The organism is Micromonospora sp. NPDC023888 (assembly GCF_040639415.1).
Lineage (GTDB): Bacteria > Actinomycetota > Actinomycetes > Mycobacteriales > Micromonosporaceae > Micromonospora.
Genome location: NZ_JBEZZW010000013.1, coordinates 1 through 56,920, shown reverse-complemented (window position 1 = coordinate 56,920; position 56,920 = coordinate 1). Strand labels below are relative to the sequence as shown.

Genomic DNA, 56,920 nt, shown 5'->3' with positions numbered 1-56,920 from the left:
CCGGGGAGGCGTTGGGCCGGTACGTCTTCTTCCTGGACTGCACGGGGCACGTGGCCGACGTACGACTGGGCGAGGCGTTGCAGGGGCTGCGCCGGGTCTGCGCGGACGTCCGTTTCCTGGGCTCGTACCCCCGACACCGGTGGGCCGAGGCCGCGGGCGATCGGCCGGTGCCCGCGCCGGCGGGCCTCTCCGACGCCGACTACGTCGACGCGGCGGCCTGGCTGGCCCGACTGCGCACAGGTGAGCTGACCTGACCGGGCGGGGCACCCCCAAAGATCGGGAGCGCCCGCGCCCAGGTGTTGGTCAGCTCAGCAGACCGCCGAGCAGGCCGCCCTCCTGCTGCTGCTGACCGCTGCCCATGACCGGCGGCTCCTCGGACGGCTGCACCACCACGAAACCCTGGCCGGCGAAGCTCATCGTGAACGACTCGCCGGTGCGTCGGCCCAGCAGCGTGCCGAGGCCCAACTGCTCGGCCCGGTGGTAGCCGGTCTGGAGGTTGGCCGACCAGCAGACCGCGGCCTGCGGGTCGACGTACGTGGGTGCGTCCACGTTGAGCACGACCGGGGTGCCCTTGGTGGTGATGGCGATCCGGCCGTAGCCGCTGAAGACGCAGTTGAACAGGCCGGACGATGAGGCCATCCCGGCACCGCCGACCATCCTGATGTCGTACTGGAGGGTCGAGTCGAAGGCGAGCACGCTGGAGCCGTTGATGGAGAGGGCGTCGCCCGGCTCCAGGTCGATGATGTGCACGTCCTTGGCGAGTTCGGCGAGGAAGACGTCACCCTGGCCGGAGACCTTCATCAGCGGGACACCCTCGCCGGTGAGCTTCTGCTTGAGAAACTTGCCGAGCCCACCCGAGCCCAGCGCCTGGAACTGCACATTCCCCTGGTAGGCGACCATCGACCCGACCCGGGCCATCGCCTCGCCGTTGAGTTCGATCTTCAACATCTTGGAGTTCTGCAGCCGCATGCCGGGCTGCGCGGACTCCTTTTCCAGATTCTCCGCGGAGAACAGCTCACTGCGCATGAAAGGGTGCCTCCTGACAGGGTTGCGGTCGCTGCACCGAAGGTAGGCGACCAGGGCAACCACGGGCCATCGGCCGAGCGGCGACCGCACGACCGGTGGGGTCAGCCCCAGCCCAGCGCGTGCAACCGCTCGTCGTCGATGCCGAAGTGATGGGCGATCTCGTGCACCACGGTCACCGCCACCTCGTCGACGACGTCGTCGTCGTTGTCGCAGATCCGCAGGATCGGGCGCCGGTAGATGAAGATCCGGTCCGGTAGGACGCCTGAGTAGTCCCAGCCGCGGCTGGTGAGGGCGTGGCCTTCGTAGAGGCCGAGCAGGTCGGCCTCGCCCGGGGGCGGGTCGTCCTCGACGAGGATGACCACGTTGCTCATCAGGCCGAGCAGTTCCTCGGGCACCTCGTCGAGGGCGTCGGCAACCAGCTCCTCGAAGCGCTCACGGGTCATCTCCACCGGCACGTCACCCATTCTGCCCGATGCCGGACCCGGCGGACCCCTCGTGAGGCGTCGCTGACCGGCCCCGCAGGCTCACGGAGAGAGCGACCGCCCAGGAGCGGGCGGAGACTCTGTCCGTGAACGAGCGGGTTGTGGGTAGACCGGCTCAGGAAGCCAGGCGCGCGCTGAGGGTGATCTCGGCACCCGGCGAGAGCAGGCGGGAGATCGGGCAGTTGGCCTTGGCGGCCTCGGCGAGCTTCTGGAACTCCGCGTCGTCGATCCCCGGGACCTGGCCGACGGTCTCCAGGTCGATCCGGGTCACGGTCATGCCGGCGTCGGTCTTGTCCAGGTGGACCTTGGCGGTGGTCTCGACCGAGGTGGCAGTCGAGCCGGCGTCGGCGAGCGCCTTCGAGAACGCCATCGAGAAGCAGCCGGCGTGCGCGGCCGCGATCAGCTCCTCGGGGTTGGTGCCCTCGCCCTCCTCGAAGCGCGACTTGAAGGAGTAGTTGCCCGACAGGCCGCCCTTACCGGTGCGGACCGTGCCGGCACCCTCGGTGAGATTGCCCTGCCATTGTGCTGAAGCGGTACGGATAGGCATGAGGAGAACGCTAGCGGAAAGGTGACCGCCGAGCGACCGACCGGCACGGACGCCTGCCCTGCGATCCCTGTCACCACGGGCTGGTTGTGCCATGATGCGTCCAGGTCCGTGACCGGCGGAAGGATGGCCGATGTCCGACGAGCTTCCAATCCCCCGCCAGGGCGACCGGTCCGACGAGCCGACCGTGATCGAGTGGGGTGCTGTCGACCCGGCTCCGCGGCGCCGGTTCGGCGGGTCCCTGGCTGGTCTCGCGCAGGACCCTCGGCTGCCTCTGCTGCTCGCCGGTCTGGGCGCGGTGGCCGGCGTCGCCTCGCTTGTCGGCGAATGGCTGGTGATGAGTCTGCCGAACGGCGGGCCCGAGGGTGAGAGCACGCTCGAGGTGCCGGCCGGGGTGTCCGAGGTCGGTGGCTTCGGGGTTGGTTACCTGGTCGGGCTCCTCGGTCTCGTCTGCACCGTGGCGCTGGCCCTGCGGGGCACGGCTGCCGTGCGGCCGAACGCCCGGCTCGCCGGCCTCACCCTGGCCGGCGCCCTGCTGGCGGTGCTGGTCGCCGCCACGGCCACCCTCGACGACCCCGGTCAGCGCGACTTCCTCTACTCGTCCGAGAACGGCTTCCAGGCCGAGTACGGCCGCGGTCTGGTGATGGCGTTCGCCGCCTGCGTACTGCTCGGTGCGGCTCTGTGGCTGGCCCCGGCCGCGGCGCCCGGCGCACCGGTCGGGCCAGCGGAGGACGACCGCCCCGGAGACGGGCCGGCGACCCGCCCGTGGCGCCGGCGCCGAGACCGCGACCCGGTCGGCGATGACGGCCTCCCCGCGCCGGCCGACCTCACCGTCACCCGGGCGGCCCCCTTCACCCACCCCGCACCGCCGTCCTGACCCCACCCACGCCGACCTCGCATGTCGTGGTCGACACGGTGGGCGATCCCCGCGTCCGGCAACGCAACGCGCACGATCGCCTGGAGGGCGTTCTGTTCGCGTCCGATTCGCCTGGAAGCCATGGATGCGACCCGTTCCGCGAGGTACGGTTGCTGCCCGCCGTGACGCCAGGGTCTCCTCACCAGAAGGGGACAGCAGGCGCGACGGCGGTGGGCGAAGGAGGAACGATGACCCGCCCGGGACTGCCCAAGCTGATCGCGACCGACCTGGACGGCACGCTGGTCCGCAGCGATGACACCGTCTCCGCGTACACCCATGGGGTGCTGGACCGGGTGCGGGCCGCCGGGATCCCGGTGGTCGGCGCGACCGGTCGCGGCCCTCGTTTGACCGAGTTGACCCGCAACGACATCCGGGCCGCCGACTTCCTGGTGATGGCCGGTGGTGGCCGGGTGGTCGACCAGAGCGACCCGACCGGCCCCGTGGTGCTCCGCGACGAGCGGCTGCCCGCCGAGGTGCTGGCCCGGCTGCTCGCCGACCTGGAGGCCGAGGTCGGCCCACTGACCGTGATGGTCGAGGCGTCCGACGAGCACGACGCCCCACTCTGGGGCGACTACCACGAGAGCTGGCCCTACCAGGACCGGTTCGAGGCACGAAGCCGTGCGGAGTGCCTGTCCTGCGACGTGATCAAGGCGTTCGCCCGGACCGCTGACCACCACGTGGACGAACTGCTGGCGGTGGCCCGCCGGATCGTCTCGCCGCAGGTCGCCACGCTCACCCAGGCCGGGCTCGGCTTCATCGAGATCTGCCCGCCGGGGGTGGACAAGGCGACCGGGCTGACGGTGGTGGCGCAGAGCCTCGGGGTGGACCCGGCCGATGTCCTGGTCTTCGGTGACATGCCCAACGACCTGCCGATGTTCGAGTGGGCCGGCTGGTCCCGGGTGGCGGTGGCCAATGCGCACCCCGCCCTGCGCGCCGCCGCGGACGAGGTGACCCTGCGCAACGACGACGACGGTGTGGCGGTGTATCTGGACCGGCTACTGTCCCGGTGATGGGAGAGACGCCCCGCCTGATCGCCACCGACATCGACGGCACGCTGATCCGCGACGACCACACCGTCAGTCCACGTACCGCCGACGTGCTCGCGCGGATCTCCGCGCGAGGCACCCCTGTCGTCCTGGTCACCGGCCGTCCGGTCCGCTGGCTCAAGATGGTGTACGACCAGCTCGCCCAGCCGCTGCCGGCGGTCTGCGCCAACGGCGCGGTGGTCTACGACCCGTTCTCCGACGAGGTGCTGCGGGCCGATCCGCTCGCGCCGCACCACCTGGCCGAGGTGGCCCGGAGGCTACGGGCCGAGGTGCCCGACATCAGCTTCGCCGTGGAGATCCTGGACAGCCGGGAGATGCGGCACGAGGCGCACTACCCGCTGCGGTGGGACGTCGACCCCGAGGGGATCCGACCGATCGAGACCCCTGAGGAGTTGCTCTCGGTGCCGGCCGTGAAGCTGCTCGCCCGGGCCGGCGAGCAGGACCCGGACACCTTCGTCGAACTGATCGCCGCGGCGGTGGCGGGGTTGGCGGAGGCCACCCACTCGTCGTCCTCCGGGCTGGTGGAGATCTCCGCGGCCGGGGTGACCAAGGCGGCCGGGCTGGCCTGGTACTGCGACCGCCTCGGGGTGTCCGCCGCAGATGTGCTGGCCTTCGGTGACATGCCCAACGACGTGCCGATGTTGAGCTGGGCCGGCCGGGGCGTGGCGGTGGCCAACGCGCACCGCGCCGTCCTCGCGGTCGCCGACGAGGTGACGACGGCGAACACCGAGGACGGCGTGGCGGCGTACCTGGAGAAGGTCTTCGGGGTGGACTGAGCCGGGTTACAGGTACTGGCCGGTGTTGTGGCCCTCACCGCCGCCCGGCTGGCCGATGCCAGACATCCCGGGGACCATCCCGCCGGGGCCACTGGGCAGCGCCTGCCGGCCGCCACGCATCTGCTCCAGTTGGACCCGGGCGGCCATCTGCTGGGCCACCAGGGCCGCCTGGATGCCGTGGAACAGGCCCTCCAGCCAACCGACGAGCTGGGCGTGCGCGATCCGCAACTCGCCCTCGCTGGGGGCCTTGTCCTCGGTGAAGGGCAGCGAGATGCGCTCCAACTCGTCGCGCAGCTCGGGGGCGAGGCCCTCCTTGAGCTCGACGATCGACCGCTCGTGGATCTCCCGCATCCGGTTGCGACTCGCGTCGTCGAGAGGTGCGGCTTTCACCTCCTCAAGCAACTGCTTGATCATGCTGCCGATCCGCATCACCTTGGCCGGCTGTTCGACCAGGCGGGTCGGGTCCTCACCCTGGCCCTCGTCGGTCTGCATCGTCCCGATCGGCCGGCCGTCCGGACCGACCACCACAACAGTGCCGGGGTGGCCGGAGTCGTCGGTGCCCGGCTCGTCGTCGTGTCCAGCTGAGCGCGCTTCGGTCATGGGGTCCATCTTTACCCAGCGGGCAGGACTCATGGCATCCGGGACCGACTACCGGACCCGAAACACCCGCGCGGGCGCGCTACCGTCGCGCCATGCCTGCCGACCCGCGCGCCGTGTTGACCCGGCCCGCACCGCAGCCCGACCGGACCGTGGCGTACGGCGACCACCCGGACCAGGTGGCCGACCTGCGGTGGCCGGCCGGAACTGGTCCGGCGCGGCCGCTTGTCGTCGTCCTGCACGGCGGTTTCTGGCGGGTCGGGTACGACCGGCGGCACACCGACCCGCTGGCGGCCGCACTCGCCGCGGACGGCTACCCGGTGGCCCAGCTCGAATACCGGCGGACCGGGCAGCCGGGAGGTGGCTGGCCGGGCACGTTCACCGACGTGCTGACCGGGGTGGCCGAGCTGCCCGTGCTGGCCGCCGAGGCGCTGCCCGGCCGGGTGACCGGGGCCGCGCCGATCCTGGTCGGGCACTCGGCCGGCGGCCACCTGGCGCTGTACGTGGCGGCGACCGCCCCGGCGACGGTGGCTGGGGTGCTCGCCCTGGCCCCGGTGGCCGACCTGGCCGAGGCGTACCGGCGGGACCTGGACTCGGGCGCGGTGGCCGCGTTGCTCGGGGGCGGCCCGACCGAGGTTCCGGAGCGGTACGCGGTGGCGGATCCACGATCGTTGGTACCGATGCGGACACGGACGGTAGTTCTGCACGGCTCGGAGGATCAGCAGGTACCGGTGGAGATGAGCCGGGGATTTGTGGCGGAAGCAACAGCCGCAGGATCCGATATCTCCCTTCTTGAACTGCCTGGATACGAGCATTTCGGGCTGATCGACCCGGAGTCCACCGCCTGGCCCCGGGTCCTTGCTTCGTTGCGGTCCCTGCACGTTGATCACTAGCCATTGACGCAGCGTCGCGGACCAGGTAGAACGCCGGAGGGCGGTGTTCAGCCCTGCAACGCTCGCTCCTTGGAAGGAACTCGGTGTCACAGATGAATCGCAGGCGGGCGCTCCAACTGTTGGCCGCGCTCGGTACCACCGGGTTCGTCGCCGGGTGTGGCTCCGACACCGACGCCCAGCCGACCGCCAACCGCAGCCCGGTCAAGATCGGTCTGATCACGCCACAGGCCGGTGGTCTCAAGAGCATCGGCGACGACATCACCAACGGCTTCCAGCTCTTCCTGGACCTGCACGACAAGCGGCTGGGCGGCCACCCGGTGGAGCTGCTGACCGCCGACGAGGGCGACACCGCGAAGACCGGCAAGGCCGCCGTCGAAGGGCTGCTCAAGCAGGGCGTGCTGGCGCTCACCGGGGTGGTCAACTCGGCGGTGATGGTCGGCATCCGGGACACCGTCGAGCAGGCCAAGGTCCCGCTGATCGGCTCCAACGCCTCACCGAGCAGCCTGCAGAGCGTCTTCTACATCTGGCGGACGTCGTACGTGCTGGACGAGGCCGGCAAGGCGCTGGGCCGCTACCTGCGCGACCAACTCCCGACCAACGGCCGCATCGCGATCATCATGCCGGAGAACGTCGGCAGCCCGGACGTGGTGCGTGGCTTCCGGCAGGAGTTCGGCACGAGCGACCCGCGCATCGGCGACCCGGTCACCTACACCAGCGCCAACCCCAACCCCGGCAAGACCACCTTCGCCGCCGACATCACCAAGGCGTTGGCCAAGGACCCCACGGCGGTCTTCTGCTTCTTCGCCGGCGCGGCGGCTGTGGAGTTCATCAAGCAGTTGCGGGAGAAGTTCCGCGGGCCGATCTACGCGCCCGGCTTCCTCACCGAGGGCAACGTGTTGGAAAACCTCAGGGACAACGCGCTGGGCATCCAGACCGCGTTGAACTACTCGGCCGACCTGAACAACACGTCGAACCGGGTCTTCGCCTCGGCCTACCGCAAGAAGTACCAGGTCACGCCCACCACGTACGCGATGGCGTCGTACGACGCGGCGCAGGTCCTCGACCAGGCGATCCAGCTCACCGGCGGCTCGCCCAACCCGCAGCAGGTCAACCTGGCGCTCGGCAAGATCGGCCAGATCGACAGCCCGCGCGGCATCTGGCAGTTCAACCAGCCGCGCACCCCGCAGCAGAAGTGGTACCTGCGGGAGGTGCAGCGCGACGGCCAGGTCATGTCGAACGTGCTGATCAACGAGCTGGCCACGCTGGGCTGACCACCCACCCGCAGCACGATTCGGGGCCGGCCTCCCAGTGGGAGGCCGGCCCCGAAGCATTCGCTGATCAGTGCCGCAGCTCGGCGATGCAGCACTTCACGCTGCCGCCGCCCTTCTTCAGCTCGGCCAACTCGACCGGGACCGGCGTGTAACCGGCGGCCTTGAGCTTGCCGGCCAGCCGGGTGGCCTCGCTGTTGAGCACCACGTTCGCGCCGTCGCTCACCAGGTTCAGCCCGAAGGCCAACGCGTCGGCGTCGTCGGCGATCACCGCGTCCGGGAAGAGCTGGGTGAGCACCCGCTGGCTCGCCGCGGAGAACGCGCCGGGGAAGTAGACGACGTTCGAGTCGTCGATGGCCGCCAGCGCCACGTCGAGGTGGTAGAAGCGGGGGTCGACCAACCGGAGCGACACCACCGGGCGGCCCAGCGCCTCCTGCGCCTCGGCGTGTGCCGGAAGCTCGGTGCGGAAGCCGTGCCCGGCGAGGATGAGCCCGCCGTGGGCCTCCGGCACGTACGCGAAGTCGCCCTCACCCTCGTTGGTCTCGCTGGGTGCGAGGAACCGCCAGCCCTGCGACTCGTAGAAGGCGTGGTGGGCGGCGGCCTCGGCGGCCCGCTGCTCGTGCTTGAACCGGGCGCCGTACACGCTGCCGTCCACCACAAAGGCGCCGTTGGCGGCGTAGACCATGTCCGGCAGGCCCTGCTCGGGCGTGAGCAGGTGCACCTCGTGGCCGAGGCCGATCAGCGTCTCGCGCAGCCGGTCCCACTGTTTGACGGCCAGGTCCCGGTCGACCGGGGTGGTCACGTCCATCCACGGGTTGATCGCGTACTCGACCGCGAAGTGCTCGGGCGAGCACATGAGATATGTCCGCTTTCGCGGGACTCGGTGCTGGTTCACGGTCACCAAGAGTAGGTACCGTAGAACTTTGGTAACAGCCACAACCGTTGCTTCCCAGAGGCGGAACGTTGCAGATAGACGCGGTAGACCAGCGGATCATTGCGTTGCTCGTCGCCGACGCCCGGGCGTCGTACGCCGACATCGGCACGCGGGTGTCACTCTCCGCCCCGGCCGTGAAGCGTCGCGTCGACCGGCTGCGGGCCACCGGTGTGATCAGGGGATTCACGGCCGTGGTTGATCCCGCCGCCGTCGGCTGGACCACCGAGGCGTTCGTCGAGCTGTTCTGCGCCGGCCGGACCACCCCCGCCCAGATCGGCGTGGCAGCCCGGCGGCACCCGGAGGTGGTCGGCGCGTACACCGTCTCCGGGGAGGCGGACGCGCTCGTGCACCTGCGCGCCGCCGACATCGCCCACCTGGAGGCGGCCCTGGAAAGACTGCGCGCCGAGTCCTTCGTGACCTCAACCCGCAGCACGATCGTGCTGTCCCGGCTGGTCGAGTCCCCCGGCGTCGGCCCGTCCGCCCGCACCGCTTGACCTCAACCCTGGTTGAGGAGGTGGAGTGGTCGGGAGCGTGGGCGCGCCGCCCACCGCAGCCGAGGGGGACGTGATGCGGGCGGTCTGGTTACGTGAGTTCGGCGGACCCGAGGTGCTGGTGCCCGGCCCCGCGACCGACCCGACGCCCGGCCCCGGCCAGGTGCTGATCGACGTCGCGCACGCGAACATCACCTTCGTCGAGACGCAGCAGCGCTCCGGGCGCCCCGGGCCGTTCCAGATCACCCCGCCCCTGATCCCCGGCAACGGCGTGGGCGGGGTGATCGCCGCCGTCGGCCCGGACGTCGATCCGGCCCTGATCGGGCGGCGAGTGGTGAGCGCCACCGGCGGCTCCGGCGGTTACGCCGAACGCGCGGCGGTGGACACCGACGCGCCGATCGAGGTGCCCGACGGGTTGGCAGTGGACCAGGCGGTGGCACTGCTTGCCGACGGGCGCACCGCCACCATGCTCATCGAGGCGGTCGGCGTCCGCCCCGGCGACCGGGTGCTCGTGGAAGCCGCCGCGGGTGGCGTGGGCAGCCTGTTGGTGCAGCTCGCGGCCCGGGCCGGTGCCCTGGTGATCGGCGTCGCCGGTGGGCCACGCAAGGTGGACCTGCTGCCCGAGCTGGGCGCCGGCCTCGCCGTCGACTACCTCCAACCCGACTGGGCCGACCGCGTCCGGGTCGCGACGGGCGGGGTCGACGTGGTGCTCGACGGGGTCGGTGGGGCGGTGGCCCGAGCGGCATTCGACCTGCTGGACCCGGCCGGCCGCATGGTCAGCTACGGCCTGGCGAGCGGGGAGTGGTCCCCGGTGTCGGCGGAGGCCGCCGCAGCACGGCAGGTCACAGTGGTCCGGCCGGACACGTCACCGGCGCGGCTGCGGGCGTACACCCGGCAGGCCCTGGCGGACGCGGCCGCCGGCCGCCTGCGACCGCTGATCGGCCAACGGTTCCCGCTGGAACGCGCCGCCGACGCGCACACCGCCATCGAGGCGCGCGCGACGGTCGGCAAGACCCTGCTGGACGTCTAGAGGTACATGCCGGTGCGGTGCTCCGACTCGTCGCGCCGAACCGGCTTGTCACCCTCACCGAAGAACCGCTTGCCGCCGAACTCACCGTGCAGCCGGTCGTCCAACTCGTCGGCGAGACCGGTCATCACCTGCACCGCCAGCATCAGGTGGGTGGCCTGGAAGTTACGACCGAAGACCGGGATGGACGCCCAGACCGTGTCGTCGGCGCAGTAGAGACGGCCGATCGGCATCCGGTTGGTCAACTCGGAAAGCTTGACGTAGAGCCGCTCGGTCGGCTCCACCTCGGTGAGCACCGGCGAGAACACGTCCACCAGCGGCGGGTTGTCCCGCACCCGCACGAAGACCATCGCCGAGCCGGCCCGGATGTTGATGTCTCCGTCCGAGTCGACCTGCAACCGGTCAGTGTCCGACTTCAGCATCGTGGAGACCACCGTCCGGACCCGATCAGCCAGGTCGAGCACGTCGTCCCGCTCGGCCTGCGCGGAGGCCGCCTCGGCCAGCGCCTCCTCCAGATCGGCCTCGACGTCGGCGTCCGGGCCGAACTCGCTGCGCGCCGTGCCCAACGGGTCCACGGCCAGCGGCTCACCCTCGGCGTCCTGCACCAGGTAGACGAGGAACGCCGGATGCGGGGCGCCGTAGACGTCTCGCAGCGTCCGGGAGAGCAACGCGGCGATCCGGGTCGACTCGCTCGTCCGGTCGTCCAGCCCGAAGAAGCCGCCGGAGCCGGCGACCACCCCGGGTGGCGACCAGCCGAGCGCGACCATGTCCGCCACCGCACCGCGATCCAGCCGGTAGCCCGCCGGCAGCGTGGCGTTGCCGACGGCCCGCGCGGACAACCCGCCGCCGTCGCGCACGTCCACGCTCACCGAGTAGACGGCGTCCCCGGTGCCGGAGGCGGTCGGGTCCAGGGTCACCTCCAGGTGCGCGCCGACAGGAAGCTCCCGCAGCCGGAGGGCGAGCGCACGCGCGAACTCCTGCCAGGCCTCGGTCACCTTCGCCCGCAGGTCCGTCGTGCTGGGTTCGTCGAGCAGGATCGATTCCGCCGGCTCAGCCGTAGCGCCGGGCAGGTCACCGAGCGGCGCCGAGGGGTGGTCAGCCGTCATGATCGCCTCCGTCCGTCACGATCACCCTACCCACGCCACCCACTGGCACTCTCAGCCCGGACCGGGATCGGACAGCGGCGGTCAGGGGGCCGTCGGGTCCGCCGGGTCGGCGCCCAGTTCGACAGGCCAGGAGCCGGCCAGGGCGCTGAGCCGGGCCGCGACGTCCGCCGGGTCGGCACCCCGGCCGACCGCCAGCCCCAGCAGGTACGCGGTGACCGGCGCGCCCGGCCGCAACACCTGGTGGGCGACGTCGCGGGCCACATCCAGCACCGCCTGTACGGGCACCCCGGCCGGGTCCAGATCCAGCTCGGTACAGACCGCCGTCACCCAGTCGTCCATCACCGTCATCGCGCCCACTCCTCCGCCCGGCGTACGTCCTCGTCAGTGTCGCAGTCGAACCAGGGCGGCGGGCCGTCGCCGGACCAGGGCACCTCCCGCACGACGAGCCCGGCCAGCAGCGCCCGGACCGCTGCGCCGGACAGCCTGCCGCCCCGCTCGACAGTCAGGCGGTCCAACGCGGCCCGCAGCGCCGCGACCCGCCAGACACCGCAGAGCGACTGCCGCCGACCGTCCCCATCGACGAAGCACGCCCCGTCGGGCCGCTCGCGCCCGACCAGGCCGGTGCCGACCATCGGCACGGAAGGAGAGCCACCGCCCGCCAGGGCGGCACCCTGGCCCGCGTGGGCGGCACCCTGGCCCGCGTGTGCGGCACCCTGGCCCGCGTGGGCGGCACCCTGGCCCGCGTGGGCGGCGTCGGGGTTGTCTCCGGTGAGGTGGGTCAGCAGGTCGCCGATCGCGGCGCGGGTGAGCAGCGGCAGGTCGGCGGCGAGCAGCGCGACAAGTGCGGTGTCCGGGTCGAGCAGCGCCAGCCCGGCAGCCGTCGCGGCGACCGGACCCCCGCCCGGCGGGTCCTCCCGGGTGACCCGCACGCCCTCCGGGACCTCTTCGGCCGGACCGACGAGCACCCGTGGGGTGGCGTCGCTGACGGCGGCCAGCACCCGGTCGCGCATCGACCGGCCACCGACCGGGAGCGCGGGCTTGTCCACCCCGCCCATCCGTCGGGCGGACCCACCTGCGAGCACCACGGCGGCGTACGTCTCCATCCGGCCACCGTAGCCGCGCCGACGCTCCACGGGCCGACGCTCCACGGGCCGACGCTCCACGGGCCGACGCTCCACGGGCCGACGCTCGGTCGGGGCCGCGCTGGCGCTCGGCGGCCGGTACTCGCGCTCCCGGGTGCCCGATGCCCGGTGCCGTGCGCGCGTGCCGGCGGGAGGTGGAGGATGGCGGGATGGGACGGGCAACTGATCGGCGGGGCGTACTTCGGATCGACCTCGACGCGGCGACAGTCGGGCGCGGGTCCATCCGGCGACCGGACACGCTCGCGGTGGAGGAACCGCTGGAGATCCGGGTCGGCGCGGCCGGGCCGGGCCGGCGCAAGCCCCTCGCCGTGACCATGCGTACGCCTGGTGACGACCTCGACCTGGCCATCGGGTTCCTGCTGACCGAGGGGCTGATCCGGTCGACCGACGACGTGTTGACCGCGCAGCTCTGTGCTGGCGCGGAGACACCGAACACGTACAACGTGGTGGACGTGGCACTCGCCCCCGGCGTGCCGGAACCGACCACCGACCCGTCCCGGAACTTCTACACGACCAGTTCCTGCGGAGTCTGCGGCAAGGCCAGCATCGACGCGATCCGCACCCGGTCGCAGTTTCCGGTCTCCGCCGATCCGCTCAGCGTGCCGGCCGCGCTGCTCGCCGAGCTGCCCGACCGACTGCGCGCCGCCCAGCGTGGCTTCGACCGGACCGGTGGGCTGCACGCGGCAGGTCTGTTCACCCCCGACGGAGAGCTTGTGGTGCTGCGGGAGGACGTGGGCCGGCACAACGCGGTGGACAAGGTGATCGGCTGGGCGGTGCGCGAACGTCGGCTGCCACTGGCCGGGCACCTGCTGCTGGTCTCCGGCCGGGCCAGCTTCGAGCTGACCCAGAAGGCATGGATGGCCGGGTTACCGCTGCTGGCGGCGGTGTCCGCACCGAGCACGCTCGCCGCCGAACTGGCCGACGAGGCGGGGATGACACTTGTCGGTTTCCTGCGGGGCCGGACCATGAACGTGTACACCGGGCCGCACCGGATCACGCTGGAACAGCCGGCCTGACCGGGCGGCCCGTCAGCGACCGATCCGGTCGATCAGGTCGAACAGGGCCAGCCGCGCGGCGGCATCGCGAGCGATCAGGAAGCCGGCGATGCCGAGGATCCAGCCCAACGCACCGCCCGCCTTCGAGACGATCCAGGTGTTCAGGCGGGCCAGCACCGGCTCGACAAGCGCCGGGCGGGCCACCCGGGCACCCAGCAACACCACCGCGGGCAGCACCATGACCAGGCAGTATCCGGCGAGCAACGCCACCACGGTCGCCGGGCCGACAGCCGAGGTGGCCAACAGACCCACCGCGCCGAGGTACGGGAGCATGGTCGCCACCTCGGCGAGCGCGGCCAGCAAGGCGAGCCCGACCAACCAGCGGGCCGAGGAGTCCCCAGCGGTGGCCCGGTCCCGCCAGCGCAGCACACCACCGCCGCGGGGACGTCGTTTGCCGTCGTAGCGGAAGCTGAGCGCCAGCATCGCCACGCCCAGCACGAGTTGCGCCCAGAGCACGGCCGGGTTGTCCAGGGCACCACCCAGCACGTCCGCCAATCTGCTGCCGCCCCACACCAGCAGCAGCCCAACCGCGAGGTAGAACGCCGCGATGGTAGCGAGGTAGCCCAGGATCCGCCGGGCGTTGACCGACCCGGGGGCGAGCAGCAGCCAGACCGGGATGAAGAGGGTGCCGATGCTGGTGCTGTCCACCAACGCCAGCCCGGCCAACGAGAGCAGCAGTTCCGGGGTCACTCGATCATTGTCGGCTGGCGCGCGCCCCGCCGAGTCCGCCGCGATCAGGAGAAACGCGTACATCGTTCGACGGAGGGCGCCACGTCACGCACTGACCCGTGATCGACTCGGGTTCGCTGATAGCGGGGTGTCCCGGCGCGTGGACGCCCCGACTTCCAGGAAGCCGAGTCGATCAGCTCCGGTCGCGCCGATCGATCCGGGTCACCTCCCGCGATCGGGGTGTTTTCGCCGGGAGCCGAACAGCGCGTACGCGAGCACACCCGCGCCCACGGTGCCGGTCATGACCGCCAGGTATCGGGCCAGCAGGTACTGCGCCGGCGGCGCGTAGTGGCCGCCCGCGACGACGCCAACGGCGACCGAGGCGACGACCCCGATGCCGACGGCGAGCGCCCAGACGGTCCGCCGCCCAAGGATCAGCCGCACAAGCGTGATAGCCGCCGTGACCATGAGCGCCAGCCATCCCGCGCACCACAGTGCGGTCGCCCAGTTGTGGCCGGCGCGACTGTACGACGACGTTACGTTGCCGAGGCCGACGACTGTGGAAGAGCCGTAGGAAGCGGTCCCCTGGGGTCGGATGAGGCCGAACGTGCTCGCGCTGCCGTCGGCTATGGGATCGAGTATCGCCGTCCCGGTCAGCGACACGGCGAGGGCGACGACGATGGTCAGCAGCAGACCGGGATGTCGCAGCCCGAGCCAGGCACGCTGCCGGGGCGGTCGCGTCGGACCGACCAGCGCGAACCAGAGCATCGGCGGCAGGCTGACCGCCAGTCGAAGCAGGAATCCGTTGGGGCCTTCGCTGCCGGCGTTGGCGTCGAACCACACGACGCCGCTGCGCACCACACCGTGGTCGTAGACGGTGTCACTGAACAGCGTGACAAGTGCCTGGACCAGCGTGATCGCCAGGACCGCCGCCATCCCGGCCGCCCAGCGCCACTCCTGCGCCCGCACGGCCGTAACCAGGGCGATCACCGCGACGACCGGGACGACGGCGAGCACGTTGAGGCCGAAGAAGTAGCGGGCGTCCTGCCCGACGATCACCATCTCGACGGCTTGGATGACCGCTATCAGCCCGACGGCGACGAGAGTGGCGAACATCGACGGATGCGCCACCGTGGCGGGCCACCCCCCGACCCTCGAGGCCAGGTCCGCCGGCCGCTCAGCGCGTACGCGCGGCGCGACTGCCGCTGACGTCGGCGCGGGCTCTCTCGTGGGTACCTGTCTCGGCGCTGGGATGGTTGCCGGTGCCGCGGTGGCCGCCGGGGTGGGCGCCCGAGCCGGTTCCTGACTCGGTGCCAGGACAGGTAACGGCGCCACAGCAGGGGCCGCGGCCGGCTCGGGCGGCGAGATGACCGCCGGGTCGGGCAGCGGAGCGGGCTGTGGCATGACCGGCGGGGCGGGCGGCGGGGCGGGCGGCGAGATGACCGGCAGGGGTGGCGGGGCCGCGTCGTCCAGCGCACTCGCCGCGGCGGCCCGCACACGGGCGCTGTCGTCCTCGTCGCGCAGACGGCGCAGCTCGGCCGAGGCGCGCCCGGCGAGGTTCGTGTTCGGGCCGCTGCGGAGCCGGAGCAGCGCGGCAACCGCCTCCAGGCGGAGGACCACCCGTTCGCTGGTCAGGTCGGCCAGCACCATCGCCGGCAGAGCTGCGGGCCGGACGCTGCGGGCGACGGTCAGGCTGCCCTCGACGCCGAACGTCCACTTCATCGGCGTCTGGCCCGGGGTCCGCTTACGGACCTGCCGGTAGGTGTAGTCGTAGAGTTCGTCGACCGAGATCTCGCCGTCGCCGCCAAGGTCCGCCTCGCCGGTGGCCAGCCCGTTGACCAGCGCCGTGGTGAAGACCGACGTCCCGGCCTCGGCGTGGGTCAGGTCGCCGCCCTCGAACGCGTACTCGGTCGCGCTGGACGCGGTGAGCACGATCCGGCCGGTCCCGGTGTTGAAAGCGTCGCCGATGTGGACGCTCCGGTCGGCGCGGGCCGCGACGCCCCGGTTGAAGGCGCCGCTGTAGCAGCAGTCCAACACCAGGATCACGCGCTTGGACTGGGTCCGCACGAGCTGGTCGTTGACGAACGCGGCGGCGACCCCGGTGGCGCTCAGCGATGTCAGGTCCGTGTCGCGAGCGGCCAGGTAGAGCTGGCCGAGGGGGTCCTTCACGCCGTGGCAGGAGAAATGCAGCAGCAGCAGATCGTCGCGGTCGCGGTCGGCGAAGAATGCCGCGACGCGCCGCCGGATGGTGCGCTCGTCGGCGTCCATCAGAAGCTCGACGTCGAAGCCGCCGATCGCTGGGTCGCCGAGCACCCGGGCGAGCGCGTCCGCGTCGTGGGTCGGGGCGCGCAGGGCGGCGAGCGCCGGGTCGTCGTACCGTGCGTTCGCGACCACGAGGGCCCGGCGCAGCCCGGTCATGGGCCGGCCGGGTTGGGCCATGAGTGCGGCCACGATGGGCGCGACGTCGGTGTCGGCGGCGATCTCCACGTCGACCCCGGCTACGGTCAGCCGCGCCCGTCGGCGGCGGCCGGCCGCGCGGGCAAGGCAGCCGCGAATGGCCTCCACCACCGTCGTGAGGGCCTCCACGGTCTGCACTGCGGTGACGACGATCGCGATCACGCCGAGCAGCTCGATCCCGCGGGTGCCGTCGGGCGCGCTGTCGGTCGCGGCCCTGTCGATCCGAGTCGCGCCCGCGTCGGCCAGCGCGAGCCGCAGCATTCCGCCCAGTTCGTCGACGCCAGCCGGGTCCGCATCGTCCTCGGCTGACACGACCAGCGAGAATTCGGAAACGCGGGAGGCAGTCATGCGGACCTCGCCTGGAGACGGTTGGGGGCGCGCGGAAGCAACAAACGACGCCCGACAGAGCGTAGTTGTCGATCGATGAGCGTTGTACCGCTGCTGCTGAATCCCGACAATCAGTGATCGAATCTCGGCTTTACTGATGTCGGGGTGTCCCGGCAGCGAGGACGGCCCGAGTTCCGGAAGACGGAGTCGATCAATTCCAGCCCGCCTGCGGGTCCGGTCAGCGGCGGCCACGTCGCCTCCGCTTGCGCGGTCGGATGACCCCCGGCATCCCGGCCGAGGGCCACCCGTCCAGCTCGGATGGGGGCACCCCACGCCGAAGCATGTCGTCAAGCAGCACGGCGAGCGAGTAGTCGGGGTGCAGGCTCAGCGTGCGCTCCAGGGCGACCGCCGCCAACGCCCCCTGCCCGGCGCGCCAGGCCGCGAACGCCAGCAACGCGCCTGGCGCGGCGGCCAACCTCGGCTCGGCCCGGCGCAGCACGTCGGTCCAGAGGGCGATGTCCCGGTCCCGACCGTCGGTGCGCTCCCAGGCGTGATCGCGGATCGGCAGGTGGGTCATCAGCAGGCTCAACCAGGCCACCTCGTCGTCGTCGAGCCGCTCACCGCGGCGCTGCCGGCGCTGGGCCTCGCGGACCGCCGCGACCCCGGCGGCGCACATCGTCCGGCCGCCGAGCAGGTCACTCGCGGGTGCCTGCTCAAGCAGCTCGGCCAGGCGCAGCTCGGCTCGGGCGGTGGCCGCCCGCACCGCGTCCCGGGCCGGGCCGTCCACCGGTGCCACCTGCGCCACGAGGGCGGCCCGGTCGGGGAGCGCGACCTGGCCGGCGAAGACCGCCGAGGCGGTCACCGGGTTGGCGGACGGGTCGTAGCGCCGACCCTCGGGCGGGCAGCAGTCGGGCTCGGTGCAGAGATAGGACCACCACCGGCCCTCGGTCACCCGCAACGCGTCGAGCACCTCCAGCCCGGCGGCGGTCAGTGCGGCGCGCACCGCGTCCACGGCCGGCGTCACCCGATCGGGTGGCCCGTAACCGACAACGGTGGCGGCCTCCGCGCCCTGGCGGCGGATCACGCCGGCCAGGTGCCGGGCCCGCTCGACCAGATCAGCCGACGGCTCGGGCAGGTCCGCGCGAGCGGCGAAGATGATCTGCCGCCCGAGCAACGCCACAGCGACCACACTGTCGGTGGGATGGAAGCCGAGCAGGTACGGCACGGCGGCGATCAGATCGGCGGGGGAGCGGACGGCGAGCTCGGGGCGTTCGGTCGAGGTCATGCCGGAAGCCTGCGGCGGGTCTGCCCGGCTCAACAGACCCTGTGGACGACACACGGTTTATCCACAGTTACTGAGTGTGTTTTTCCTGCTCATTGCGTATCCACGGATGCCGAAAGAGGGCCGATGTCCTCGGGCGGCACCGTGGCGTCACAGGGAGCGGTTACCGTGCGCTGATGGACCTGGCGTACCTGCGCGCGCATCCGGCACACCTGCCGACCTTCCGGACCCATCAGCGGATCCGGGAGACGCCGGTCGCCGGTGGGCACATCTGCGCCGCCGCCCGGCTCACCCTCGACGACGGCCACTCCGTTTTCGCCAAATCCTGGCCCGAGGGGGCCGACCGGCCCGCCCCGGAGGGTTTCTTCGCCGCCGAGGCGGCCGGGCTGCGCTGGCTGCGGGAGGCCGGCGCTATCCCCGTACCCGAGGTGATCGTGGCGTTGCCGGGCCTGCTGGCGCTCGACTGGGTGGAGCCCGGCGAGCCGACGCCGGAGGCCGCGGAACGCTTCGGCCGGGAGCTGGCCGACCTGCACCGGGCGGGCTCACCCACCTTCGGTGCGGCCTGGCCGGGTTTCATCGGGTCGCTCCCCCAGGACAACACCCCCACCGACGGGCCCTGGTCGACGTGGTTCGCCGAGCGACGCCTCGTCCCCTACCTGCGCCGCTCGGTCGACGGCGGCGCGCTGACCGGCGCCGACGCCACAGTCATCGAGCAGGTGATCGGTCGGCTCGACGGGCTCGGCGGCGACGAGCCTCCGTCGCGCATCCACGGCGACCTGTGGCCTGGCAACGTGCTCTGGGGGGCCGCCGACCGGGCCTGGCTGATCGACCCGGCGGCGCACGGCGGGCACCGGGAGACGGATCTGGCCCAGCTCGCCCTCTTCGGCGGCATCCCCCACCTGGATCGGGTGCTGGCCGCCTATCGGGAGAGTTGGCCGCTGCCGGACGGCTGGCGGGAGCGGGTGCCACTGCACCAACTGCATCTGCTGCTCGTGCACACCGCGCTCTTCGGCGGCGGCTACCGGGACGCGGTCCTCCAGACCGCCCGCGCCGTCCCGGCCGGGGTCGAACGCGCTACGGTCGACAGGTGAGCGTCACCCCGGGGACCGATGGCGTCCTCGTCGACCGGTACGGCCGCGTCGCCCGTGACCTACGCGTGTCCCTCACCGACAAGTGCAACCTGCGCTGCACCTACTGCATGCCGGCGGAAGGGCTGCCCTGGCTGGCCGGCCCCGATCTGCTGACCGACGAGGAGATCGTCCGGCTGGTCCGGGTGGCAGTCGAGCGGCTCGGTGTGACCGAGGTGCGGTTCACCGGCGGCGAGCCGCTGATCCGGCCCGGCCTGGTCGGCATCGTCACCCAGGTGGCCGCGTTGCGGCCCCGCCCCCGGGTCTCGCTGACCACCAACGGCATCGGGCTCGACAAGCTGGCCCCGGCGCTGCGCACGGCTGGCCTGGACCGGGTGAACGTCTCACTTGACACTCTGGACCCGGCCCGGTTCACCCGACTCACCCGCCGTCCCCGCCTCGACGCGGTGCTGGCCGGGCTCGCCGGGGCGGCCGCCGCCGGGCTCAACCCCGTGAAAATCAACTCTGTGCTGATGCGCGGTGTCAACGAGGACGAGGCCCCGGCCCTGCTCCGCTTCGCCGTCGACCACGACTACCAGTTGCGGATCATCGAGCAGATGCCGTTGGACGCCCAGCACGGCTGGGACCGCGACACCATGGTCACCGCCGAGGAGATCCTGACCTCCCTGCGTACCGTCTTCGATCTCAGCCCCGACCCGACCGAGCGCGGCGCGGCACCGGCGGAGACCTGGCTTGTCGACGGAGGCCCGGCCCGGGTCGGCGTGATCGCCAGCGTCACCAGACCCTTCTGCGGGGACTGCGACCGCACCCGGCTCACCGCGGACGGCCAGGTCCGCGCCTGCCTCTTCGCCACCGAGGAGTCCGACCTACGCGCGGCGCTGCGCACCGGCGCGGACGACGACGAGTTGGCCCGCCGCTGGCGCACCGCGATGTGGGGCAAGCGGCCCGGGCACGGCATCGACGACCCGTCCTTCCTCCAGCCGACCCGGCCGATGTCCGCGATCGGAGGTTGAGGCGTGACCCCGACATCGCTGACCGTCCGCTACTTCGCGGGCGCCCGCGCCGCTGCCGGGCACGCCGAGGAGGTCCTGCCCGCCGGCCGGTCACTCGACGACCTCACCGCCGAACTGGTGCGGCGACACGGCGATCGACTCGCCGCCGTGCTGCGAGCGGCGAGCTTCCTGGTAAACGGCGTCACCTGCCATGATCGTGAAGCACCCCTGCCGGCCGGGGCCACGATCGACGTTCTGCCCCCGTTCGCGGGCGGCTGAGGAGGCGCACATGTTTGCGGTTCTGGGGTTCGTGGGCGTCCTGGCGCTGACCACCGGTCTCATCCACCTCTACCTGTGGAAGCGGCTCGTTCGGGACACCACCAACCCGGGCCGCTGGCGGCGGGTCGGCTCGATCGCCGCCCTGGTACTGGCGCTGCTCGTGCCGGCCACCCTCGCCGGGACGCAGGCCGGGCTCTACTGGCTCGCCTGGCCGGGCTACCTGTGGCTCGCCCTGATGTTCTACCTGCTCGTCGTGCTCGCCGTCCTCGAAGTGCCGATGCTCGTCACCCGGCTGGTGCTGCGCCGCCGGCTCGCCACCGCCGAGCCGACCACCGCCGCGCCCGAGCCGGTGCTGGTCGGCGCCGCCGGGCCGCCCGAGCCGCCGGCTGCCGAGGCCGTCACGGCCCCGGACCACGACCCGGCCCGCCGGCTGCTGCTGGCCCGTGGGGCGGCCATCTTCGCCGGCCTCACCGCCGCCGGCATCACCGGGTACGGCGTGCGAACCGCCCTCGGCCCGCCACGCCTCGACCGGGTGCAGATCCCCCTCGCCAAGCTCCCCCGCAGCATGGACGGCCTGCGCATCGCGACCGTCTCCGACATCCACCTCGGCCCGCTGCGCGGCCGGGCACACACCGAGCGGATCGTCGCCGCGATCAACCGCCTCGACGCCGACCTGGTCGCGGTTGTCGGGGACCTGGTCGACGGCTCGGTCGCCGAGCTCGGCCCTGCCGCCGCACCGCTGCGCGACCTCCGCTCCCGGTACGGCAGCTTCTTCGTCACCGGCAACCACGAGTACTACTCCGGGGTGGAGGAGTGGGTCCAGGAGGTCGACCGGCTCGGCCTGCGGGTGCTCCAGAACCAGCGGCAGGAGATCCGGGCCCGGGGCGGTGTGCTCGACCTGGCCGGCGTGAACGACCTGGACGCCACCGGGAGCACCGGCCTCGCCGCCGGGCCCGACTTCGCCGCCGCTCTCGGTGACCGCGACCCGAGCCGTCCGGTGGTGCTGCTCGCCCACCAGCCGCTGGCGGCGGTCGAGGCCGCCAGCTACGACGTCGACCTGCAACTGTCCGGGCACACCCACGGTGGGCAGATGGTGCCGTTCAACCTGATCGTCCGCACGGCGCAGCCGGTGGTGAGCGGCCTCGGCGAGGTCGACGGCACCAAGGTCTACGTGACAAATGGCGCCGGCTTCTGGGGGCCGCCGGTCCGGGTCGGGGCGGAGCCGCAGATCAGTCTGGTGGAGTTGCGCTCGGCATAGCGGACGTCACGTCCGCGCGTGGCGGCCGGCGGTCGGCGCGGCGGGCGTGACAGGATGCGGCGTGCCCCCGTTCAGTGCCGTACCCTCCGGTGGCCTCTCGCCATTCGTCGCGGACCTGCACATCCACTCGAAATACTCGCGCGCGTGCAGCCGCGACCTCACGCTGCCGAACCTCGGGTGGTGGGCGCGTCGTAAGGGCATCGGTCTGCTCGGCACCGGCGACTTCACCCACCCCGCCTGGTACGACCACCTGCGGGAGACCCTGCGCCCGGCGGAGCCGGGGTTGTACCGGCTCGACGCCGAGGCGGAGCGGGACATCGCCCGGCGGCTGCCGCCCCGACTCGCCGACGCGGCGGAGGCGGACCCGGTCCGGTTCATGCTGAGCGTGGAGATCTCCACGATCTACAAGCGGGACGACCGGACCCGCAAGGTGCATCACCTGATCTACCTGCCGGATCTCGACGCGGTGGCGCGGTTCAACACCGCCCTCGGCCGGATCGGCAACCTCGGCTCGGACGGCCGGCCGATCCTCGGTCTGGACTCCCGCGACCTGCTGGAGATCACCCTGGAGGCCAGCCCGGACGGCTACCTGGTCCCGGCGCACATCTGGACGCCGTGGTTCTCCGCGCTGGGCTCGAAATCCGGCTTCGACGCGATCGCGGACTGTTACGCCGACCTGGCCGACCACATCTTCGCCGTGGAGACCGGCCTCTCCTCCGACCCGGCGATGAACTGGCGGGTCGGCAGCCTGGACGGCTACCAACTGGTGTCCAACTCGGACGCGCACTCGCCGCCGGCACTGGGCCGGGAGGCGACAGTGCTGACCGCCGAACGGGACTACTTCGCCGTCCGGGAGGCGCTGCGCACCGGTGACGGTCTGGCCGGCACCATCGAGTTCTTCCCGGAGGAGGGCAAGTACCACGCGGACGGGCACCGACTCTGCGGGGTCAACTGGTCCCCGGAGCGCACCCGGGCCGCCGGCGGGCGCTGCCCCGAGTGCGGCAAGCCGCTCACCGTGGGCGTCCTCAGCCGGATCGAGGAGCTGGCCGACCGGCCGGTGGGGCACCGGCCGGCGCAGGCCCGGGACGTCACCCACCTGGTTCCGCTTGCCGAGATCCTCGGTGAGATCAACAAGGTGGGCGCCCGGTCGAAGAAGGTCGAGGGGCGACTCAACGAGCTGCTCGCCGCGCTCGGCCCGGAGCTGGAGATCCTGACCACGACGCCGCTTGCCGAGATCGCGCAGGCCGGCGGCGAGCTGCTCGCGGAGGGCATCGGGCGGCTGCGACGCGGCGAGGTGCGCCGGGTGCCGGGCTACGACGGCGAGTACGGGGTGATCACGCTCTTCGACCCGGCCGAGTTGGGCGCGCAGGAGACGCTGTTCGACGTACCGGTGCCGGCGCAGCGCCGACCCGCGGAGTCGGCTCCCCGGGTCCCGGCCAAGCGCCCGGCGGCGAAGGCGGAGCCGAAGCGGAAGCCGGTCCCGGCTCCCGCGCCCCCGATCGCGCCGCCGCCGTCTCCGCACGAGCCGTTCGAGCCGATGCTGTCCGGCATGGAGGAGGTCGGCACCGGCCTGCTGGACCGGCTGGACGCCATGCAGCGGGTGGCTGCCTCCGCACCGGGAGGGCCGCTGCTGATCGTGGCCGGGCCGGGCACCGGCAAGACCAGGACACTCACGCACCGGATCGCGTACCTCTGCGCGGAGCTGAACGTCTTCCCCGAGCACTGTCTCGCGATCACGTTCACCCGCCGGGCCGCCGAGGAGCTGCGGCACCGCCTCGACGGCCTGCTCGGTCCGGTGGCCGAGGACGTCACGGTGGGCACGTTCCACGCGCTGGGCCTGACCATCCTGCGGGAGAACGCCGACGCGGCGGGATTGCCGGCCGACTTTCGCATCGCCGACGACACCGAACGGGCGGCGGCCCGCACCGAAGCCGGCGACGACAGCACCGCGTACGTGTCGCTGTTGCGCAAGCAGGACCTGGTCGACCTGGACGAACTGGTGACCCTGCCGGTGGAGCTGCTGCGAGCCGACCGGAAGTTGGTCGAACGGTACCGGGACCGCTGGCGGTGGATCTTCGTCGACGAGTACCAGGACGTCGACGAAGTGCAGTACGAGCTGCTGCGGCTGCTCAGCCCGGCGGACGGCAACCTCTGCGCGATCGGCGACCCGGACCAGGCGATCTACTCGTTCCGGGGTGCCGACGTCGGCTACTTCCTGCGTTTCTCCGAGGATTTCACTGACGCCCGCCTGGTCCGGCTCAACCGCAACTACCGCTCGTCGGCGCCGATCCTGGCCGCCGCCGTGCAGGCCATCGCACCGTCGTCGCTGGTCCGTGGCCGGCGGCTGGATCCGGCCCGACTCGACCCGGAGGCCCCGCTGGTCGGGCGCTATCCGGCCGCGTCGGTCGCCGAGGAGGCCGACTTCGTGGTGCGGACGGTCGACGAGCTGGTCGGCGGGCTGTCCCACCGGTCGCTGGACTCGGGCCGGATCGACGGCCGGTCCACCTCGCTGTCCTTCTCCGACATCGCCGTGCTGTACCGCACCGACGCGCAGGCCGCGCCGATCGTCGATGCCCTGGCCCGCGCCAACATCCCGGTGCAGAAGCGTTCACACGACCGGCTGCGGGACCGGCCCGGGGTGGCGGCCATCGCCCGGGAGTTGCGGCACGCCGACGGGTTGGCCGGGTCGCTGGCCGCCCGGGTGCGGTTGGCCGGTCAGGTGGTCGCCGAGCGGTTCGCGGTGCCCACCCTGGATGGCACCGGCACGGTACGCCCCGAGGCCGTCCGCTCGGCCGTCGACCTGCTCACCCCGCTGGCCCGACGGTGCGGCGACGACCTTGAGGCGTTCCTGTCGCAACTGTCCACCGGCGCGGAGGTGGACGCGCTCGACCCCCGCGCGGAGGCGGTCACGCTGCTCACCCTGCACGCGGCGAAGGGCCTGGAGTTCCCGGTGGTCTTCCTGGTCGGCGTCGAGGACGGGTTGCTGCCGCTGCGCTGGCCGGGCTCGACGCCCGACGAGGACGCGGTCGCCGAGGAGCGCCGGCTCTTCTTCGTCGGCCTGACCCGGGCCCAGGACCGGCTGTACGTCAGTCACGCCGCCCGCCGCACCCGGCACGGCGCGGAACGCGACTGCGCCCCGTCGCCGTTCCTGGACGTGATCGATCCGGGCCTGTTCGAACGCTTCGGTGCGGCCGAGCCGCGTCGCCCGAAGGACCGCCAGCTCCGGTTGATCTGACGCCCCTCTCCCCAGGCGAACTGACGCTTCCGGTCGCCGGGTGGGGGTGCTCAGGCTTGCAGCACGGCCAGCCAGGCCCCGGCGAGCAGGGCCGGACCGAGTGGCAGCAGGGTGTCCCGGCGCACCCGCCCGGCCGCGAGCAGGCCGAGCACCAGACCACCGTGCAGCAGGTGTGGCAGGACCAGCCCGACGATCAGGGCGTCCCGGCCCAGCCAGCCGAGTGGCAGGCCGAGAACTGCCGCGAGCTTCACGTCCCCGAACCCCAGCCGGGAGCCCGGCAGCACTGCCAGCAGCACGTGCGCCACGCCGGCGACCGCCGCGCCGGCCAGCGCGCCGAGCAGCGGCGCGACCTCGCTGGACAGCATCGCCGCAGCGGTCAGGCCGCCGAGGGCCAGCACCCCGGCGGCGAGCACCAGCGGGTCGGGTAGCCGCAGGCAGGCCAGGTCGACCCGGGCCAGCACCAGCCCCACCGCCGCCACCGCGAGGAAGACCGGCAGGGCGGGGTCGTCATGCCGGGCGACCGCGAGCCCGGCGAACACAGCCGCCGCCAGCGATGCACTGAGCCACGCCCCGGCGGCACTCCGGGGTCGCGGCCGGATCGGGGCGGTGGTGAAGCATCGGGCCAGCCGGGGGACGACGAGGCCGACGAGCGCGCCGAGCAGCACGACCGGCACCAGCGCGGTGGCCGACATGGGCCGGACGTTACCGCCGGCCGCGCACCGGCGCCGCCCCGGATCGTGCTGCCGCGCCCGCCCGGCGCGGCCGTTCGGTGCTCACCACCAGAGCAACGCCGGCAACGATCACCGCACCACCGAGCAGCACCTGTGCGGTGATCGGCTCGGCTACCAGCAGTGCGCCGAGCGCGACCGCGACCGCCGGGTTGACGTAGGCGTACGTCGACACCAGCGAGATGGGCGCGTTGTGCAGCAGCCAGACGTACGCGGTGAAGGCGACAAGTGAGCCGGCCACCATGAGGTAGCCCAGCGCCAGCCAGGATCGGGTGCTGACCTCCGCCGGGTGAAAATCGTTCAGCTCGCCCCGACCGGCGGCGACGACGGCCAGCACCAGCGCGCCGGCCATCATCTCGTACACCGTGGCCACGAACGGGTCGGCGGGCATCCGGATCCGGCCGGACAGGAACGACCCGACCGACCAGGCGATGGACCCCACGACCACGACCAGTGCCCCGAGCAGCGGCACCGCGTCCGCGCTGCCCGCGGGCAGCACCAGCAGGATCAAGCCGACGAAGCCCAGGGTGACCCCGGCGAACGTCCAGACCGGCGGCCGGTCCCCGGTGCCGGTGCGCAACAGCACCACGAGCAGTGGCACGGTCGCCACCAGCAGTGCGGCGATCCCGGACGGCACCGCCACTCCGGGCGGCCCGGATTCGGCGAGTACCACCAGTCCGTTGCCGCCGGCGAGCAGGAGCACCCCGACCAGCGCCGCCGAGCCGAGTTGCCGCAGGCCCACCCGCAGCGCGCCGGGGCCTCGGCGCAGCCGCAGCACCACCGCCAGGACCAGACCGGCGACGGCGAACCGCAGTGCGGCCGACAGCAGCGCGGGCAGCGTCTCCACGGCGATCCGAATAGCCAGGTAGGTGGACCCCCAGAGCAGGTAGACCACGATCAACGCGGTCCAGATCAGGGTCGGCGAGATGTTTGCGCGGCGGTCGACGACGGCTGCCGCGCTCGGTGGAGGTGAGGTCATCAGTGGACCACGCTACGGTGGCGTCGGAGTCGGCGTCGCGTACCGGTGGCCGGACTCACCACTTGTGCAGGAGGGCGGCATGACCAACTACGGACCACCCGGAGGCGGCAACCCGGGCCCGTGGCGCGGGCAGCGACCGGACGAGACGCCCGGCCGGTCGGTGCAGCAGCCCTACCCGCCAGCGCCCGAGCCCTACCCGCCGGCGGGCCCGTCGTACCCAGCGCCGGGCCAGTCGTATCCGCCGCCAGGTCAGTCGTATCCGCCGACGGACCCGTCGTACCCGCCGCCGGGCCAGTCGTATCCGCAGCCGGGTCAGGGACGACCCGGGCCGTACGGTGGCGCGTACCAGCCGGCCGGGACGAATCCTGCGTACGACGGGCAGCCGTACCGGCCCGACGAGAACCCGTACGGCCCGGACCCCACACCGGCACCGGGCCGGCGTGGTCGGGGGCCGCTGATCGCGGTGCTGGCCGTCGTACTGCTGCTGGTGGCCGTCGGTGGGGCGTTCTGGCTCCGTCGCGGCCCAGACGATCCGGCTCCGGTGGCCGCACCGGCCAACTCGACCGCCGCTGTGGAGCCCAGTGCGGACGCCGACGGGGCCCAGCCCGTACCGAGCGCCCCGGCGCCGGAATCGTCGGCCGATCCCCGGTTCGCGAAGGTTGGTCAGTGCGTCCGCAACGAGGCCGCGGCGGGCGGCAAGCCCAAGCTGCTGATCAGCGAGTGCGTCGCGAAGTCGTACGAGGTGTTGAGCCGGATCGACGGCGCGACAAGCGGCGAGCGCGACGCCGAGGCCAAGTGCGAAAAGGTCCAGGGTTACACCAACTGGTACTTCTTCGACAGTGAGCTGGACACTCTCGACTTCGTCCTCTGCCTGAAACAACGCTGAGACCACCCACCCCGGGGATGACATGACGACCTACGGACCAGCGGGCTCCGAGCAGCCGGACGACCCGTACCAGCGCCCGCCCACCGACGGCCCGCCAGCGGTCGACCCGACCCTGCCCCAGTGGAGCGCCCCGCCGCCCGTCGAGGATCCGGCCAGGCAGCAGTGGGGCCCGCCGCCACCACCCGCACCGACGTGGGGTCAGCCGCCCTCTCCCGGCCCGGGCCACCCGCCACCGGGTCCGTTCCCACCGGCTGGGCCGATGCCGGGTCAGCCGCCCGCACCGTGGGGTCAGCCGCCGCCCGGCGGTTACGGGATGCCACCCGTCGCGCCGGTGAACAGGACCGGCCGCAACGTCGCCCTCATCGTCGCGCTCGTGGTGCTGCTCGTGCTCTGCCCGTGCCTCGGCCTGGCCGGTTGGGCGGTCTGGCGGGTCGCCGACGCCGGCAACGACCAGCGCACGCCGTCGACGAGCGCGCCGGTCGCGCCCCGCGACCTACCGAGGTCGGCCGCGCCGGCCCCCGATGACGAGTTCGCCACGGGCGACTGCCTGGTGAACGAGGGCACCGAGCAGGAGGCGGAGTTGCGCAAGGTGCCGTGCGGCCCGAACACCTATCAGGTGTTGCTGCGGATCCCGGCGACCACCGACGGGGACCAGTGTGAGGCGCTGGCACCCCAGGCGACAGCGAACTATGTGCACGACAACGCGGTCGACCTGTTCGACTACGTCCTGTGCCTGAAGAAGCAGTAACCCGATTGCCATAACTAGGGCTGTCTAGCGTGGACGCTAGACAGCCCTAGTTTTTTGTCGACGGCCTCGACACGCCGATAGCCCCATCTATCCATGTCTAGCCTCGCAGCTAGACGGCCCGATACTCTGCGATGCGTGGATCCGGTCCGCAACCCGTACGCGCCGGGCGCCGGCCAGCGTCCGCCCGAACTCGCCGGGCGGGGGCGGGAGCTGGACGTCTTCGACATCGTGCTCGAACGCATCGCACGGGGACGACCCGAACGCAGCCTGATGCTCACCGGGCTACGTGGGGTCGGCAAGACGGTCCTGCTCAACACCCTCCGGTCGCAGGCGATCAACCACCTCTGGGGCAGCGGCAAGATCGAGGCACGACCGGATCAGTCGTTGCGCCGCCCGGTCGCCGCCGCGCTGCACATGGCGGTCCGCGAGCTGGCGCCCCGACACCGCGCACCCGACCGGATCGACGCGTTCCTCGGCGTTCTCAAGGCGTTCGCCCAACGGTCCACCCCGACCGGCCGGGCCGGCACCGCCCCGAAGCTGCGCGACAGGTGGCAACCCGGCATCGACGTGCCAGCCGCCAGCGGCCGGGCCGACTCCGGCGACATCGAGATCGACCTGGTCGAGTTGCTCAGTGACGCCGCCGCGGTGGCCAGTGACGTCGGCACCGGCATCGCCATCTTCATCGACGAGATGCAGGATCTCGGCCCGGAGGACGTGTCGGCGCTCTGCGCGGCCTGCCACGAGCTGTCGCAACTCGGCGCGCCGCTGATCGTCGTCGGCGCCGGCCTCCCGCACCTGCCAGCGGTGCTCAGCGCGGCCAAGTCGTACTCCGAACGGCTGTTCCGCTACCAGCGCATCGACCGGCTCGACCGGATCGCCGCCGACCAGGCGCTCTGCGCACCGGCGGAGCGCGAGGACGTCGAGTACGAGCAGAAGGCACTCGACCTGCTCTACGAGAAGTCCGGCGGCTATCCCTACTTCGTCCAGGCGTACGGCAAGGCGACCTGGGACCACGCGCCGCGCTCGCCGATCACCGCCGCGGACGTGCGGGTCGCCGCACCCGAGGCGGAAGCCGAGCTGGCGGTGGGCTTCTTCGGCTCCCGTTTCGAGCGGGCCACCCCCGCCGAACGCGAGTACATGCGGGCGATGGCGATGATGTCAGCGGTCGAGGACGAGTCCGGGGCGGTGATCCGCGACGACATGGACGCCGCGGTGCCCACCGCCGAGATCGCCCGGGCCCTCGGCCGCAAGCCCGCAAGCCTCTCCCCGGCCCGGGACGCGCTGATCAAGAAGGGGCTCATCTACTCCGGTGAGCGGGGCACCGTCGCCTTCACGGTGCCGCACTTCGGCAGGTACCTGCGCACCCAGCCGGCCTGACCACCGACCGTGGTCAGACCTTCGACCAAGGCGCCGGAAAGAGCACCTCGCCGCGGGGCGGGGGGCCTTCCTCGCTGGTGGACGGCGGCAGCACCAACGCCTGCCAGGGCTCACCGAGACCAGCCCACGGACTGGTCAGGCCCAGCTCCGTCGCGGGGCTGAAGCCGAACCGGCGATAGAACGCCGGGTCGCCGAGGACCACGACCAGCCGCTCACCCAGCTCGGTGGACGCGTCCAGGGCTGCCTGCACGACCGCCGTGCCGTGCCCGACGCGCTGTCGGTGCGGCGCGACCGCCACCGGACCGAGCGCCAGCGCGGGCACGTCCGAGCCCCGCTCCGGGCGCACCCGCACCCGGGTGAGCAGCGCGTACCCGACCACCTCGCCGCCGTACTCGGCGACCATCGCGAGCCGCGGCAGCCAGGCGGCGGTGCCGCGCAACTCGTCGACCAGGCCCACCTCCGGCGGCGTCGCCACGTCGGGGCGGGCGAAGGCGGTGGCCAGCACGCGGCGCAGCGGACCGGCGTCGGCCGGGTCCTCGGGGCGTAGCCGCAGCGTGGTCACCCGCGCGACGTTACCCGCCACGGCCGGTCCATCCGTGACTGTCGCTCGAATCGGCGTGGCGCAGGTGTATGAACACCGATCTGATCCGACCGTTGGCGGGGTAGCAAACGCCGCGAGGGGGTATGACTGATCCATGACGCCCGTACGCTCCCTCGCCCGCGCCATGTTGAGCGGCATCTTCGTGGTCAGCGGGTATCGCAACTTCCGCAACCCGGCTCGGCTGGCGCAGGCCGCCGCACCGGTCACCGACAGGGTCGCGCCGCTGTTGAAGAAGGCGCACCCGAACTTCCCCACCGAGACCGAGACGTTGATCCGACTCAACGCGGCGGTGCAGGTAAGCGCCGGGTTGATGCTGGCTACCGGTCGCCTCAGTCGACCCGCCGCGCTGGTCCTCGCCGGCACGCTGGTGCCGGTGACCATCGCCGGGCATCCCTTCTGGAACAACGACGACCCGATCGCCAAGAACAACAATCAGATTCACGCCCTGAAGAACCTCGGTCTCCTCGGCGGTCTGCTGCTGGCCGCGGCCGACACCGGTGGCAAGCCGGGTCTGCGCTGGCGGACCGGTCATCGCATCGGCCACTCTCGACGTTCCGTGCAGCGCGCCGTCCGTACCGCCCGCCGAGAAGCCCGGATCGCCGTCCGATCCGCGTCCACGGCACGTCGACTGCCCGGCTGAACTGCGTCGATGCCTCTCCGCGCCACCCCCACCCCCCGCTAAGGCCGCGAATTACCTGAACCACCCGGTAGGCGTTAACGCGGTGGAAATGTCAAAAACATGTGTGGGATCGGACACGGTCGCATAACGCGGGAGGCACTGACGTGAGGCGCCGTTCTAGGCTCCGTGCAGGACCTGGACGGGTAGGACGACCTTGGTATGGGGGTGGCCACGCCATGCCGACGGCTGTCGGTAGTCGGGCGGACCGCCTCGCCCCAATCCAACGCGTGACGCGTCGGATCGATCGCAAGAACGTCGTACGGGGCGCCATCGTGGCCGCCGTCGCCTACGCCGCATGGCTCGCCATCGGCGCTTTCGGGCGGCCGTACAACTTCTTCGACATGAAGATCTACCACGGTGCCGTGGTGTGGTGGGCGAGCGGTCATGAGCTCTACGAGTTCATCGCGCCCGGGACCACCCTCGGTTTCACCTACCCGCCGTTCGCCGGGCTGGTCATGCTGCCGATGGCGCAGCTTCCGATCGACGCCGCCGGCCTGGTCAACGCCGCCGCCAGCATCGCCGCGCTGGCGCTGGTGCTGGCCGGGCTGCTCCGCCCCATCGTGGACCGGCTGGGGTGGCCACTGTGGTTCACCGTGGCCGTGGCGGTGCCGCTCGCGGTCGCCATCGAGCCGGGTCGGGAGACGCTCGGCTACGGCCAGGTCAACATCCTGCTGTTCGCGTTGATCATGGCTGACCTGATCGGTCTTCGCTGGCGCTCCCGCCGGGGCACCCACTACGCCGCGACGGACGGCCCGCTGCTGCGCTTCCTCTACGGCGGAGCGTGGGCCGGCGCCGGCATCGGCCTGGCCACCGCGGTCAAGCTCACCCCGGCACTCTTCATCGCCTACCTGCTGATCACCCGCCAGTGGCGGGTGGCGGCCACCGCGATCGGCACCGCGATCGGCGTGACGGTGGCGACCTTCGGGATCGTCGGTGACGAGTCGCGGACGTACTTCGGCAGCGTGCTCTGGCAGACCGAGCGGGTCGGCGCGGCGGACATGACGCCGAACCAGTCACTCGCCGGTCTGCTCGCCCGCCTGTACGACTCGATCGAGACCCCCGGGCTGCTCTGGCTCGCCTTCTCGGTGCTGATCCTGGCGCTGGGCCTGTCCCGGGCGGCCAGCTCCCGCGCCGACGGGGACGAGTTGACCGCGTTCACGCTTGTCGGCCTCACCGCGAACGTGATCAGCCCGATCTCCTGGACGCACCACCTGGTCTGGGTGATCCCGGCGATCATCGTGCTGGCCGACGCGGCCGTACGCCGCCGGGAGGCGAGCCGGACGTTGCCACCGCGCGCCGGCCAGGGGACCGTGTTCGGCGGGTTGCCCGGGGTCAACGGGCTCCGGCCGCCGATCTGGTATCCGACGCTGACCGGGCTCCGGCACGGTGGCGCCGCGATCGGGCTCTACCTGCTCTTCCTGGTCTCCCCGATCTGGCCGTACGAGCACCAGCTACCGGAGATGTCGCACTATCAGGACGGTCTCTTCGGAGCCCTGATGGAAAACTCGCTCGCGCTCGCCCTCATCGTGCTGGTCGCCGCACTGCCCTGGCGTCCGGGTGCCGAGCCGGCGTTCTACGGCGACCGGCTCGCGCGGACCGTCGCGGTCAACGGCCGCCGCTGAGCGGTCAGGGGCAGTTGACCCATTCCTCGGTGCCATCGGTGAAGACCTGCCGCTTCCAGATCGGCAGGCGCGCCTTGGCCTCGTCGACGAGCCGGGCGCAGGCCGCGAAGGCCGCCGCCCGGTGCGCGGTGCTCACCGCGGCGACGAGCGCCACGTCACCGATCGCCAGCGGGCCGACCCGGTGTGAGACCGCCACCGCGTAGACGTCGGGCTCCGCGGCGATCTCGGCGGCCACCTCGCGCAGCACCTGCGCGGCACTCGGGTGCCCCTCGTATTCCAGGCTGGTGACCTGCCGGCCGTGGTCGTGGTCGCGGACCACGCCCTGGAAGGAGACCACGGCGCCGGCCCGGCGGTCGGCGACCGCCGCCTCGTGCCTGGCGAGGTCGAGCGGCTGGTCGGTGATCTCACCGAAGGTGATCGTCGGCGCGGTCATGACGAACGCTCCCCGGGAAGCAGTGGCAACGGCACGATCGGCACCCGGTCACCCGGCTCACCCCTGGTGCCGGGCCGGATGACGGCGAACCCGTCCGCGCCGGCCAGGCCGCGCAGCATCGCCGAGCCGACGTGGCGCACCGGGGACGCGGTCCCGGCGGCCCGGTCCAGTCGGACCAGGGCCAGGTGGGTGTGGTCACCGCGACCGGGCACCGCCTCCGCAAGCGTGGCGTGCGGCAACACCGGCATCGAGCGGCCCTGCAGGCCGGCGAGCAGCGGCGCGACAAGTGACACCAGCGCGACGATGGCGGACTGCGGGTTGCCCGGCAGCCCTGCCACGAACCGGACCCGCCCGTCGTGGCCGGCCACCCGGGCCAGCAGCATCGGGAAACCCGGGCGAACCGCCACCGTGTTGACCACGTAGTCGGCGCCGAGCGCTGCCAGAGCCGGGTGCAGGTGGTCGACCGGGCCGTTCATCGTGCCACCGGTGGTGCAGACCAGATCGGCGGTGGCCAACGCCGAACGCAGGGCCGCCACGTGCGCGGGCAGGGTGTCGGCCACCGGGCCGATCACGTCCGACGGGCGGACCTGGCAGCCGTAGCGCCGCAACCACGCCGGCACGGCGGGACCCAGCGCGTCGCGGACCCGACCGGCCGCAGGCGGGCCGGCGGTCAGCAACTCGTCGCCGAAGACCAGCAGCGCGGCGCGCGGCGCCCGCCGGACCCGCAGCGTGTCGTGCCCGCAGGAGGCGGCCAGGCCGATCACCGCCGGATCGACAGGCGTGCCGACCGGCAACAGCTCCTCATCGGCGTACGCCTCCTCGCCGGGCTCGCGCCACTCCGGCGCCTCCCGGGGAACGCCGCTGACCAGGTCGTCGACAACCGTGGACTCCTCCACGCGCAGCACGGCGGTGGCACCCTCGGGCACCATGGCCCCGGTCGCGATCTCGACGGTCGTGCCGTCCTCGGTGAGGGGCGCGGGGGTGCTGCCGGCCAACGCCCGGCCGACGACGCGCCACGGGCTACCGCCGCGCACCGCCCAACCATCCACGCTGGAGGTGGGGAAGGCGGGCAGGTCGGTGCGGGTGGTCAACGGCTCGGCCAGGGTCGACCCGTCGGTGTCGGCGAGTGGTCGGGCGAGGGCGGGCAGCGCGGCGGCCAGACCGACCGCGTAGACCCGCGACCGCGCCTCCTCCCAGCCGGCTGGCGGAGGTGCGGCGACCCGATCCGCGGTGGGTGCGGTTTCCGTGCTCACCGGCCGAGCCTATCGGCACGGACCGACACCCGCCCGAGCCTGGCGTGGACTCCGTCGGCGGTCTCCGCCGCGGACTCAGTGGTCGCCGCCGCGCAACTGGTCGACGGTGTGCCCGAGGATCGGCCCGAGCACCGCCAACCCGTCCCGGGCGCCACCGGTCGAGCCGGGCAGGTTGACCACGAGCATCCGGCCGGCGACCCCGGCCAGACCGCGGGACAGCACCGAGGTCGGCACCCGGTCGCGGCTGTGCGCACGGATCGCCTCGGCGATGCCGGGGATCTCGTAATCCAGCAGGCCCCGGGTGACGTCCGGGGTGCGATCGGTCGGGGTCACCCCGGTGCCACCGCTGGTCAGCACCACGTCGACGCCGTCGGCGCGGGCGGCCCGCAGGGCGACGCCGACCGGCTCGCCATCGGGCACCACCACCGGCTCGTCGACCTGGCACCCCAACTCGCGCAGGCCGGCCACGAGCAGCGGACCGCTGGTGTCGGCGTAGACGCCGGCCGCGGCTCGGTTGGACGCGACGATCACTCGGGCCCGGATCACGGCCGGTCCTCCGGCCGGACCCACTCGCCGGTCTTGCCGCCCTCCTTGCGCAGCACCCGGACCGCCTCCACCGACGCCGCCGGGTCGACCGCCTTGACCATGTCGATCAGAGCGAGACCGGCGACGGCGACCGCGGTGAGGGCCTCCATCTCCACGCCCGTACGGTCCGCCGTGCGGGCGGTGGCCGTGATCTCCACGGTGTCGACTGTCAACCGCAGGTCGACGGTGACGCCGTGCAGGGCGATCGGGTGGCAGAGCGGAATCAGGTCGGGGGTGCGCTTGGCGCCCATGATCCCGGCCAGTCGACCAACCGCCAACGCGTCGCCCTTGGGCAGCCCGTCGCGGTGCAGCAGGTCGACGACCTCGGGTGTGGTCCGCAAACGGCCGGCCGCGACGGCCAGTCGGCCCGTCACCGCCTTGTCGGAGACGTCGACCATGCGGGCGGCGCCAGCGCGGTCGACGTGGCTGAGCTGCGCGGGTTCGGTCACGGCCGTGAGCCTATCGGTGCGGTACGACGCCGCTGGCGAAGGAGCAGCGTGCATCGGCGGCCGGAACCGGTCGAGAGGCGCAACCCCCGTTCGCCGTTCGGGCCGGGAAGGTGCCGGTCCGGCGATAAGAAATCTCGGAACGGAACACGTCGATAAGCCCGGACTCAGGTGAGCCGGCACCCGCTTTGCCGCTTCACGATGAGACAGCGATCGATCCCGAAAGTCTCGAACATGAGACGTGGATTGGCGCTGTGGGTACGCACATTCGCGATCGCGGAGCGCGGGAGCATCGGGCCACGAGTCGTCTACCAGGTCCTTCGGCGTCACCAGTGGACCAGGATGGACAGCGAGCATTGGAAAGACAGCCTGTTGTTTGGGCGTACCAGGGTGCAGTTTGCCAGCAGGCACTTGCACCGCGTGACCGCCCGGAGGTCGCATATCCGGCCCGCCCTCCAGCGCTGCCGGGTATTCAGACGATCACGCCGGGAACCCACGGACACGTGGTGTGACGAGCCGGTCAGCGGGGCGCGAGTGGCCGCCGACGGCACGATCCACGCTGGCCGGCGGCCTGGCCGGTCCGGGCGCACTATGCGTACCGCAGGTTGCCGCGTTCTTATCCGACCGCGAGCTGCGGGATGCGTACGCTCTTCCGGGCGGTCGACCATTGATTGCGCCTGCCGGCATTCCAGACCGACAGCTCGCCCAACCGGTTCTTACCTCTGGCCGAACTCCAGATGATGTGCCGGGTCGACAGCCGCCAGACTTGAGAGGATACGCAGACATAACCCGTCGGATTCAACCCGCGGCAGCGAGGGAAGAGGCGCGGAGAGAGGCGGCACACCTCAACGGTGCGCTCAGGAGTGCGGACAGAAAGTCACAAACTACCTCCCAGTTGGCTAATGTTGCGCATAGAGACATATGACGACCTCTAACGGGCTATATCTCTATTACGCTATCCCCGTCAGCAAGTCGGTGCATTAATGGCTTATCCACGAGTGGCCACTAATGCCTGAGCCTCGGGGAGGTAGTCATGCGCGGCAACGAGTGGATGTGACAACACGCGGGCCTGCCGCTGGCCCCTTGCCGTGCGCTACGGTGCCAGGAGCGGACCCGGCACCCTCGGGAGCGGCATGCCTTCCCAAGCGCAGAAAGACCAAGACAACCATCGGCGACTGACTCTGCTCATCGGTGTCATCGTCGTCGCGGCTTCGGTGGTCTGTGCGCTGTCGCTGATGGCGGCGCTCGCCCATCCCCCCACAACCGTGACCGAGGCCGCCACAGTCGTCGCACTCATCTCCATGATCGCCGTTGCCACGATGGTCAAGGCAAGGGTGAGAATCCGATCGACCACACACTCGATCACCTGGAATGAGACAGCGATCGTCGTCGGAGTGGCGGTCGCCCCAGCGCCCTGGGTCGTGCTCTGCACGGCGGTAGGGGTGGCGGTGGCCTTCGCGGTCCTGCGTCTGCCGGCGATCAAGATGGCGTTCAGTGCCGGAAAGAACGCCCTCGTAGCCGCCGGCGCCGGGCTGACCCTCGTCACGCTCGACTGGGCACCGTCGAAGCTCATCGACTTCGCCGACCTGGTCGGCCCGATAGCCCTCGCCTACCTGGCTGCCACAGTGCTCGACGAGATCATCGCGATCCCGGTCATCGCGATAGCCTCCGGCAGCAGCGTTCGTCAGCAGTTCCGCATGAACTGGGACCTACGGGGCGTCGGTGTGGCGCTGCGGTTCCTCGTCACCATCTGTACCCTGCTCCTCCTGCAAGCCGACCCACGACTGCTGGTGGCCGTTCCGCCACTCGTGCTCAGCCTGCACCTGGCCTACTCCACGAGGATCCGCTCCAGGACCGAACAACAGGCGTGGCAGCGCCTCGCTCGCACCACCGACGCGCTGAACGTCGTCGACCTCGACGCCGTCCTCACCACCGCCGTCACCCAGGCCGCCGAGCTGTTCTCCGCCGACGAGGTCGAGATCGAGCTGCGCGACGGCGGCCGCGCCGTGCGCGGCGGCACCGGCGGCATCACCTTCGACGGCCCCATCGGCAAACCCACAGACGTGGACGGCACAATCGTCCCCACCCCGCTCGAAGGGCACGACCGCACCGTCGACGTCGGCGTGCTACGACTGCGCTTCCGCGGCCCGGTGCAGCTCTCCGAACGGGAGCAGTACACCCTGCGCACCTTCGCCTCCGCGCTCTGCACGGCCGTACGCAATGCCCAGGCGTACGCCGAACTGGCCCGGGTCGCCAACGAACACGCGTACGCCGCCGCCCACGACGCGCTGACCGGGCTGGCCAACCGCCGGCACCTCCTCGACGAGGGCACCGAGCAGTTGAGCGCCCGACACGCGGACGGGGTGACCGCACTGGTGCTTATCGACCTCAACCACTTCAAGGAGGTCAACGACACCCTCGGTCACGCCGCCGGCGACCAGGTGCTGGTGCAGGTCGCCGACCGGTTACGGCGCGCCGCGCAGGCGAGCGACCTGGTGGCCCGCCTCGGCGGCGACGAGTTCGCCGTGCTCCTCCGCGGGCTGCCCGCCCCGGCGGTGGCCGCACACCGGGCCGAGACGCTGCTCGCCACCCTGCACGAGCCGTTCGAGCTGGACGGCATGCGGATCAGCGTCGAAGCCAGCGGCGGCATCTCCGTCGCCCCGTCCAGCGGTGGCATGGCCGAGCTGTTGCGCCGCGCCGACGTGGCCATGTACCAGGCGAAGCGGGCCGGGCAGAAGATCTCCACCTACGCCGCCACCCGCGACACCGCCGACCTGGGCCGTCTCACCCTCGGCGGCGACCTGCCCCGGGCCGTCGCCGACCACGAGTTCATCGTCAACTTCCAACCGATCGTCGACCTGGGCACCGGCGAGGTCACCAGCGCGGAAGCGTTGGCCCGCTGGCGTCACCCCACCCACGGCATGATCGACCCGCTGCGCTTCCTGGAGGCGGTGGAGCGGTCCGGCCTGCTGCCGGCCTTCGCCGAAGCGATCCTCGACCAGGCACTGATCGCGGCCGGCACCTGGCGCGACGCCGGCTTCGACGTACCGGTCGCGGTAAACGTGTCCCCACGCAGCCTGCTCGACGCGCGGTTCCCCGGCTCCGTGCTGGCCCGCCTGCGCGCCCACGACCTCCCCGCCGACCGGCTGGTCCTGGAGTTGACCGAGACGCTCACGCTCAGCCAACTCGACGTTGTCGACCGGGTGCTCAGCCGGCTGCGCGACGAGGGTGTCCGGTTGGCGTTGGACGACTTCGGCACCGGCTACTCCTCGCTCTCCCTCCTCTCCCGCATCCCCGTGCACGAGTTGAAGATCGACCGAAGCTTCGTGACGACCATGGAAAGCTCAGCGGAGGCCGCCGCTGTCATCCGCTCCACCCTCGACCTGGGTCGCAGTCTCGACCTGGCGGTGGTGGCCGAGGGCGTGGAGAGCGAGCCGCAACGACGGGCCCTCTGGGAGTTGGGCTGCGTCGCCGGCCAGGGCCACCTGTTCTCGCGGCCGGTGCCCGCCGGCACCCTGCTCGCGGCGATGCAGCGCGGCTCCGGCGGACGCCCCGGCGCCCTCGTCGCACCACTGCACGACGCCGGCGCGGTGATCCGGTTGAGCCAGAACCGCCGCCAGACCGGCCGCGCCCGCCTCCCGCACCTGCCCGCTTGACCGGGCACCTGCCGACCGCGCCACACGGTCCGGTGCAGGTGCCGCCCGGTCTGCCAGACTGGCGCGCGTGATCGCCGACGCCCCGACCGCCCGCCGCCGCTGGCACTGGCGGACGCTCGACACCGCCGCCGGCGGACTCGCCGTCGACCTCAGCCTCTACGCCGTCTCGACCATCTTCGCCGCGATCACCGCTGTCACGTCGACCCTGCTGCCGCACCGGGCCTGGGGCGCGATCGCCGCCGTCGGCTACCTGGTGGCGACGCTGGCGGTGCTCACCCAACTCCTGCTGCGCCGGCACCACCCGACCGCACGACTGGTCGGTCTGGGAGCCCGCTGGACGATCACCGGTCTCACCTGGGCGGGCACCGCACTGCTCCCCCTGCTCTGGCAGAGCATCGAACGGGCCAACGGACGCACCGACCGGGCACAGGAAGAGGTGCTTGTCGTGGAGCACGCCGGCACCCGCCTCCTGGAGCACGGCACCCCGTACCTCGGACCCGACACGATCGCTGCCCTGCCCCCCGGCGAGCAACTGCTCGGCTACACGCCATACCAACCCGGCATGGCGATGTTCGGCCTGCCCAGGGCCCTGGCCGACAACTGGTGGACCGACTCCCGGGTCTGGTTCGCGGTCGGCACCGCGCTGGCGCTCACCCTGGCCGTGACCGCCCTACGCACCACCGCGCTCCCCGCCCCGGCGGCCCACCGGCGGGACTCGGCGCTGCTGCGCGGCGTGCAGGCCGCCACCGTACTGCCCATCTGCGCCCTCACCCTCGCCACCGGCGGCGACGACCTCCCCGTACTCGCGCTCTGCCTGCTGGCCCTCGCCCTCGCCGCCGCCGACCGGCCGGGCCGGGCCGGCCTCGCGGTCGGGCTGGCCGGCGCGCTGAAGCTCTTCGCCTGGCCGGTGGCGCTGGTCCTGATCGTCTGGGGCCTGACCCGACGCGCCGGCACCCGGGTCGCCGCCGGCGCGATCGGCCTGCCCGTCGCCGCCCTGATCCCCGCGATACTCGTCGACCGCGACGCGCTCACCGAGAACGTGCTGCGCTTCCCCCTCGGCCACGGCCTGGTCACCAGCCCCGCGCAGTCCCCCTTCCCCGGCCACCTGATCGCCACCGCGCTCCCCGCCGGCCGGCTCGTCGCCGCCGCGCTGCTTGTCGCCGCCGGCGTGGCCATCGCCGTCCGGCTCGCCCGCCGCCCGCCCCGCACAGCCGTCGCCACGGCGCTGATCTGCGGGTACGGGCTACTCGCCGCCATCGCCCTGATGCCGTCGACCCGCTTCGGCTACCTGCTCTACCCGATGGCCCTGCTCACCTGGGCACCCGCCCTGCACCGCCCGGTCGACACGCCGAGCACCCCGCTTCCCGACCTGTCCGCTCGGACCACATCGGCGTAACTGCTGGGCGGAACGGCCCGCCAGGGCGTAGACCTGAAGGCATGACGACGTACCGCGACCGGGCCGACGCCGGCCGGGTGCTCTCCGAGCGGCTCACCGCGCTCGTCGGCGACCCGGACGTGGTCGTCCTCGGCCTCGTCCGTGGCGGCGTACCGGTCGCCCGGGTCGTCGCCGAACGACTCGGCGCACCACTTGACGTGCTGGTCGTCCGCAAGCTCGGCATGCCGTGGGCCCGGGAGGTCGCCTTCGGCGCGCTCGGGCCGGGCGGTGTCCAGGTGCTCAACGACGTGATGGCCAGCCGACTCAGCAGCGACGACATCGCCGAGGCCAGCCAACGGGAGCAGGCCGAACTAGTCCGGCGGGAACGGCTCTACCGCGGTGGCCGCGCACAGTTGGACCTCACCGGGCGGACCGCGCTGATCATCGACGACGGCCTGGCCACCGGTGCGACGGCCCGCGCCGCCGTGGAGGTCGTCCGCCAACTCGGGGCACACCGGGTCGTGGTCGCCGTCCCGGTCGGCGCACAGGAGGCGTACGAACTGCTCGCCGCGGAGGCGGACCAGGTCATCTGCGCCCAACGCCCACCTGACTTCGGCGCGGTGAGCGTCTACTACGACGACTTCCACGAGGTGTCCGACGAAGAGGTCACCGAAGCGCTCACAGCAACCGCTTAGGTCGACCAGGTACCGTCGGGCGATGAGTAGTCTCACCTGCCCCAAGTGTCACGGGGAAATGCGCCAGTACGAGCGCAGCGGCGTCGTGATCGACCAGTGCGGGGAGTGCCGCGGCATCTTCCTGGACCGCGGCGAGTTGGAGAAGCTGTTCGAGGCGGAGGCCAACTGGAGCCGCCAACAGACCGGTGGCGCGCCGCCGCAACCCACTCATCAGCCGGCCGGCTATCCGCCTCCGCCGCCTCCGCCACACCAGCCCGGTTACGGTGCCGTCCCGCCGCCGCCCCCGCCCGGCTACCCGCCGGCGCCGGCGTACGGCCACCAGCAGCAGCAGCAGCAGCAGCACCACGGCTACCACGGGCACTACCGGCAGAAGAAGCGCAAGGGCTTCCTCGACGAGATGTTCGGCTGAGCCGAGACTGACAACCGGCCCGGGTCGATCGTGCGTCGACCCGGGCACACCGCCCATCCGGCAGTCGGTTGGCGGGCACGGTGGTCCGTGCGAGGCTGCATCGCATGACCGCGATCCGACCGGACGAGGCACTGGCCCAGGCGTACGACGGGATCACCGCGGTGGTCGGCGACCTCGACGACGCCGACCTGCAACGAGCCACCCGCTGCCGGGGCTGGCTTGTCGCGGACCTGCTTCTCCACGTGCTCGGCGACGCCCAGCGTGCGCTTGTCGCACTGGCCAGCCCCGTCGACGGGCCGGCCGACGTCGACGACGTCAGCTACTGGCGCGACTTTCCGGCCGGCGACGACGCGAGCACCCGGCACGCCTGGTGGGTCCGCCGATCGGCCACCGCGTTCGACAGTCCGACCGGGATCGTTCGGCTCTGGCGGGACACCGCCCCGGCTGCGGTCCGCGCCGCCGCGTCAGCCAACCCCGAGGGGTACGTGACCACGCAGGGGCACGTGCTGCGCGTACCGGATTTCCTCGCCACCCTGACCACCGAGGCTGTCGTCCACCACCTGGACCTGGCCGTGGACCTGCCCGACGCGCCGCCGCCCGGCCCGCTGGCGGTACGCGTCGCGGTGGCGACCATGGACGGCCTGCTCAGCGACGACACAGTGCGCCCCACCGCCTGGGACGACCACGACTTCCTGCTGAAGGCCACCGGGCGCGTTCCGCTCACCGATCGGGACCGGTTGGAGCTGGGCGAGTCGGCGGGTTGGTTTCCGCTTCTCGGATAATCGATGGCGGGTGCCGCGCCGCTCAGCCGATGGCCATGTCGACGAAGCGGGACAGGTGCAACTGGGCCGCGACTGTCACCGTGTCGGTGGGGCCATTCCGATGCTTGGCAACAATAAAATCCGCCTCGCCCGCCCGCGGCGACTCCTTGTCGTAGTAGTCGTCGCGATGCAGAAGGATGACAACGTCGGCATCCTGCTCAATTGATCCTGATTCACGCAGATCGGACAACTGGGGTCGCTTGTCGGTGCGTTGCTCGGGGCCACGGTTCAGCTGGCTGACCGCGATCACCGGGCATTCGACCTCCTTGGCCAGCAGCTTCAGGCCACGGGACAGGTCGGCGACCTCCTGCTGACGGCTCTCGGTGCGCTTGGGTGAGGTCATCAGCTGGAGATAGTCGACGACGATCATCTTGAGGTCGTGCCGCTGCTTCAACCGCCGGGCCTTGGCCCGGATCTCCATCAGGTTCATGCTTGGCGTGTCGTCGACGAAGAGGGGGGCCTCGCTGATCTCACCCATGCACCGGGCCAGCTTGGTCCAGTCGTCGTCGGAGAGTTGCCCACTGCGCAGCACGTGCAGCGGCACCCGCGCTTCGGCCGAGAGCAGTCGCATGACGATCTCGACCTTGCTCATTTCCAGCGAGAAGATCGCGGCAGCCTGGTTGGCGCGAATAGCAGCATTTCGGGCAAAGTCCATGCTGGCCGTGCTGTTGTGGGTAGGGATCATCGCCCGGCTGGCCAGGTACAGGTGGTCGTCGTTGTCAACGGTCACGCACCGCACCGGAACGCTGGGGACCGGCCGGACGTCGACGATGAACCGCGAGGTCGTTCGTACGTCGGAAGTCGTGCGACGGCGCTCGGCGTGCGCATCCTGCTTCCGTGTCAGACGGAAGATGACATCCGGTGTGGAGAAGTTCAACGTGTACGCGATGGACGACTCAGGGGTTCGGCCACGTACCCGCTTCGCGTTGACCGTACAGCGGTAGCCGAGGCTGACGATGAGCTCGCGGACGTCGTCAGCCAGCCGCTTGGAGGTCGACGTGTATTGCAGGTTACCGGTGGGGGCCACAGTCCCATCGGTGTCCATCAGCCCCGCGAGCAACGCTCTGCGCTGAGCCTCGGAGGCCCGCAGGTAGGAAACCGGGATGTGTTTGTTGGCAGCTACACCGATCTGACGCAACAACCCGAGGAAGGAGCCGTTCCGGTGACGGCAGCCGGCACACCTCCTGGTCGCTGGGTTCTCCCGCAATGCCCTGGTGGAAACGCCACAGTCCACGCAGACGCCGTTCCCCGCAGCAGCGGACGTGGGCTGCAGCAGGATGGTGTAAACCATCGGCCCGCTGGGCCGCACGACGAAGCCGTCCGCCTCGACGTGGGTGATCATCTCCGGATCAGCAGTGGTGAAGCGGCTGGCATCGCTATGCCCGTCACCGAGCCACATTCCCAACGTGTAGGGCGGGATCAGCAGCTCCCGGTCCGGAAGTTGAATGGGCGCGCAGTTCTGTACGGCATGGTTGAGCCGCCGCTGGGCGGTATCGGTACGCAGCGTGGCCGCGATTTCAGCAGTGGTGACGACACCATCGTGGTCGGCCCGGCTGCCGGCGTTGATCTCCCGCTCGGCGCGTTCGAGAAGCGCGGTCAGCAGCGGACCGGCCGGGTAGCCGGGCGCCGTCCAGTTCCGCGTCCTGCCGTTGCTGACGATGGGGCGGCTGATCCGGCCGATTGACCCGACCTCACGGGCCACCGTGTGCAGGACATGCCGGAACTCCGGCCCTACCTGCTCGATCGTGTCGAAGAGGGTGATTGGTTGGTTTCGCATGGTGCCGAGCGTCTTGTGGGCCGCACGTACGTTGGCCAGCGACGAATCGGGCCAGTGCCGCTTCTGCCGCGCAGGGCTCTGCCGCCGGCTCGCCCGGGTGGTTGTCTTCCACAGATGATCCGCGTCCGCCACGATCACGGTGCCGTCGGAGAACTCAACTTCGTAGCAGGGGCGGCCGTGCATCACGTCGAAGGCGTGTGTGACCGTGGTGGGGCTGCCGTCGGCCGCCAGAAGCTGATCGCCCGCCTTGACCTCGCCCATGGTGGTCCAGCCGTCCGGCGTCGGCAATGGGGTGTCGAGCGCGAGCGCCTTTCCCAAACCGGGCCTGCCCGCAACGATGATCAACTGCCCGGCGTGCAGGCCGTTGAGCAGCCGGTCCAGGTCGCTGAAGCCGGTCGGCACGCCGGTCATCATGCCGCCGGTCGCGCCCACCGCCTCGATCTCGTCGAGCGTCGGCTGCAACATGTCGGCCAGGATCGCGAAGTCCTCGCTGACCCGCCGTTCGGTGACGTCGTAGACGGCCTGCTGGGCGAGGTCCACGACGTCGTCGACATCGCGGCTGCCACCGCTGGCGGTGCCGTAGCCCAGTTGCACGATCTTGGTGCCGGCCTCGACCAACCGGCGCAGCACCGCGCGTTCGCTGACGATGCGCGCGTAGTAGGCCGCGTTCGCTGCGGTCGGCACGCTGGCGATGAGGGTGTGCAGGTAGGGCGCGCCGCCGATGCGTACCAGGTCGCCGGAATCGGCGAGCGCCGCCGCGACCGTGATCGAGTCGGCTGGCTCACCCCGGCCGTAGATGTCGAGGATGATGTCGAAGATGGTGGCGTGCACCGGCCGGTAGAAGTCGTTGGTCTTGAGGATCTCGACGACGTCGGCGATGGCGTCCTTGGAGAGCAGCATGCCGCCGAGGACGCACTGCTCGGCGGCGACGTCCTGGGGTGGGGTCTTGTCGAAATGGCCGTCTCGTGGCGCGGGTGGCTGGCCGCCACCGGACCGTGACTCCGCCCGCATGTCGTCGGTGACCGACACGGGTCCCCCCTCCACTGCGCCGGATCTGATTCCAGCTCTACCGCTGGGGTACGACACTCCACCTTCGACCAGGCCGGTCGATCGGGGGCCATCGTGCCGGCGGTCGAGGGCCAACCATACGGACCCCGAGGTCAGAGACTCAACAAGGCCGGTGGACGAGCCTCGGGACAACCTGTGGATGCCGGTGGACATGATGTGCGCAGGGTGTGCACAGCCTGTGGATAACCATTGGGGAATTCTTGGGCTTAGGTCTTTGACCTGCGGAAACATGCTCCCCAGCCTGTGGAGGAGAATATTTCGGTCGGGCCTGTGACACGATCGTCCCGTACTATCTCCAGCGAACGGCTACACCTGGACAGCGGATTCCGCTTTCGGTTCAGAAGGGTCACACTCCGGCCGTGAGTTACCGGGACTGGGGACGCGGGGATGACAGCCCGCGCGAGCGCCAGCCGACCGCCTCGTGGGGTGAGCGCGCGGCGTCTCTTCCGGTTGATCCGTACGACGAGGACGGTCGTTACCGCACGTCCAGCCGCCGGCGCGCACTGGACCGCGGCCAGGACGAGCCTGTCGACGCCTATCTGCCCCGGTGGGCGCTGGAGTCGGGCGTTCGGCACGCTGACGGCGGTGGTCGCCACGCGGCACCGGACGAGGACGAGGCCGAACGCGAGCCCGAACGGCCGATTTCCGGTGCCGGCCGGCGGTCCATCGAGTCGGCGGGCAGCCGGCGGCGGGGCAGCGAGACGAGTTGGCGGGAGCAGGCGGCGATCAGCGCGGCCCCCGAGTCGGACCACACCCGGGAGTGGACGCTCGACCGTCCGCAGGAGCAGGGGTACGCCGGCCGCCGACGTGCGGACACCGGGGAGGACGAGCCGGTTTCCGGCGCTGTCCCGGACCGCCGTCCCCGCCGCGCGCCCGCTGGCCGTCCGCAGGTGATCTGGTCGGGCGGGGATCTGGAGTCGGCTCCGAGCGAGCCGGTGCCGGGTCCGGACGTGAGCCGTCCCACCCGGCGTAGCCGCCGTGCGGCGGAGGAGTCGTGGTCCCGGCCGGCGGCCGATCCGTGGGCACGTGGGTCGGATCGGGTGGCCGAGCCCGAACCGTCGTATCCGCCCGCGGTGGACCCCTGGGACGCCTCGGGGGTGCACGCGTGGCCGCCGGGGCCCGGTGCCGACGGCACGGATCTGAGCGAGCAGTGGTCGGCGGTGGAGAGCGTTGGTGGCTGGGAGCGGTCTGACCGCACCGGTCAGTGGGAGCGGTCGGCGATCGAGGACGACCAGTGGGACCGTACGCTGCCGCCGCGCTCCGACCGGGCTGCGCCGGCGGAGGGTTGGCCGGTCCGGGACGACGGTTTCTGGTCCGGCACCCGGCTGGCCGGTGACGACCCCAGATGGACGGATCCGCTGCCGTCTGCGCCCCGCTCGCCGGTGGTGGGCTACACGGCTCCGAGGCCGCGCAGCGCGGCTGTGCCACCTGTGGGTGCGCCACGGCGTCGGGCGGACCGGCCGGCGGCCGGGGCGGCGTCGGTGCGGCGGCGGGTCGAGTCGGCGGCCACGGGTGCCTGGGCTCGTCGTCTGGAGGACGATCTGCTCGACCCGGATCCGGGTGGCCCCTTCCGGCCGTTGCTGTACACGGCGGCCTGTTACCTGACGCCGGCGGTGCTGATCTTCGTGTGGCTGTTGACGCTGGACAGTCAGGCGCCGGCTGGGTGTGTGACCGACATCAGCGGGGGTGGGTGCGACTCACCTCGGTCCCGCGCGTTGGAGTCGCTGCTCGCCGGCGCGCCGCGCTTCGGGTTGGCGCTGGTGAGCAGTCTGGTGGTGGCGGCGCTGCTGCGTCGGGTGGGCACGACGTGGCGTTCGGCGACCATCGCGCTCGCCGCCGCGGTGGTGGGCGGCGGCCTGTCCACGGTGCTGATCAGCGCGGTGACCGGTCAACCGATCGGGTGACCGGCCGCGGGCCGGGCCCGGGTGCGGCGCCTGAGCGGGCTGTGACGACGTACGCACGAGGGCCCGCACCGATTGCTCGGCGCGGGCCCTCGTGGTGGTGTTGCGACGTCAGCCCTGAAGGACGTTCAGGTTGAACGACGCGGTCACGTCGGGGTGAAGCTTGATCTTCACCGGGTAGCTGCCGGTCGACTTGATGTGACCGGGCACCTCCAGCCGACGCCGGTCGAGGACCGGGCCGCTGGCCGCCTTGACGGCGTCGACGATCTCGGCCGGAGTGACCGAGCCGAAGAGCCGTCCGCCGTCGCCGGCGCGGACCTTCAGGTTGACCTTGAGACCCTCGAGCTGAGCCTTGACCTCGTTGGCGTGGTCGAGGTCGCGGATCTCGCGAGCCCCACGGGCCCGCTTGATGACCGTGACCTGCTTTTCCGCGCCCTTGGTCCAGGCGATCGCGAAGCCCTGCGGCAGCAGGTAGTTACGGCCGTAGCCGTCCTTGACCTCGACGACGTCGCCCGGGGCACCGAGGCCGGACACTTCCTGAGTCAGGATGATCTTCATATCGGTGCCTCCTTTCAGCGGGTGGTGGCCGTGTACGGCAGGAGCGCCATCTCACGGGCGTTCTTGACCGCACGGGCGATCTGCCGCTGCTGCTGCGAGGTAACGCCGGTCACCCGACGAGCGCGGATCTTGCCGCGATCGGAGATGAACTTGCGCAGCAGCGCGGTGTCCTTGTAATCGATGTAGGCGATCCCGTCCTTGTCGAGCGGGTTCACCTTCTTCTTGGGCTTGCGCAGTGCCGCAGCCTTGGCCGTTGCACGTGCTCCTGGTTTGCGATCGCGAGCGCTAGGCGCCATTAGAACGGTGGCTCCTCGTCAAAATTGGCGCCCGAACCGGCACGCGCGGGAGAGGGAGAAGGAGCAGCCGAAGCCCAGGGGTCGTCGAAGTTGCCTCCGCCGCCACCCTGACCGCCACCGCCACCGCCACCGAAGCCGCCGCCACTGCCGCCGGAGCGGGACATCTTCTGCACCTTCGCCGTGGCGTAGCGCAGCGACGGGCCGATCTCGTCGACCTCAAGCTCGATGACTGTGCGCTTCTCACCCTCGCGGGTCTCGTACGACCGCTGACGCAGCCGGCCCGACACGATCACCCGAGCGCCACGCTGCAGCGACTCGGCGACGTGCTCGGCGGCCTGCCGCCACACGGTGCATGCGAGGAACAGCGGCTCGCCGTCCTTCCATTCGTTCGACGCCTTGTCCATGAAACGGGGCGTCGAAGCGACTCGGAACTTGGCGACCGCAGCCCCGGAGGGGGTGAACCGCAACTCGGGGTCATCGGTCAGATTGCCGATGACCGTGATGGTGGTGTCTCCTGCCATGACCATCTCCTCGCGCACTCAGCGTCTCGTCGTACAGGCTCGCAGAGCCGTACGACAGAGTCGCGGAGGCTGATCCGGACGAACCGGGGTTGGATGCTCTAGCGCATTTCCGGTCGGATGACCTTGGTGCGCAGCACGGACTCGTTGAGCCGGAGCTGACGGTCCAGCTCGGCCACCGCAGCAGGCGTGGCCTGCAGGTCGATGACGGCGTAGATGCCTTCGGCCTTTTTGTTGATCTCGTACGCGAGGCGCCGACGGCCCCACACGTCGGTCTTCTCAACCGAGCCACCCGCGGTCCGAATCACGTTCAGGTACGTGTCGAGCGACGGTGCGACGGTGCGCTCCTCGAGGCTGGAGTCGAGGATGACCATTAGTTCGTAGTGACGCAAGACGTGCTCACCTCCTGTGGGCTAAGCGGCCACGGTCCTTCCGTGGCAGGAGGTCTTGTGTCGCTGCCCGCACGCGCCGAGGGGACCCGGCCGGACGCGGACAACCTGACCAGGATACCCGGTCCGAACGATCATGCCCGGGGCGGTCGGGTCAGCACCCGGACACGCTGACGGGGGTCCACCACCCGACCGTGCACCGATCGGTGGTGGACCCCCGTCCAACGAGGCCGCAGGGCGTCCCGTCCGCATTCCTTGGGTGGGACCTGGGGAGGAACGACCACACCGATGAGGTTGGACTGGAGACGCCCCGCGGAGCTTTATCGTGTTGTTATCTGACGATACAACAGCACTCGTACCTTGTCAGGGGAAAAAGCCCAAATTTCCGAGATTCTTCGTCGGTCAGAGCCCGCCGGACGAAGGGCCGCCCCCGCCGCGCCGGGCCGCGCGGCGGGGGCAACCTCGCTCTCGACCGTCGACCCCGATCGTCGTACGCGGCGCTCGCACCGCCGGTCGACCGGGCAGTGGTCGCCGGTTCAATCCCATCAACGAGCGTCGGTCCGAGCGGTGACGTGAACGGCGAGCGACACCGCCCCGACCGTCGCGGCGGCAGTCAGGGTCGCGACGTAGGCTCGCTCGCATGCGTATCGGAGCCCACGTCGATTCGACCGACCCGCTGGCGGAGGCGGCCGCCCGGTCCGCCGACACCGTGCAGTTCTTCCTCTCCGACCCCCAGGGGTGGAAGGCGCCCAAGCCCCGGGAAGACGCCGAGCGGCTGCGCGCGGCCGAGGTCGACCTCTACGTGCACGCGCCGTACGTCATCAACGTGGCGACCCTCAACAACCGCATCCGGATTCCGAGCCGGAAGCTGCTGCTCGGGCACGCCAATGCCGCCGCCGCCATCGGCGCGAAGGGCGTGATCGTCCACGGCGGGCACGTCAACGCCGGGGACGACCTGGCCGTCGGCTTCGACAACTGGCGCAAGACCTTCGCGTACGCCGCCGACTCCGGCGGCTTCGGCGTGCCCGTCCTGATCGAGAACACCGCCGGGGGCGACAACGCGTGCGCCCGACGACTGGACGCGCTCGCCCGACTCTGGGACGCCATCGGCGACCACGAGGTCGGCTTCTGCCTGGACACCTGCCACGCGTACGCGGGCGGCGAGGAGCTGCTCGGGCTCGTCGACCGGGTCAAGGCGATCACCGGACGGATCGACCTGGTCCACGCCAACAACTCCAAGGGCGCGTTCAACTCCGGGCAGGACCGGCACGACAACCTGGGCGGCGGAACGATCGACCCGGAACTGGTGGTGGCGGTGATCCGGGCGGCCGGGGCGCCGGTGGTCGTCGAGACACCGGGAGGTGTGGCCGGTCAGGCCACCGACATCGACTTCCTCCGTGAGCAGCTCGGGACGGAGAGCCGGCAAGCATGACGACCGGACAACCCGGGACCGGTAAGGCCGGGCCCGCCCCCGCCGGCCCGGATGCCGAGAACCGACCCACCACCGCGACCCCGACCCGGCCGGCCGGCACCTCCGACACCGGCAAGGCGCCCGTCTCCGCCAAGGCTGCGACGACCGCGGAGAGCTCCGGGCAACACCCGCGATCGACCGACGGTACGAGGCCCGGAGTGGCGACGAACGGTAGGCCCACGGGTGCCGGCGCCACCACCGGTGACGACGAACCCGGTCCCGCGACGGACGACGCCGCCAAAGCCAACGGTACGGCCAAAACCAGCGACGCGGCCAAAGCCAGCGGTACGGCCCGGGATGCCACCGGCACGGGCGCACCGAAGCGCGGCTGGACCAACCGCCTGACCAGCCGCCTGACCAAGCGCGGCAAAGCGGCCGAGGGGGACAGCGCCGACGCCGGTGCCGTCAAGGTCGGTGACCCGACCAAGGACGGTGACCCCGTCAAGGACGGCAGCCCGACCAAGGACGGCGACACGACCAAGGACGGCAGCCCGACCAAGGACAGCGACACCAAGGACGACGCGGCCAAGGTCGATGCTCCGGCCAAGGGCGGGAAGGCGGGCCGGGCGAACGGTCAGGCGCCGACCGATGGCGAGACGAAGCCGGCTGAGCCGGACCGTTGGGAGGCGTTCGCTTCCGCTCCCGAACCGAAGCCGTCCATCGTCAGCCGGGCCAGCCGCGCCGTCGGCCGATTCCTGATCCACGAGTGGACCCTGGCCGCCCTCGGCGCGCTGGCGCTGGCCGTGCTGATGACCTGGCCGACGCTGCGCTACCCGCGCTACACACTTCCGCAGGACTACTGGGATCCGAGCCTGCAGGCCTGGCAGATGGCCTGGTCGGGGCACATCCTGCTGACCGACCCGGCGCACCTGTGGCAGTCCAACACGTTCTTCCCCGAGCTGTGGAGCTTCGCCTTCTCCGACACACTGCTCGGGTACGCCCCGGCGGGGATGCTGGGCAGCGGCCCCGAGGACGCGATCCTCCGTTACAACATCATGTTCGTGCTGGCGCACGCCCTCGCCACGTTCGGGGCGTACGCCCTGGCTCGACAGCTCGGCGCCGGCCGGATCGGTGCCGCCGTCGCCGGTGTCACCTACACCTACGCGCCGTGGTTGCTGTCCCAGGCCGGGCACCTGCACGTGCTCTCCAACGGCGGGATTCCGCTGGCGCTGGCGATGTTGGCGCGCGGGCACGGTTGGTCACTGCGGCACGGTTACCGACCCGAGCGCCGGCACGACGGTTGGGTCTACGGCGGCTGGCTGGTGGCGGCCTGGCAGCTCAGCCTCGGCTTCGGCATCGGGCTGCCGTTCGCGTACTTCCTGGGCGGGGCGGTGCTGGTCGCCGTCGTCCTCTTCTTCGTGCGGCGGCTGCGCACCCGCCGGGCCGTGCCCTTCGGTCGCCGGTTGTTCGTCGCCAACGTGCTCGGCGGGGTGTTGTTCGCCGGCGTGGGTCTGCTGATGGCGTTTCCGTTCTTCCGGGTCACCGAGCTGCACCCGTACGCCGAGCGCACCATCGAGGACGTCAGCATCTTCTCGCCGCCGGCGTCGGGTTTCGTGACGGCGCCCGCCGAGTCGTGGATCTGGGGTGGGCTGCACGAGGGGGCCCGCGCGGCGCTGCCGTGGCACCCGGAGATGACCCTGTTGCCGGGCTACGTGCTCTACGCGCTCGCCCTGGGAGGGCTGTTCTTCTCGGCCTGGCGGCTGCGGCACCGACTGCTGCTGCTGGCCGGCGTGCTGGTGACGATGGCCTTCGCGATGGGCACCCGTTTCTTCGACGGCACGTTCACCTACGTGCCGCTCTTCGAGCACGTGCCGGGCTGGAGCGCTCTGCGTACCCCCGGTCGGTTGATGTTGTGGACCACGTTGCTGCTGGGCCTGCTCGCGGCGGGAGCGGTCACCGCGCTCACCGACCGGGTCCGTGAGCTGACCGCGCAGCGGATCCCGTCGTGGCCGGGTCCGTGGCTGCGGATGGCCACGCTGCTGCCGCTGCTGCTGGTGACAGTCGAGGGCCTGAACAGCACCCCGCACCCGGTGGTGCCGACCCAGCCGGCCGCGCTGCGGGCGGCCGAGGGGCCCCTGCTGGTGCTGCCGAGCAGCCAGAACCTGGACCAGCACGTGATGCTCTGGTCGACAAGCGGGTTCCCCGATGTGGTCAACGGCGGCAGCGGCTTCACCCCACGTCAACTTGACGACGTCCGTCGGGTGAGCCAGTCGTTCCCCAGCCAGACGAGCGTCGACTACCTGCGCACGCTCGGCGTCCGGACGGTGGTGCTGCTCCGCGACCAGGTGCCCGGCACGCCGTGGGAGATCACCATCGACCAGCCTGTCGAGTCGCTCGGCATCACCCGCCAGGAGGTCGGGAACGCCGTCGTCTACCGGCTCTGACCCGGGTCTGCGGGATCACGGGGTGGGGGCGGGCTCGGGTTCGGGTTCGGTTGTCGTCGCTCGGCGGCGCCAGCGGTCCAGCCACGGCGCGTCCGGTGCCCCGTCGAACACGCCGCCGTCCGGGTCGTCCGGATAGGTGGCCCGCACCGCGTCCCGCTCGGGGTGCAGGATCTCCTGGATGACCAGCACGCAGAGCACCACCACTGTGGTCAGCCGCAACGTCGAGGCCAGCACGAACACCCCCTCCGGGAAGACCGGGCGGCTGGTCGCCGCGCCGAGCAGTTCACCGTAGAAGGCGACGAAGTAGCAGACCTCGGCGATCTGCCAGGCGAGGAAGGCTCCCCACTTCGGTCGGGCCAGCACCACAAGCGGCAGGAGCCACAGCACGAACTGCTGCGACCAGACCTTGCTGAAGATGAGGAACGCCGCGACCACCAGGAAGGCGAGCTGACCCAGCCGCGGTCGGCGCGGTGCCCGCAGCGCCAGCACGCCCACCCCGAGGCAGGCCAGCCCGAACAGCGCGTACGAGAGGGTGTTGAGGGTGGGGATGTTGGCGTTCAGCCACTCGAACGGGCCCTGCTGGGTGGGGTCGTTGCCGACCTTGCCGTCCAGGTAGCGCCCGATGTACCAGAGGGTGCCCCAGTCGATCGGCCGGGTGGTGTTCAGCTCGAAGAACCGGTTCCAGTTGTCCGGGTAGGCCCGTGCGGCGGGCAGGTTGACGAGCACCACGGCGGCGACCGCCGTACCGACGGCGGTGAGGGCGGCGCGGACCCGGCCGGCCCGCAGTCCGAGGACGAGGATCGGCCCGAGCAGGAACAGCGGCCACAGCTTCGCCGCGCCGGCCAGCCCGAGCAGTACGCCGGCGACCGCGGGTCGTTTTCGGGCCCAGGCCAGCAGGCCGAAGGCGGCCAGCCCGATGGCCAGCAGGTCCCAGTTGACGGTGGCGGTGAGCACAAGCGCCGGAGCGAGTGCGAACAACGCGGCGTCCCAGGGTCGTCGGCGGCGCAGTGCCAGGATCACCGCCACCGTGGCCAGTGCGAGCGCGCCCAGCACGAGCGCGTTGAGGTTGTAGAACCACTGGCCCTGGTTGATGCTCGGGTCGCCGTCACCGACGGCGTGCACCGGCAGGCCCAGCGCGCCCATGAAGTAGCCGGTCAGCACCGGGTACTCGACCGGGTGGTCGCGGTAGGGCACCTTGCCCTCGTTGAGCCCCTCGGCGTAGTACAGGGCGAGGACGTCGGTGTAGCAGAACCGGTTGTACTGCACGTTGTTCTGCCAGGCGCCGTCCTGGCAGGGCGACTTCTGCACCCAGTGCAGCGCGAGAGTGAGGCAGGCCAGGGCCAGCACGATCCGGACGGCGGTCCAGAAGCGCCGCTCCTGGCCGGCCGGCCGGTCCAGCGCGGTCGCGTGGTCGCCCAGCGGGCCGCCGATGGCGCCGGAGAGGCCGCGGACGAACCCGTCGGACCGGGACGGGTGGTCGGTGGTTCCGGCGTCGTCGATGCCGGGCGTCGACTGGGTGCTCATGAGAAGGCATCCTGCCGTATGACCGGGGTGGTCGTCCCGTCCCGACGCGGAGAGATCTGGGTACGGAAACGCCGCCGCCGGCCGGACAGATTGTCCGGCCGGCGGCGGCGTTCGTGCGGAGCTGGGGGTCAGTACCGGTTGGGCAGCAGTCCGCCACCACCACCGCCGCCTGGCCCACCAGGCCCACCAGGACCGCCAGGCCCACCAGGCCCGCCGGGATTGCCTCCCGGGTTACCACCAGGGTTACCGCCGGGGACCGTGCAGAACGGGTCGGTCAGGGGGTCGCAGCCCGGTTGCCCCGGGAGACCGGGCAGGCCCGGAATGGTCGGCGGCGGCGGCTCCTTGCCGTTGCCCTTCGTGACATCACCCTCGCCGGTGGGGTTGGGCAGGGGGATCTCCTCCTGGCCCTTCAGGGCGGCGTTCATGAACTTCTCCCAGATCGGGCCGGGAAGGTTCGAGCCGCCGACGTCCTTGCCGCCGGTGAGCCGGATCTCCGGCTTGTTGATGTCCCGGCTGCCCACCCACACCGCGGTGGCGATCTGCGGGGTGTAGCCGACCGTCCAGGCGTGCGAGTTGTCCTCGTCGTTGTACTCCCAGGTGCCGGTCTTGGCGGCGGCCTGGCGGCCGTCTTCGAGGGAGATGTTGTTGGGGCGCGGGATCTGCTTCAGGACGCCGGTGACCTCGTCAGTGATCTTCTTGGGGATCCGCTGCTCCGGCTTGATGCGCTCGCTGCCGACCACCTTCCACTTGCCGGTGTCCTTGTCCTGCTGCTCCACCTTGACGACGAAGTGGGCCTTGATGTACTTGCCGTCGTTGGCGAACGTGGCCATGGCGTTGGCGTGGTCGAACACGGTGATCGGGTACTTGCCGAAACCGGTGTAGTTGTCGAACGGGTTCGGCCCCTTCTTCGACAGGTCGAAGGCCTGCGGCGGGTCGACGCCCCACATGGTGGTCACGCCGGCCTTGTGGGCCATCTCGACGACCTTGTCGGCGCCGATCGTGTCGGCGACCCAGTAGAAGGGCACGTTGTACGACTGGATCGTCGACTCTTCGAGGGTGCAGTACTTGCCGCACTTGAGGTTGGTGCGGTTGGCGTTGCCGATCGTGTCCTTGGAGCCCTTGGGCTTGTACGGCGTGGGATCCCAGTGCGACTTGACCGAGATGCCCGCCTCGATCGCGGCGGCCAGGGTGTACACCTTCATCGACGAGCCCGGCTGGTGCCCACCGACCAGGTCGCCGTTCTTGTTGGTGTTCTTGCCGGCGTAGTCGAAGTCGGCGCCGCTGTCACCGCCGTAGTAGGCGAGCACGCGACCCTTCGACGGGTCGATCGAGACCACCGCGGCCATCAGGTTCTTCGGCTGCTCGTAGAGCAACGAACCCTTCTTCGACTGCATCGCCGTGTTCTCGGCGGCGGTCTGCAGCTTCGGGTCGATGGTGGTGGTGATCCGGTAGCCGTCGTCCCGCAGCGCGTCCACGCAGCTCTTCTTGCCCTCCGCGCCGCTCTCGGAGCAGAGGCCCATCGCGTCCATCTCTTCGCGGACGTAGTTGATGACGTTGCCTCGCGGGCTGTCGACACCGAACCCGTTCCCGCCCTTCTTGGGCGCCAGCACCTTCGGGTACTCCGTCGGCGAGGCGGGCTGCCCGGGGGCGTCGACCCAGCCTTCCTTCTTCATGCCGCCAATCACGTAGTCCCACCGTGCCTTGGCGTCCGGGAGGTTGATCGCGGGGTCGAACCCCTTGTGGGTCTCGCTCGGCTGCGGCTGCTTGATGACCGCCGCGAGCACCGCACCCTCGCCCACGGACAGGTCCTTCGCCGGCTTGCCGAAGTAGGTCTGTGCGGCGGCCTCGATGCCGTAGGCACCGCGTCCGAAGTAGATGACGTTGAGGTAGTGCTGCATGATCTCCGGCTTGCTGTACGCGTCGTTCAGCTTGGAGGCGAGGATGGCCTCCTTCACCTTCCGGCCGTACGTGTCGTCCTGGAGATTCTCGAACGCGTTGCGGGCGTACTGCTGGGTGATGGTCGAGGCGCCCTGCTTGTCACCACCGGAGATGTTGTTCCATCCGGCCCGGACGATGCCCTTGTAGTCGACGCCGGAGTGCCGGTAGAAGTTGCGGTCCTCGGCTGCCGCCACCGCGTGCTGCACATGCTCCGGGATCTGGTTGATGGTGACGAAGGTGCGGTTCTCGCTGCCCAGCTTGGCCAACGGGGTCTTGCCGTCCTTGGCGTACACAGTGGTGGACAGCGGCAGCGGCAACTCGTCGGGCATGACCACGTTCGTCGAGTAGTAGGTGAACCCGACCACGCCGACACCGGCCAGCATGATGAAGACCGCGACCCCGGCGATCAGCAGGTTCATCCGCTTGCGCTTCTTCGACCGCGCCGCACCCGCGCCGCCCGCGCCACGACCGCCCCGCCCCGGGCCGTTGGGCCCACCTGGACCGCCCGGCCCACCAGGGCCACCGGAGACCGGGGAGACGCTCGCTCGGGCGACCGCGGCCCGGCCACCCACCGACGCGGAGCCGACGCTGGCTCGACCCGCCGAGGCGGCACCGACCGAGGCGGCGCCGACCACGGCCCGACCTGCCGGTGCGCCGGGTGCCGGGGAGACGGGCACCGAGGCCCGCCCGGCGCCGGCGCGGCCGGCTGCCACACCGGGTGCCGGCGACACCGGCACGGAGGCGCGTCCTGTTCGACCCGGGGCCGCCGAGCCCACCGAGGCGGCTCCGGCCGCCGCGGCCCCCCCCGGGGGCCCCGCGGCCGCGCCCCCCCCCCAGGCCCCCCCCCCCCCAGCGCAGTGGCCCCCCCCCCGGCCCCCCCCGCCCGTCGGCCCACCCCCCCCCGGTGTTGCGG

General features: G+C 71.5%; 50 protein-coding genes and 2 pseudogenes (1 of these 52 cut by a window edge). 27 read left to right on the top strand and 25 right to left on the bottom strand.

All coding sequences use genetic code 11. The features are described from left to right. Nucleotides 1-254, top strand: the final stretch of a protein-coding gene (gene pheA, locus AB0F61_RS14295) for a prephenate dehydratase (RefSeq protein WP_357808705.1). The gene continues 703 nt to the left of window position 1, outside the view; 254 of the gene's 957 nt are visible here — the last part of the coding sequence; its start codon lies beyond the left edge, outside the window; its stop codon occupies nt 252-254. A 49-nt stretch (nt 255-303) separates the two neighbouring features. Here the strand turns inward: pheA and AB0F61_RS14290 are convergent, their stop codons facing one another. From AB0F61_RS14290 to AB0F61_RS14280, 3 genes are all read right to left on the bottom strand, one after another. Then, entirely contained in the window at nt 304-1,026 is a 723-nt protein-coding gene (locus tag AB0F61_RS14290) for an AIM24 family protein (RefSeq protein ID WP_030487734.1), read from the bottom strand. A gap of 101 nt (nt 1,027-1,127) precedes the next feature. After that, the gene (locus tag AB0F61_RS14285) at nt 1,128-1,475 is read right to left on the bottom strand and encodes a metallopeptidase family protein (protein WP_357808979.1); all 348 of its coding nucleotides are present in this window, start codon (nt 1,473-1,475) and stop codon (nt 1,128-1,130) included. A 148-nt stretch (nt 1,476-1,623) separates the two neighbouring features. After that, a complete protein-coding gene (locus tag AB0F61_RS14280; protein ID WP_110564777.1) occupies nt 1,624-2,055 on the bottom strand; it encodes an OsmC family protein in 432 nt (143 codons plus the stop codon). Between the two features lie 130 nt (nt 2,056-2,185). Here AB0F61_RS14280 and AB0F61_RS14275 point away from each other — a divergent pair, with 130 nt between their 5' ends. The 3 genes from AB0F61_RS14275 (at nt 2,186) to AB0F61_RS14265 (ending at nt 4,790) form a co-directional block, all read left to right on the top strand. After that, nucleotides 2,186-2,929 carry a hypothetical protein gene (locus AB0F61_RS14275; RefSeq protein WP_357808701.1) on the top strand — a complete coding sequence of 248 codons (744 nt, stop codon included), beginning with the start codon at nt 2,186-2,188 and terminating at the stop codon, nt 2,927-2,929. Between the two features lie 227 nt (nt 2,930-3,156). After that, entirely contained in the window at nt 3,157-3,978 is an 822-nt protein-coding gene (locus AB0F61_RS14270) for an HAD family hydrolase (protein ID WP_357808698.1), read from the top strand. Further along, a complete protein-coding gene (locus tag AB0F61_RS14265; protein ID WP_357808695.1) occupies nt 3,978-4,790 on the top strand; it encodes an HAD family hydrolase in 813 nt (270 codons plus the stop codon). Before AB0F61_RS14270 ends, AB0F61_RS14265 begins: the two co-directional genes overlap by 1 nt. Before the next feature lie 6 nt (nt 4,791-4,796). Here the strand turns inward: AB0F61_RS14265 and AB0F61_RS14260 are convergent, their stop codons facing one another. Then, nucleotides 4,797-5,399, bottom strand: a complete 603-nt coding sequence (locus AB0F61_RS14260; protein WP_357808692.1) for a bacterial proteasome activator family protein — start codon at nt 5,397-5,399, stop codon at nt 4,797-4,799. An 83-nt stretch (nt 5,400-5,482) separates the two neighbouring features. Here AB0F61_RS14260 and AB0F61_RS14255 point away from each other — a divergent pair, with 83 nt between their 5' ends. Further along, on the top strand, nt 5,483-6,280 hold the full coding sequence (locus tag AB0F61_RS14255) for an alpha/beta hydrolase (RefSeq protein ID WP_357808690.1): 798 nt from the start codon (nt 5,483-5,485) through the stop codon (nt 6,278-6,280). 83 nt (nt 6,281-6,363) lie between these two features. Continuing rightward, entirely contained in the window at nt 6,364-7,551 is a 1,188-nt protein-coding gene (locus tag AB0F61_RS14250) for an ABC transporter substrate-binding protein (protein ID WP_357808688.1), read from the top strand. Between the two features lie 67 nt (nt 7,552-7,618). Here the strand turns inward: AB0F61_RS14250 and ddaH are convergent, their stop codons facing one another. Then, nucleotides 7,619-8,452, bottom strand: coding sequence for a dimethylargininase (gene ddaH, locus AB0F61_RS14245; RefSeq protein ID WP_357808686.1), 834 nt, complete (start codon nt 8,450-8,452; stop codon nt 7,619-7,621). A gap of 59 nt (nt 8,453-8,511) precedes the next feature. Between ddaH and AB0F61_RS14240 the strand changes: the two genes are divergently transcribed. Together AB0F61_RS14240 and AB0F61_RS14235 are read left to right on the top strand one after the other, a co-directional pair. Then, nucleotides 8,512-8,976, top strand: coding sequence for an Lrp/AsnC family transcriptional regulator (locus tag AB0F61_RS14240; protein WP_357808683.1), 465 nt, complete (start codon nt 8,512-8,514; stop codon nt 8,974-8,976). 73 nt (nt 8,977-9,049) lie between these two features. Continuing rightward, nucleotides 9,050-10,003, top strand: a complete 954-nt coding sequence (locus AB0F61_RS14235; protein WP_357808976.1) for a zinc-binding dehydrogenase — start codon at nt 9,050-9,052, stop codon at nt 10,001-10,003. Here the strand turns inward: AB0F61_RS14235 and AB0F61_RS14230 are convergent. The 3 genes from AB0F61_RS14230 to AB0F61_RS14220 all read right to left on the bottom strand — a co-directional run bounded on the left by AB0F61_RS14230 (nt 10,000) and on the right by AB0F61_RS14220 (nt 12,209). Continuing rightward, a complete protein-coding gene (locus AB0F61_RS14230; RefSeq protein WP_357808682.1) occupies nt 10,000-11,106 on the bottom strand; it encodes a hypothetical protein in 1,107 nt (368 codons plus the stop codon). The two genes, AB0F61_RS14235 and AB0F61_RS14230, sit on opposite strands and share 4 nt — an antisense overlap. An 81-nt stretch (nt 11,107-11,187) precedes the next feature. Beyond that, nucleotides 11,188-11,454: a DUF6457 domain-containing protein gene (locus AB0F61_RS14225; protein ID WP_357808680.1), complete on the bottom strand. Its 267-nt coding sequence runs from the start codon at nt 11,452-11,454 to the stop codon at nt 11,188-11,190. Further along, a complete protein-coding gene (locus AB0F61_RS14220) occupies nt 11,451-12,209 on the bottom strand; it encodes an NTP transferase domain-containing protein (RefSeq protein ID WP_357808973.1) in 759 nt (252 codons plus the stop codon). Before AB0F61_RS14220 ends, AB0F61_RS14225 begins: the two co-directional genes overlap by 4 nt. A 188-nt stretch (nt 12,210-12,397) precedes the next feature. Here AB0F61_RS14220 and fdhD point away from each other — a divergent pair, with 188 nt between their 5' ends. After that, the gene (fdhD, locus tag AB0F61_RS14215) at nt 12,398-13,264 is read left to right on the top strand and encodes a formate dehydrogenase accessory sulfurtransferase FdhD (RefSeq protein ID WP_357808677.1); all 867 of its coding nucleotides are present in this window, start codon (nt 12,398-12,400) and stop codon (nt 13,262-13,264) included. A 12-nt stretch (nt 13,265-13,276) separates the two neighbouring features. On the opposite strand, the gene AB0F61_RS14210 is transcribed toward fdhD, so the two are convergent. From AB0F61_RS14210 to AB0F61_RS14200, 3 genes are all read right to left on the bottom strand, one after another. Next, the gene (locus tag AB0F61_RS14210) at nt 13,277-13,993 is read right to left on the bottom strand and encodes a GAP family protein (RefSeq protein ID WP_357808674.1); all 717 of its coding nucleotides are present in this window, start codon (nt 13,991-13,993) and stop codon (nt 13,277-13,279) included. A gap of 201 nt (nt 13,994-14,194) precedes the next feature. Further along, nucleotides 14,195-16,777 carry a caspase family protein gene (locus tag AB0F61_RS14205; RefSeq protein WP_357808671.1) on the bottom strand — a complete coding sequence of 861 codons (2,583 nt, stop codon included), beginning with the start codon at nt 16,775-16,777 and terminating at the stop codon, nt 14,195-14,197. A 217-nt stretch (nt 16,778-16,994) separates the two neighbouring features. Continuing rightward, a complete protein-coding gene (locus AB0F61_RS14200) occupies nt 16,995-18,041 on the bottom strand; it encodes a DUF4192 domain-containing protein (RefSeq protein WP_357808669.1) in 1,047 nt (348 codons plus the stop codon). Nucleotides 18,042-18,214: 173 nt separating this feature from the next. Between AB0F61_RS14200 and AB0F61_RS14195 the strand changes: the two genes are divergently transcribed. The 5 genes from AB0F61_RS14195 (at nt 18,215) to AB0F61_RS14175 (ending at nt 24,890) form a co-directional block, all read left to right on the top strand. After that, the gene (locus AB0F61_RS14195; protein ID WP_357808667.1) at nt 18,215-19,129 is read left to right on the top strand and encodes a fructosamine kinase family protein; all 915 of its coding nucleotides are present in this window, start codon (nt 18,215-18,217) and stop codon (nt 19,127-19,129) included. Further along, nucleotides 19,126-20,139, top strand: a complete 1,014-nt coding sequence (moaA, locus tag AB0F61_RS14190; RefSeq protein WP_357808664.1) for a GTP 3',8-cyclase MoaA — start codon at nt 19,126-19,128, stop codon at nt 20,137-20,139. Before AB0F61_RS14195 ends, moaA begins: the two co-directional genes overlap by 4 nt. 3 nt (nt 20,140-20,142) lie before the next feature. Next, complete coding sequence (locus AB0F61_RS14185) at nt 20,143-20,397, top strand: MoaD/ThiS family protein (protein WP_357808661.1); 255 nt, start codon at nt 20,143-20,145, stop codon at nt 20,395-20,397. A 10-nt stretch (nt 20,398-20,407) separates the two neighbouring features. Then, on the top strand, nt 20,408-21,655 hold the full coding sequence (locus AB0F61_RS14180) for a metallophosphoesterase (RefSeq protein WP_357808658.1): 1,248 nt from the start codon (nt 20,408-20,410) through the stop codon (nt 21,653-21,655). 61 nt (nt 21,656-21,716) lie between these two features. Beyond that, nucleotides 21,717-24,890, top strand: a complete 3,174-nt coding sequence (locus tag AB0F61_RS14175) for a UvrD-helicase domain-containing protein (protein ID WP_357808655.1) — start codon at nt 21,717-21,719, stop codon at nt 24,888-24,890. A 50-nt stretch (nt 24,891-24,940) separates the two neighbouring features. Here the strand turns inward: AB0F61_RS14175 and AB0F61_RS14170 are convergent, their stop codons facing one another. Both AB0F61_RS14170 and AB0F61_RS14165 read right to left on the bottom strand, forming a co-directional pair. Continuing rightward, nucleotides 24,941-25,582, bottom strand: coding sequence for a prepilin peptidase (locus AB0F61_RS14170; protein ID WP_357808652.1), 642 nt, complete (start codon nt 25,580-25,582; stop codon nt 24,941-24,943). 10 nt (nt 25,583-25,592) lie between these two features. After that, the gene (locus AB0F61_RS14165) at nt 25,593-26,597 is read right to left on the bottom strand and encodes an EamA family transporter (protein WP_357808649.1); all 1,005 of its coding nucleotides are present in this window, start codon (nt 26,595-26,597) and stop codon (nt 25,593-25,595) included. 424 nt (nt 26,598-27,021) lie between these two features. On the opposite strand from AB0F61_RS14165, the pseudogene AB0F61_RS14160 reads away from it, so the two are divergent. The 3 genes and pseudogenes from AB0F61_RS14160 to AB0F61_RS14150 form a co-directional block, all read left to right on the top strand. Then, a pseudogene (locus tag AB0F61_RS14160) lies at nt 27,022-27,483 on the top strand (hypothetical protein); the annotation flags it as partial. 313 nt (nt 27,484-27,796) lie between these two features. Continuing rightward, a complete protein-coding gene (locus AB0F61_RS14155) occupies nt 27,797-28,231 on the top strand; it encodes a hypothetical protein (protein WP_357808970.1) in 435 nt (144 codons plus the stop codon). A 135-nt stretch (nt 28,232-28,366) separates the two neighbouring features. Further along, nucleotides 28,367-29,608 carry an ATP-binding protein gene (locus tag AB0F61_RS14150; protein ID WP_357808646.1) on the top strand — a complete coding sequence of 414 codons (1,242 nt, stop codon included), beginning with the start codon at nt 28,367-28,369 and terminating at the stop codon, nt 29,606-29,608. 13 nt (nt 29,609-29,621) lie between these two features. Here the strand turns inward: AB0F61_RS14150 and AB0F61_RS14145 are convergent, their stop codons facing one another. After that, on the bottom strand, nt 29,622-30,170 hold the full coding sequence (locus tag AB0F61_RS14145) for an N-acetyltransferase (protein ID WP_357808643.1): 549 nt from the start codon (nt 30,168-30,170) through the stop codon (nt 29,622-29,624). A 133-nt stretch (nt 30,171-30,303) separates the two neighbouring features. Between AB0F61_RS14145 and AB0F61_RS14140 the strand changes: the two genes are divergently transcribed. Then, complete coding sequence (locus tag AB0F61_RS14140) at nt 30,304-30,849, top strand: DoxX family protein (protein ID WP_357808640.1); 546 nt, start codon at nt 30,304-30,306, stop codon at nt 30,847-30,849. A 215-nt stretch (nt 30,850-31,064) separates the two neighbouring features. After that, nucleotides 31,065-32,510 (top strand): glycosyltransferase 87 family protein, encoded by a 1,446-nt coding sequence (locus AB0F61_RS14135; RefSeq protein WP_357808637.1) that lies wholly within the window; start codon nt 31,065-31,067, stop codon nt 32,508-32,510. A 4-nt stretch (nt 32,511-32,514) separates the two neighbouring features. On the opposite strand, the gene AB0F61_RS14130 is transcribed toward AB0F61_RS14135, so the two are convergent. The 4 genes from AB0F61_RS14130 to moaC form a co-directional block, all read right to left on the bottom strand. Continuing rightward, nucleotides 32,515-32,943 carry a molybdenum cofactor biosynthesis protein MoaE gene (locus AB0F61_RS14130; protein WP_357808634.1) on the bottom strand — a complete coding sequence of 143 codons (429 nt, stop codon included), beginning with the start codon at nt 32,941-32,943 and terminating at the stop codon, nt 32,515-32,517. Further along, entirely contained in the window at nt 32,940-34,196 is a 1,257-nt protein-coding gene (locus AB0F61_RS14125) for a molybdopterin molybdotransferase MoeA (RefSeq protein WP_357808631.1), read from the bottom strand. Before AB0F61_RS14125 ends, AB0F61_RS14130 begins: the two co-directional genes overlap by 4 nt. 75 nt (nt 34,197-34,271) lie before the next feature. Continuing rightward, on the bottom strand, nt 34,272-34,742 hold the full coding sequence (locus tag AB0F61_RS14120; protein WP_357808629.1) for a MogA/MoaB family molybdenum cofactor biosynthesis protein: 471 nt from the start codon (nt 34,740-34,742) through the stop codon (nt 34,272-34,274). Beyond that, the gene (gene moaC, locus AB0F61_RS14115) at nt 34,739-35,230 is read right to left on the bottom strand and encodes a cyclic pyranopterin monophosphate synthase MoaC (protein ID WP_357808627.1); all 492 of its coding nucleotides are present in this window, start codon (nt 35,228-35,230) and stop codon (nt 34,739-34,741) included. The genes AB0F61_RS14120 and moaC overlap by 4 nt, the downstream gene beginning before the upstream one ends. Before the next feature lie 1,130 nt (nt 35,231-36,360). Here moaC and AB0F61_RS14110 point away from each other — a divergent pair. From AB0F61_RS14110 to AB0F61_RS14090, 5 genes are all read left to right on the top strand, one after another. Further along, complete coding sequence (locus tag AB0F61_RS14110; protein ID WP_357808624.1) at nt 36,361-38,883, top strand: bifunctional diguanylate cyclase/phosphodiesterase; 2,523 nt, start codon at nt 36,361-36,363, stop codon at nt 38,881-38,883. A 67-nt stretch (nt 38,884-38,950) separates the two neighbouring features. Continuing rightward, nucleotides 38,951-40,279, top strand: coding sequence for a glycosyltransferase family 87 protein (locus AB0F61_RS14105; RefSeq protein WP_357808622.1), 1,329 nt, complete (start codon nt 38,951-38,953; stop codon nt 40,277-40,279). Between the two features lie 41 nt (nt 40,280-40,320). After that, nucleotides 40,321-40,953 carry a phosphoribosyltransferase gene (locus AB0F61_RS14100; RefSeq protein ID WP_357808619.1) on the top strand — a complete coding sequence of 211 codons (633 nt, stop codon included), beginning with the start codon at nt 40,321-40,323 and terminating at the stop codon, nt 40,951-40,953. Between the two features lie 22 nt (nt 40,954-40,975). After that, nucleotides 40,976-41,362 (top strand): zf-TFIIB domain-containing protein, encoded by a 387-nt coding sequence (locus AB0F61_RS14095; RefSeq protein WP_357808617.1) that lies wholly within the window; start codon nt 40,976-40,978, stop codon nt 41,360-41,362. Between the two features lie 104 nt (nt 41,363-41,466). Then, complete coding sequence (locus AB0F61_RS14090) at nt 41,467-42,144, top strand: maleylpyruvate isomerase N-terminal domain-containing protein (protein WP_357808614.1); 678 nt, start codon at nt 41,467-41,469, stop codon at nt 42,142-42,144. Nucleotides 42,145-42,166: 22 nt separating this feature from the next. Here AB0F61_RS14090 and dnaB read toward each other — a convergent pair whose 3' ends face one another. Next, nucleotides 42,167-45,004 (bottom strand): replicative DNA helicase, encoded by a 2,838-nt coding sequence (dnaB, locus tag AB0F61_RS14085; protein WP_357808968.1) that lies wholly within the window; start codon nt 45,002-45,004, stop codon nt 42,167-42,169. Between the two features lie 383 nt (nt 45,005-45,387). On the opposite strand from dnaB, the gene AB0F61_RS14080 reads away from it, so the two are divergent. Next, entirely contained in the window at nt 45,388-46,932 is a 1,545-nt protein-coding gene (locus AB0F61_RS14080; RefSeq protein ID WP_357808611.1) for a hypothetical protein, read from the top strand. 108 nt (nt 46,933-47,040) lie between these two features. On the opposite strand, the gene rplI is transcribed toward AB0F61_RS14080, so the two are convergent. The 4 genes from rplI to rpsF form a co-directional block, all read right to left on the bottom strand. Continuing rightward, nucleotides 47,041-47,487 (bottom strand): 50S ribosomal protein L9, encoded by a 447-nt coding sequence (gene rplI, locus AB0F61_RS14075; protein ID WP_357808608.1) that lies wholly within the window; start codon nt 47,485-47,487, stop codon nt 47,041-47,043. A gap of 14 nt (nt 47,488-47,501) precedes the next feature. Then, nucleotides 47,502-47,783: a 30S ribosomal protein S18 gene (gene rpsR, locus AB0F61_RS14070; RefSeq protein ID WP_051723758.1), complete on the bottom strand. Its 282-nt coding sequence runs from the start codon at nt 47,781-47,783 to the stop codon at nt 47,502-47,504. Next, nucleotides 47,783-48,322: a single-stranded DNA-binding protein gene (locus AB0F61_RS14065; RefSeq protein ID WP_357808605.1), complete on the bottom strand. Its 540-nt coding sequence runs from the start codon at nt 48,320-48,322 to the stop codon at nt 47,783-47,785. Before AB0F61_RS14065 ends, rpsR begins: the two co-directional genes overlap by 1 nt. An 80-nt stretch (nt 48,323-48,402) precedes the next feature. Beyond that, nucleotides 48,403-48,693 carry a 30S ribosomal protein S6 gene (gene rpsF / locus AB0F61_RS14060; RefSeq protein WP_036391391.1) on the bottom strand — a complete coding sequence of 97 codons (291 nt, stop codon included), beginning with the start codon at nt 48,691-48,693 and terminating at the stop codon, nt 48,403-48,405. A gap of 637 nt (nt 48,694-49,330) precedes the next feature. Between rpsF and AB0F61_RS14055 the strand changes: the two genes are divergently transcribed. Together AB0F61_RS14055 and AB0F61_RS14050 are read left to right on the top strand one after the other, a co-directional pair. Next, on the top strand, nt 49,331-50,122 hold the full coding sequence (locus AB0F61_RS14055) for a deoxyribonuclease IV (RefSeq protein ID WP_357808602.1): 792 nt from the start codon (nt 49,331-49,333) through the stop codon (nt 50,120-50,122). After that, nucleotides 50,119-52,545, top strand: a complete 2,427-nt coding sequence (locus AB0F61_RS14050) for a hypothetical protein (protein WP_357808599.1) — start codon at nt 50,119-50,121, stop codon at nt 52,543-52,545. The genes AB0F61_RS14055 and AB0F61_RS14050 overlap by 4 nt, the downstream gene beginning before the upstream one ends. Before the next feature lie 15 nt (nt 52,546-52,560). Here the strand turns inward: AB0F61_RS14050 and AB0F61_RS14045 are convergent, their stop codons facing one another. Together AB0F61_RS14045 and AB0F61_RS14040 are read right to left on the bottom strand one after the other, a co-directional pair. Continuing rightward, entirely contained in the window at nt 52,561-54,069 is a 1,509-nt protein-coding gene (locus tag AB0F61_RS14045) for a glycosyltransferase 87 family protein (protein WP_357808596.1), read from the bottom strand. A gap of 128 nt (nt 54,070-54,197) precedes the next feature. Continuing rightward, nucleotides 54,198-56,756: pseudogene (locus AB0F61_RS14040) on the bottom strand (transglycosylase domain-containing protein); the annotation flags it as partial. Nucleotides 56,757-56,920 lie beyond the last annotated feature (164 nt).

What these genes read in the sequence shown, in the direction of transcription:
- AB0F61_RS14255 (WP_357808690.1), top strand. Translation starts at nt 5,483, where the DNA reads ATGCCTGCCGACCCGCGCGCCGTGTTGACCCGGCCCGCACCGCAGCCC.
- AB0F61_RS14270 (WP_357808698.1), top strand. Translation starts at nt 3,157, where the DNA reads ATGACCCGCCCGGGACTGCCCAAGCTGATCGCGACCGACCTGGACGGC.
- AB0F61_RS14095 (WP_357808617.1), top strand. Translation starts at nt 40,976, where the DNA reads ATGAGTAGTCTCACCTGCCCCAAGTGTCACGGGGAAATGCGCCAGTAC.
- AB0F61_RS14100 (WP_357808619.1), top strand. Translation starts at nt 40,321, where the DNA reads ATGACGACGTACCGCGACCGGGCCGACGCCGGCCGGGTGCTCTCCGAG.
- AB0F61_RS14180 (WP_357808658.1), top strand. Translation starts at nt 20,408, where the DNA reads ATGTTTGCGGTTCTGGGGTTCGTGGGCGTCCTGGCGCTGACCACCGGT.
- AB0F61_RS14290 (WP_030487734.1), bottom strand. Translation starts at nt 1,026, where the DNA reads ATGCGCAGTGAGCTGTTCTCCGCGGAGAATCTGGAAAAGGAGTCCGCG.
- AB0F61_RS14055 (WP_357808602.1), top strand. Translation starts at nt 49,331, where the DNA reads ATGCGTATCGGAGCCCACGTCGATTCGACCGACCCGCTGGCGGAGGCG.
- AB0F61_RS14280 (WP_110564777.1), bottom strand. Translation starts at nt 2,055, where the DNA reads ATGCCTATCCGTACCGCTTCAGCACAATGGCAGGGCAATCTCACCGAG.
- AB0F61_RS14135 (WP_357808637.1), top strand. Translation starts at nt 31,065, where the DNA reads ATGCCGACGGCTGTCGGTAGTCGGGCGGACCGCCTCGCCCCAATCCAA.
- AB0F61_RS14260 (WP_357808692.1), bottom strand. Translation starts at nt 5,399, where the DNA reads ATGGACCCCATGACCGAAGCGCGCTCAGCTGGACACGACGACGAGCCG.
- AB0F61_RS14045 (WP_357808596.1), bottom strand. Translation starts at nt 54,069, where the DNA reads ATGAGCACCCAGTCGACGCCCGGCATCGACGACGCCGGAACCACCGAC.
- AB0F61_RS14170 (WP_357808652.1), bottom strand. Translation starts at nt 25,582, where the DNA reads ATGTCGGCCACCGCGCTGGTGCCGGTCGTGCTGCTCGGCGCGCTCGTC.
- AB0F61_RS14225 (WP_357808680.1), bottom strand. Translation starts at nt 11,454, where the DNA reads ATGACGGTGATGGACGACTGGGTGACGGCGGTCTGTACCGAGCTGGAT.
- AB0F61_RS14265 (WP_357808695.1), top strand. Translation starts at nt 3,978, where the DNA reads ATGGGAGAGACGCCCCGCCTGATCGCCACCGACATCGACGGCACGCTG.
- AB0F61_RS14230 (WP_357808682.1), bottom strand. Translation starts at nt 11,106, where the DNA reads ATGACGGCTGACCACCCCTCGGCGCCGCTCGGTGACCTGCCCGGCGCT.
- rpsR (WP_051723758.1), bottom strand. Translation starts at nt 47,783, where the DNA reads ATGGCGCCTAGCGCTCGCGATCGCAAACCAGGAGCACGTGCAACGGCC.
- AB0F61_RS14235 (WP_357808976.1), top strand. Translation starts at nt 9,050, where the DNA reads ATGCGGGCGGTCTGGTTACGTGAGTTCGGCGGACCCGAGGTGCTGGTG.
- AB0F61_RS14110 (WP_357808624.1), top strand. Translation starts at nt 36,361, where the DNA reads ATGCCTTCCCAAGCGCAGAAAGACCAAGACAACCATCGGCGACTGACT.
- AB0F61_RS14130 (WP_357808634.1), bottom strand. Translation starts at nt 32,943, where the DNA reads ATGACCGCGCCGACGATCACCTTCGGTGAGATCACCGACCAGCCGCTC.
- AB0F61_RS14165 (WP_357808649.1), bottom strand. Translation starts at nt 26,597, where the DNA reads ATGACCTCACCTCCACCGAGCGCGGCAGCCGTCGTCGACCGCCGCGCA.
- AB0F61_RS14200 (WP_357808669.1), bottom strand. Translation starts at nt 18,041, where the DNA reads ATGACCTCGACCGAACGCCCCGAGCTCGCCGTCCGCTCCCCCGCCGAT.
- AB0F61_RS14220 (WP_357808973.1), bottom strand. Translation starts at nt 12,209, where the DNA reads ATGGAGACGTACGCCGCCGTGGTGCTCGCAGGTGGGTCCGCCCGACGG.
- AB0F61_RS14050 (WP_357808599.1), top strand. Translation starts at nt 50,119, where the DNA reads ATGACGACCGGACAACCCGGGACCGGTAAGGCCGGGCCCGCCCCCGCC.
- AB0F61_RS14195 (WP_357808667.1), top strand. Translation starts at nt 18,215, where the DNA reads ATGGACCTGGCGTACCTGCGCGCGCATCCGGCACACCTGCCGACCTTC.
- AB0F61_RS14155 (WP_357808970.1), top strand. Translation starts at nt 27,797, where the DNA reads ATGCCACCCGTCGCGCCGGTGAACAGGACCGGCCGCAACGTCGCCCTC.
- AB0F61_RS14090 (WP_357808614.1), top strand. Translation starts at nt 41,467, where the DNA reads ATGACCGCGATCCGACCGGACGAGGCACTGGCCCAGGCGTACGACGGG.
- AB0F61_RS14140 (WP_357808640.1), top strand. Translation starts at nt 30,304, where the DNA reads ATGACGCCCGTACGCTCCCTCGCCCGCGCCATGTTGAGCGGCATCTTC.
- rplI (WP_357808608.1), bottom strand. Translation starts at nt 47,487, where the DNA reads ATGAAGATCATCCTGACTCAGGAAGTGTCCGGCCTCGGTGCCCCGGGC.
- AB0F61_RS14275 (WP_357808701.1), top strand. Translation starts at nt 2,186, where the DNA reads ATGTCCGACGAGCTTCCAATCCCCCGCCAGGGCGACCGGTCCGACGAG.
- fdhD (WP_357808677.1), top strand. Translation starts at nt 12,398, where the DNA reads ATGGGACGGGCAACTGATCGGCGGGGCGTACTTCGGATCGACCTCGAC.
- AB0F61_RS14205 (WP_357808671.1), bottom strand. Translation starts at nt 16,777, where the DNA reads ATGACTGCCTCCCGCGTTTCCGAATTCTCGCTGGTCGTGTCAGCCGAG.